General features: G+C 44.5%; 49 protein-coding genes and 2 pseudogenes (2 of these 51 only partly in view). 3 read left to right on the top strand and 48 right to left on the bottom strand.

Annotated features, from left to right (window positions below; translation table 11 throughout):
- The 8 genes from KQI39_RS01840 to KQI39_RS01805 all read right to left on the bottom strand — a co-directional run.
- Positions 1-1,572, bottom strand: the 5' portion of a protein-coding gene (locus KQI39_RS01840; RefSeq protein ID WP_216416017.1) for an alpha-amylase family glycosyl hydrolase. Its footprint begins 180 nt before the window's first position; 1,572 of the gene's 1,752 nt are visible here — the first part of the coding sequence; its start codon is at positions 1,570-1,572; its stop codon lies beyond the left edge, outside the window.
- A 210-nt stretch (positions 1,573-1,782) separates the two neighbouring features.
- Positions 1,783-2,013, bottom strand: coding sequence for a hypothetical protein (locus tag KQI39_RS01835; RefSeq protein WP_021978019.1), 231 nt, complete (start codon positions 2,011-2,013; stop codon positions 1,783-1,785).
- Between the two features lie 114 nt (positions 2,014-2,127).
- Complete coding sequence (locus tag KQI39_RS01830) at positions 2,128-3,360, bottom strand: MYG1 family protein (protein ID WP_148446924.1); 1,233 nt, start codon at positions 3,358-3,360, stop codon at positions 2,128-2,130.
- A gap of 112 nt (positions 3,361-3,472) precedes the next feature.
- Positions 3,473-4,297 carry a MerR family transcriptional regulator gene (locus tag KQI39_RS01825; RefSeq protein WP_216416016.1) on the bottom strand — a complete coding sequence of 275 codons (825 nt, stop codon included), beginning with the start codon at positions 4,295-4,297 and terminating at the stop codon, positions 3,473-3,475.
- Entirely contained in the window at positions 4,287-5,651 is a 1,365-nt protein-coding gene (locus tag KQI39_RS01820; RefSeq protein WP_216416014.1) for an MATE family efflux transporter, read from the bottom strand. Before KQI39_RS01820 ends, KQI39_RS01825 begins: the two co-directional genes overlap by 11 nt.
- 238 nt (positions 5,652-5,889) lie before the next feature.
- Entirely contained in the window at positions 5,890-6,309 is a 420-nt protein-coding gene (locus KQI39_RS01815) for a twitching motility protein PilT (protein ID WP_118070021.1), read from the bottom strand.
- Positions 6,310-6,438: 129 nt separating this feature from the next.
- Positions 6,439-7,680 (bottom strand): Y-family DNA polymerase, encoded by a 1,242-nt coding sequence (locus KQI39_RS01810; protein ID WP_021978014.1) that lies wholly within the window; start codon positions 7,678-7,680, stop codon positions 6,439-6,441.
- Positions 7,681-7,694: 14 nt separating this feature from the next.
- The gene (locus KQI39_RS01805; protein ID WP_216416012.1) at positions 7,695-8,264 is read right to left on the bottom strand and encodes a hypothetical protein; all 570 of its coding nucleotides are present in this window, start codon (positions 8,262-8,264) and stop codon (positions 7,695-7,697) included.
- Positions 8,265-8,454: 190 nt separating this feature from the next.
- Between KQI39_RS01805 and KQI39_RS01800 the strand changes: the two genes are divergently transcribed.
- On the top strand, positions 8,455-8,961 hold the full coding sequence (locus KQI39_RS01800; RefSeq protein WP_118070015.1) for a hypothetical protein: 507 nt from the start codon (positions 8,455-8,457) through the stop codon (positions 8,959-8,961).
- 114 nt (positions 8,962-9,075) lie between these two features.
- Here the strand turns inward: KQI39_RS01800 and KQI39_RS01795 are convergent, their stop codons facing one another.
- The 17 genes from KQI39_RS01795 to KQI39_RS01715 form a co-directional block, all read right to left on the bottom strand.
- Positions 9,076-9,651 (bottom strand): cytidylate kinase-like family protein, encoded by a 576-nt coding sequence (locus KQI39_RS01795; protein WP_216416010.1) that lies wholly within the window; start codon positions 9,649-9,651, stop codon positions 9,076-9,078.
- A 34-nt stretch (positions 9,652-9,685) separates the two neighbouring features.
- Positions 9,686-10,849 (bottom strand): D-alanyl-D-alanine carboxypeptidase family protein, encoded by a 1,164-nt coding sequence (locus KQI39_RS01790; protein WP_216416008.1) that lies wholly within the window; start codon positions 10,847-10,849, stop codon positions 9,686-9,688.
- Positions 10,846-12,021, bottom strand: a complete 1,176-nt coding sequence (locus tag KQI39_RS01785) for an FtsW/RodA/SpoVE family cell cycle protein (RefSeq protein WP_216416006.1) — start codon at positions 12,019-12,021, stop codon at positions 10,846-10,848. Before KQI39_RS01785 ends, KQI39_RS01790 begins: the two co-directional genes overlap by 4 nt.
- Positions 12,022-12,024: 3 nt before the next feature.
- A complete protein-coding gene (minE, locus tag KQI39_RS17820; RefSeq protein ID WP_021978008.1) occupies positions 12,025-12,264 on the bottom strand; it encodes a cell division topological specificity factor MinE in 240 nt (79 codons plus the stop codon).
- 44 nt (positions 12,265-12,308) lie between these two features.
- A complete protein-coding gene (gene minD / locus KQI39_RS01775) occupies positions 12,309-13,097 on the bottom strand; it encodes a septum site-determining protein MinD (RefSeq protein WP_216416004.1) in 789 nt (262 codons plus the stop codon).
- Positions 13,098-13,155: 58 nt separating this feature from the next.
- On the bottom strand, positions 13,156-16,053 hold the full coding sequence (locus tag KQI39_RS01770; RefSeq protein ID WP_216416002.1) for a penicillin-binding transpeptidase domain-containing protein: 2,898 nt from the start codon (positions 16,051-16,053) through the stop codon (positions 13,156-13,158).
- Positions 16,038-16,565: a rod shape-determining protein MreD gene (mreD, locus tag KQI39_RS01765; RefSeq protein WP_216416000.1), complete on the bottom strand. Its 528-nt coding sequence runs from the start codon at positions 16,563-16,565 to the stop codon at positions 16,038-16,040. Before mreD ends, KQI39_RS01770 begins: the two co-directional genes overlap by 16 nt.
- A complete protein-coding gene (mreC, locus tag KQI39_RS01760) occupies positions 16,555-17,451 on the bottom strand; it encodes a rod shape-determining protein MreC (protein ID WP_216415992.1) in 897 nt (298 codons plus the stop codon). The genes mreD and mreC overlap by 11 nt, the downstream gene beginning before the upstream one ends.
- Before the next feature lie 13 nt (positions 17,452-17,464).
- On the bottom strand, positions 17,465-18,478 hold the full coding sequence (locus tag KQI39_RS01755) for a rod shape-determining protein (RefSeq protein ID WP_216415990.1): 1,014 nt from the start codon (positions 18,476-18,478) through the stop codon (positions 17,465-17,467).
- 12 nt (positions 18,479-18,490) lie between these two features.
- Positions 18,491-19,201, bottom strand: coding sequence for a RadC family protein (radC, locus tag KQI39_RS01750; RefSeq protein ID WP_216415988.1), 711 nt, complete (start codon positions 19,199-19,201; stop codon positions 18,491-18,493).
- A 105-nt stretch (positions 19,202-19,306) separates the two neighbouring features.
- Entirely contained in the window at positions 19,307-20,908 is a 1,602-nt protein-coding gene (locus tag KQI39_RS01745) for an NAD(P)/FAD-dependent oxidoreductase (RefSeq protein WP_216415985.1), read from the bottom strand.
- 2 nt (positions 20,909-20,910) lie between these two features.
- A complete protein-coding gene (locus KQI39_RS01740; protein ID WP_216415983.1) occupies positions 20,911-22,110 on the bottom strand; it encodes an NAD(P)/FAD-dependent oxidoreductase in 1,200 nt (399 codons plus the stop codon).
- Entirely contained in the window at positions 22,107-23,381 is a 1,275-nt protein-coding gene (locus KQI39_RS01735) for a methionine gamma-lyase family protein (RefSeq protein WP_216415981.1), read from the bottom strand. Before KQI39_RS01735 ends, KQI39_RS01740 begins: the two co-directional genes overlap by 4 nt.
- 21 nt (positions 23,382-23,402) lie before the next feature.
- Entirely contained in the window at positions 23,403-24,356 is a 954-nt protein-coding gene (miaA, locus tag KQI39_RS01730; RefSeq protein WP_216415979.1) for a tRNA (adenosine(37)-N6)-dimethylallyltransferase MiaA, read from the bottom strand.
- 27 nt (positions 24,357-24,383) lie between these two features.
- The gene (mutL, locus tag KQI39_RS01725; protein WP_216415977.1) at positions 24,384-26,495 is read right to left on the bottom strand and encodes a DNA mismatch repair endonuclease MutL; all 2,112 of its coding nucleotides are present in this window, start codon (positions 26,493-26,495) and stop codon (positions 24,384-24,386) included.
- 4 nt (positions 26,496-26,499) lie between these two features.
- Positions 26,500-29,133, bottom strand: a complete 2,634-nt coding sequence (gene mutS / locus KQI39_RS01720) for a DNA mismatch repair protein MutS (protein WP_253293016.1) — start codon at positions 29,131-29,133, stop codon at positions 26,500-26,502.
- A gap of 233 nt (positions 29,134-29,366) precedes the next feature.
- Positions 29,367-31,475 carry a glycoside hydrolase family 3 C-terminal domain-containing protein gene (locus tag KQI39_RS01715; protein ID WP_216415975.1) on the bottom strand — a complete coding sequence of 703 codons (2,109 nt, stop codon included), beginning with the start codon at positions 31,473-31,475 and terminating at the stop codon, positions 29,367-29,369.
- 320 nt (positions 31,476-31,795) lie between these two features.
- Between KQI39_RS01715 and KQI39_RS17815 the strand changes: the two are divergent.
- Positions 31,796-32,290, top strand: a pseudogene (locus KQI39_RS17815) (mannonate dehydratase); the annotation flags it as partial.
- On the opposite strand, the gene KQI39_RS01705 reads toward KQI39_RS17815, so the two are convergent.
- From KQI39_RS01705 to KQI39_RS01690, 4 genes are all read right to left on the bottom strand, one after another.
- Entirely contained in the window at positions 32,259-33,644 is a 1,386-nt protein-coding gene (locus KQI39_RS01705) for a DEAD/DEAH box helicase (protein WP_216415973.1), read from the bottom strand. The pseudogene KQI39_RS17815 and the gene KQI39_RS01705 sit on opposite strands and share 32 nt — an antisense overlap.
- The gene (locus KQI39_RS01700) at positions 33,641-34,186 is read right to left on the bottom strand and encodes a methylated-DNA--[protein]-cysteine S-methyltransferase (RefSeq protein WP_216415971.1); all 546 of its coding nucleotides are present in this window, start codon (positions 34,184-34,186) and stop codon (positions 33,641-33,643) included. Before KQI39_RS01700 ends, KQI39_RS01705 begins: the two co-directional genes overlap by 4 nt.
- 176 nt (positions 34,187-34,362) lie before the next feature.
- Positions 34,363-35,766 carry an alanine/glycine:cation symporter family protein gene (locus KQI39_RS01695; protein ID WP_216415969.1) on the bottom strand — a complete coding sequence of 468 codons (1,404 nt, stop codon included), beginning with the start codon at positions 35,764-35,766 and terminating at the stop codon, positions 34,363-34,365.
- A gap of 233 nt (positions 35,767-35,999) precedes the next feature.
- The gene (locus KQI39_RS01690) at positions 36,000-36,566 is read right to left on the bottom strand and encodes a hypothetical protein (protein ID WP_216416109.1); all 567 of its coding nucleotides are present in this window, start codon (positions 36,564-36,566) and stop codon (positions 36,000-36,002) included.
- A gap of 7 nt (positions 36,567-36,573) precedes the next feature.
- On the opposite strand from KQI39_RS01690, the pseudogene KQI39_RS01685 reads away from it, so the two are divergent.
- A pseudogene (locus tag KQI39_RS01685) lies at positions 36,574-38,343 on the top strand (phosphoketolase family protein); the annotation flags it as partial.
- A gap of 66 nt (positions 38,344-38,409) precedes the next feature.
- On the opposite strand, the gene KQI39_RS01680 reads toward KQI39_RS01685, so the two are convergent.
- The 19 genes from KQI39_RS01680 to KQI39_RS01590 all read right to left on the bottom strand — a co-directional run.
- Positions 38,410-39,315 (bottom strand): LysR family transcriptional regulator, encoded by a 906-nt coding sequence (locus KQI39_RS01680; protein ID WP_216415967.1) that lies wholly within the window; start codon positions 39,313-39,315, stop codon positions 38,410-38,412.
- A 33-nt stretch (positions 39,316-39,348) separates the two neighbouring features.
- The gene (gene add, locus KQI39_RS01675) at positions 39,349-40,347 is read right to left on the bottom strand and encodes an adenosine deaminase (protein ID WP_253293015.1); all 999 of its coding nucleotides are present in this window, start codon (positions 40,345-40,347) and stop codon (positions 39,349-39,351) included.
- 130 nt (positions 40,348-40,477) lie between these two features.
- The gene (locus KQI39_RS01670; RefSeq protein ID WP_330653913.1) at positions 40,478-41,221 is read right to left on the bottom strand and encodes a DUF362 domain-containing protein; all 744 of its coding nucleotides are present in this window, start codon (positions 41,219-41,221) and stop codon (positions 40,478-40,480) included.
- Between the two features lie 69 nt (positions 41,222-41,290).
- A complete protein-coding gene (locus KQI39_RS01665; protein ID WP_216415963.1) occupies positions 41,291-41,479 on the bottom strand; it encodes a hypothetical protein in 189 nt (62 codons plus the stop codon).
- Positions 41,480-41,590: 111 nt separating this feature from the next.
- Positions 41,591-43,381: an aminopeptidase P family protein gene (locus KQI39_RS01660; protein WP_216415961.1), complete on the bottom strand. Its 1,791-nt coding sequence runs from the start codon at positions 43,379-43,381 to the stop codon at positions 41,591-41,593.
- Between the two features lie 4 nt (positions 43,382-43,385).
- Positions 43,386-44,189, bottom strand: a complete 804-nt coding sequence (gene thiD / locus KQI39_RS01655) for a bifunctional hydroxymethylpyrimidine kinase/phosphomethylpyrimidine kinase (protein ID WP_216415959.1) — start codon at positions 44,187-44,189, stop codon at positions 43,386-43,388.
- A complete protein-coding gene (locus KQI39_RS01650) occupies positions 44,186-44,866 on the bottom strand; it encodes an HAD family hydrolase (RefSeq protein WP_216415957.1) in 681 nt (226 codons plus the stop codon). The genes thiD and KQI39_RS01650 overlap by 4 nt, the downstream gene beginning before the upstream one ends.
- Positions 44,867-44,976: 110 nt before the next feature.
- Positions 44,977-46,275 carry an HAD hydrolase family protein gene (locus KQI39_RS01645; RefSeq protein WP_216415955.1) on the bottom strand — a complete coding sequence of 433 codons (1,299 nt, stop codon included), beginning with the start codon at positions 46,273-46,275 and terminating at the stop codon, positions 44,977-44,979.
- A gap of 11 nt (positions 46,276-46,286) precedes the next feature.
- A complete protein-coding gene (gene citG / locus KQI39_RS01640; RefSeq protein WP_216415953.1) occupies positions 46,287-47,162 on the bottom strand; it encodes a triphosphoribosyl-dephospho-CoA synthase CitG in 876 nt (291 codons plus the stop codon).
- Positions 47,163-47,208: 46 nt separating this feature from the next.
- Complete coding sequence (locus tag KQI39_RS01635; RefSeq protein WP_216415951.1) at positions 47,209-47,373, bottom strand: hypothetical protein; 165 nt, start codon at positions 47,371-47,373, stop codon at positions 47,209-47,211.
- 235 nt (positions 47,374-47,608) lie between these two features.
- The gene (gene citF, locus KQI39_RS01630; RefSeq protein ID WP_216415948.1) at positions 47,609-49,174 is read right to left on the bottom strand and encodes a citrate lyase subunit alpha; all 1,566 of its coding nucleotides are present in this window, start codon (positions 49,172-49,174) and stop codon (positions 47,609-47,611) included.
- A gap of 1 nt (position 49,175) precedes the next feature.
- Entirely contained in the window at positions 49,176-50,075 is a 900-nt protein-coding gene (locus KQI39_RS01625) for an aldolase/citrate lyase family protein (RefSeq protein WP_216415947.1), read from the bottom strand.
- Complete coding sequence (gene citD, locus KQI39_RS01620) at positions 50,072-50,377, bottom strand: citrate lyase acyl carrier protein (protein WP_216415946.1); 306 nt, start codon at positions 50,375-50,377, stop codon at positions 50,072-50,074. Before citD ends, KQI39_RS01625 begins: the two co-directional genes overlap by 4 nt.
- 111 nt (positions 50,378-50,488) lie before the next feature.
- Positions 50,489-51,745, bottom strand: coding sequence for an SLC13 family permease (locus tag KQI39_RS01615; RefSeq protein WP_216415945.1), 1,257 nt, complete (start codon positions 51,743-51,745; stop codon positions 50,489-50,491).
- A 12-nt stretch (positions 51,746-51,757) separates the two neighbouring features.
- The gene (locus tag KQI39_RS01610) at positions 51,758-52,804 is read right to left on the bottom strand and encodes a lactonase family protein (RefSeq protein ID WP_216415944.1); all 1,047 of its coding nucleotides are present in this window, start codon (positions 52,802-52,804) and stop codon (positions 51,758-51,760) included.
- Positions 52,805-53,007: 203 nt separating this feature from the next.
- Positions 53,008-53,883, bottom strand: coding sequence for a LysR family transcriptional regulator (locus KQI39_RS01605; RefSeq protein WP_216415943.1), 876 nt, complete (start codon positions 53,881-53,883; stop codon positions 53,008-53,010).
- Positions 53,884-53,887: 4 nt separating this feature from the next.
- On the bottom strand, positions 53,888-54,763 hold the full coding sequence (locus KQI39_RS01600; protein WP_216415941.1) for a LysR family transcriptional regulator: 876 nt from the start codon (positions 54,761-54,763) through the stop codon (positions 53,888-53,890).
- A 218-nt stretch (positions 54,764-54,981) separates the two neighbouring features.
- Positions 54,982-56,154 (bottom strand): isocitrate/isopropylmalate family dehydrogenase, encoded by a 1,173-nt coding sequence (locus tag KQI39_RS01595; protein ID WP_216415939.1) that lies wholly within the window; start codon positions 56,152-56,154, stop codon positions 54,982-54,984.
- 17 nt (positions 56,155-56,171) lie between these two features.
- On the bottom strand, positions 56,172-57,671 hold the 3' portion of the coding sequence (locus KQI39_RS01590; protein ID WP_216415937.1) for an aconitate hydratase. Its footprint extends 459 nt past the window's final position; only the last 1,500 of its 1,959 coding nucleotides appear in the window; its start codon lies off the right edge, out of view; its stop codon occupies positions 56,172-56,174.

Genomic DNA, 57,671 nt, shown 5'->3' with positions numbered 1-57,671 from the left:
TGTTTCCTGTGAGCTGGAAGGTTCTGTTTCCGGAGTGGACGAAACATCTGATGGGTTTGCTATATCGTCAGAATCTTTATCTGTATTTGCGGCTGTTGAAGCCTCTGCTTCCTGAGCAGTTTCTGCTACAGTGCCGTTTTCGTCCGCCGGCTTCTCTTCTGTCTCAGATGCAGTATTTTCTTCTTTTGCTGCAGCCGTTTCCGGAACTTCAACCTGTACTGGCTTGTATTCCGGCATATCTCCTGCAGGAAGCCAGATCTCACCGCTGTTTGCTGCAACACGAACGCGGATACGTCCACCCTGTGCGGAAACTTTCTGTCCGGTAAGTGCACCTACGTATTCCGGTGCGCTTCCTGTTGGAAGATTCATCTCTGCGTCGCTGTCATCGTTATTTACGGTAACGATCACGCGCATACCCTCCAGATCTCTTGCAAAAGCAAACTGACGGTTTGTAAGAGCCAGTTCTGCGTAGGAACCGTAGCTTAATGCAGGAGTTCCCTGGCGTACTTTTCCGAGAGCTGCGATCAGAGCAGTACAGGGGTTCTTTGTTGTGGCTTCTTTGTAATCTTCAAGATCAAGTGCTGGACGTAAGCTTGCATCGGAAAATTTCTCTTTTTTTCCTTCGATCCCGAATTCAGATCCATAATAGATGCTTGGAACGCCAGGTAAAGTATAAAGAAGTACGTGTACCGGGGCAAAATGTGCCTTGTTCTGTAATTTGGTATGGATCCTCTCCACATCATGGTTGTCCACAAAATTGTAAAGATCCAGATCTCCCATATTTTGGAGATATTTTACTGTGTGGGCAATTTCAAAATAGTTGTGGTCATTATGACCGCTGTAAAGGGCTTTGTGAAGGGCATAGTTGGTTACACTGTGAAGTGTCTGACCGTTTACCCAGCGGCTGTAGTCTCCGTGGATTACCTCTCCCATCAGCCAGAAATCTTTTTTAACTTCATCGGCTGTGTGGCGGAGAATACGCATGAAATCAAAATCCAGAACATCGGCGGCATCCAGGCGGATTCCGTCAATATCAAACTCGGAAACCCAGAAACGGATTACATCGCAGATATAGTTCTGTACTTCCGGGTTGCGCTGGTTCAGTTTTACCAGAAGGTTGTATCCGCCCCAGTTTTCATAAGAAAAACCATCATTATATTCGGTATTTCCGCCGAAATTTACATTACAGTACCAGTTTACATATGGGGAATGCTCGCGGTTTTTCTGGATATCTTTAAAAGCAAAGAAATCGCGGCCTGTATGATTGAATACACCGTCGAAGATAACACGGATGCCCTTTTCGTGGCAGGCCTTTACAAAATTGGTGAGATCTTCGTTTGTTCCAAGACGGGAGTCCAGTTTTTTGTAATCGGTTGTCTCATAGCCATGTCCTACACTTTCAAAAAGCGGACCTATATATAAGGCAGTACATCCGATTTCCTTGATGTGGTCGATCCACGGCAGCAGTGTGTTCAGTCGATGTACAGGAGTTCCGTAATCGTTTTCTTTCGGAGCGCCTGTAAGTCCAAGTGGATAAATATGGTAGAAGATTGCTTCGTTGTACCAGCTCATAATATTACACCTCTGTTCTAAAAATTTGCAATTTCCTGATAATTAGAGAAATTACACAAATATCTTCTTTATAATACCAGATTATCATCATATAATCCAGAATAAATTAGTCAGTTTTTCAGCAGAAAATCCGGCAGATTGTCAACTGCCGGATCTTAAGCGGATCAGATAAGTCTCCCGGAAGGGACAGATATCCGATCAACAGAATGTTTATTCATCAAACTCCGCGGTAACGATAAAGCCACGTGGTGTATGTTCAATGCTTTTGATGATCCCCTCTTTGGATTTGATGCGGTCTGCGTTTCTGTAGCAGCCGGACATGGCTACGGCAGGTTCGATGATGTAGCTGTAGTTTGTGGCAGAGAGAAATTCGGAGATTTTTACCTTATCTCCTACCTGGATCAGCCCCTGTCTTTCCATTTTAAATTTTTCTTCTCGCATAAATATGCCTTCTTTCTGTATGAATATGCAACATGAATATATCTGCAGATAATATTATACATGTAACCGAATCAAAGAGTCCCCTGCGAGTTGCGAATATCCGCCTGGCGGACTTTAAGAACCGGAGGGAATCCGTACCAGAAGTTTCTGTCCATCTTTTTCTACCACGGTAAGGATTGGGATATGTTTTTTTCGCAGTGCATGGACGAGTGGGTACAGAGAAAACATGGCATTGTCCGCAAAAACTGCTTCCGGCTTATATCTGAGGATTTCCTTCATCTGGATTTTTATATGGCTTTTCCATTCTGTTTTTTCCATGGAAAGCTCTCCATAGATCCCGTTTAATGTTAATTCCGGAAGCTGAGGAACCGGCAGATGCACGATCCTGGCAGAAGAAAGATCCGGAAGATTCTGAAGCAGCATGTCTGTCTCTTCATTTCCACCAAGGCTCACGATCACAGCTTCTTCATGAAACGCGGCAAGACTGCTCCGGCAGGCGAGAATGGAATCCTCAAGGGTTCCGCATGTCATGAGAAAACCGCCTTTGTGGCAGAAGATCGCACTTTCAAGACCGGTTACCGAAGCCAATTCCGCTCCCTCCAGACCCAGCCAGGAAGAAGGAAAACTGCATTTATAATTCATGGAATATTCTTTTTTCTGTGGCTGGATACAGTAGCCGCCTCGGTTGGACGGAAAGATCACAAAAGCGATATTGGTTTCAGAAAGACGCTTCTGGCAGGGAATGAATTCCGGAAGTACCAGGATATTGGTGTTCTCAGCAGGAGTGTCTCCGGAAGCGAGGGCAGCGTTATGTTTTGCAAGGACTTCTTCTACTCTTCTGTCTGCACGTTCGTTTCCAAGGTAACGCTCGAACTTGTTTTCCAGGATCATGCCAGCGACATTGACTGCCTGGAAAAAGGCCTCGTCGTTGCTGCTTTTGGAATCCCATCCAGGATTAAAATTGCCGATCAGTGTGGCAAGCTCGTTTTTTTCGCCTGTATTGTCATTGATATCCAGCGGCTGGACAAAAGATTCGTCAAAGTTCTGTGCCAGTTCCTCCCCGAGGATTTCAGATCCCAGTTTTTCCCAGAGAAGGCCGAATGCTGCGTATGGAACGCCATTATCACGGATACGGCTGTCTTTCTGGTGATGGTCATACTGCCCTCTTCCGATATCAAAAACAAGACCTTCATAATCGTCCGGAACCGTATTTCCACGTGTAATGGTGATTTCAGGATTCAGATATAAAAGCAATGCAGCGGAAAAAACATCGTCTGCGTGAAATTTCCCGCTGTGGGTAAATGCGGATGCATTTTTCTGTTTGATTTTTTCCAGTAAATGATTCATATGAAACGCTCCTGTGTGTTTATTCTGCCATTCAGTATACCACAGAAATGAAGAATAAACAAAGCCTCCTCACTGGAAGCTTAAATAAGCACTCCATGAGAAGGCATAAATTTCAGATATTTACCGGAATCTGGATTTCCGTGACAAATTTGTCGGTATTGTTTGTGAGTCCATAATCGATCAACGTGGTTTCTCGGGAAAATCCGGTGATGGAGAGATTTTTCTCTTCAATATATGCAAGGAGTTTCTGGTAATAAGTCGGTGCTTCCCTGTGGCTTCCGCAGAAGCGGATGGTTACGCAGGTCTGTCTGGGAAAAGTTTCCGTTTCTCCGTCATAACGGTCTTCCTGATCCAAAAGAAGAAAGATCCGGTCGTAATCCTGAAAAGATCTTTTTAAAAGCTGTTCTCTGGAGATCCCGATTCCGATCTTTCCCATAAAAACCAGAGATTCCTTCTGATTTTCTACCAGCTTCCGGATGGAATTTTCAAGATCCAGATAAGTTTTCGGATGGAGGGAATCCCGGAGCCAGACAACTCGGCTTTCAGGAATTTCAACAGTCCGGATCACATCTAGTTCGGAATTCATAGCATCCCGGAGCTGTTCCAGGCGATGGTCGATCTTTCGGGAGATCAGCTCCAGTTCTTTTTGCTTTCTTGCGATTACTTCTTTCTGGTGTACCAGTTTTTCTTCGATCACTTCGGTATCCCGGTTATCCAGAAAAGCTTTGATCTGAGCGAGAGGAAAATCCAAAACTCTGAGATAACGTATGGTATTGAGAAGCTCAAACTGTCTGGTGCCATAATAGCGGTATCCGGTGTCAGGGTCCGTATATTCAGGGGTTAACAGACCAGCCTGTTCATAGTGTCGGAGGGTTCCCATACTGATGTGGAACATTTTGGCGACTTCTCCGATAAGAAATAATTTTTTATCTTCCATTGGACTCTCCTTCAGATACAAGGCCGAGGCCGGAATGGTGTTTCAGCCAGAAATAGGCTATCAGGCAGATCAGGACTGAAAGCAGGGAACCTGCCGGTGCCGCCATTCCCATAGGGAACAATGTATTGGGAAAATATCTGGAAGCCAGATAAGATCCCGGGATACGGACCAGGATAATGGCAATAATATTGTGGATAAAACCAATATAGGATTTTCCATATGCACAGAAGTATCCGGTAAAGCTGAAATGGATGCCTGCAAAAATACAGTCCCAGATATAGGAATGGATATACTGGGTACCAAGAAGTACGACCGTGTCATCACTGGTAAATGCCTGAAGGATATGTGGTGCGGTAAACTGAACGATCAGGGAGATGATAATTCCGTAAACGCTTGTGATCAGGATGCTGTACTGGAGCGTTTTTGCTGCACGGTCATGTTTTCCAGCACCGATATTCTGGGCAGCCAGGGCGGAGACTGCGGCCAGCATAGAAGACGGAACCAGGAATACAGCGCTGATCACTTTTTCAACGATTCCTACAGCAGCTGCGTCATTTAAACCTCTGTGATTGGCAATGACTGTGATCACAATAAAAGCAACCTGGATACATCCGTCCTGAACCGCTACCGGGATTCCAATCTTCAGGATCTGCGCCATCACACGGGGGTCCGGGCGGAAATCTTTTCCGGTAAGATGGATTCCGGTCTCTCTGTGGCGGATGGATATCAGGGCAATGATCACACTGAGCGTCTGTGCAAGTGTGGTTCCAAGGGCTGCTCCGGATGGTCCCATATGGAAAAATCCGATGAAAATATAATCCAGTACAATATTGGCAGCACAGGCAATGGCAACAAAATACATGGGCGTTTTGGAATCGCCAATGCCACGGAATATGGAACTGATTATGTTATAGGTAGTAATAAAAGGAATTCCGATAAAACAGATGATAAGATACTGTGTGGTACCTGCTACTGCTTCTGCCGGGATGCCGATCAGTACCACAATGGGTCTTACAAGGAGAAGAAGCAGGATTGTAAAAAGGACGGAAACGGCCATGAATAAGGTGACAGTATTTCCGATGGCTCTGGCTGCGTCCAGTTTCTTGTCCGCGCCGATAGCCCGGCTGATGGTAACGGTTGCACCCATGGCCAGTCCTACAATAATGACGGTTAACATATGCATGACCTGACTTCCGTTTGATACAGCAGTGATGGCATCAACATGGTTAAACTGTCCGATGATAAAAAGATCTGCCATTCCATAAAGAGTCTGAAGAAAATAAGATAACAGGTATGGCAGGGCAAAATACACGATGGTTTTAAAGATATTTCCGGTTGTTAGATTTTTTTCCATGATTCTCTTTTGTCTGATCGGCTTAAGGTATTAGCTGGATGGCAATATTACCGGTCAGATAACCTCCCGGATATAATTTAAACCTTATAACGGTTGTAATGTCAATGCTTTTTTGGACGGAATGTAACATGTTAAGGAATTCATGCAGCAAAAAGGAATCTGCCCTGCGACAGATTCCTTTCAAATTTACGTTCTTTTATGCGTTATGTATAAAATAGGACGTTCATATTCAATTTTATTATAATGCGCAGATAATCTTATCCTGATATGCTGCCGGAACTTCTTCTTTATCCAGAGACATACTGATAATAAAGGAAACTTTGAAGGTTTCACCGATGGCACTTAACTGATCCAGTGTTCCGGTTGCATCCTTTCCTTCAAGTTTGGCTGTTGTAAGGAAGCTGTCCAGATATACCTGCTCCAGATCGTGATCCTGAGAGAGGATACCACAGATAAATCCTACGAATTCGTCCGCATTCTTAACCGGAAATCCGGAAACGTCGATGAGGCGGACCTTGTTGTTCAGCTCATACATGTGTTTGGTGCTCTTGTCTAAGTAAACAATGCTGCCGTTGGCGTCCTTAACAGCTCCGTTTACTTTGTCTAACAGTACTTTTGTTTTTCCTTTGCCTTTCTTTCCTACGATCAGTTCAACCATCCTGTTTTCCTCCTTAGACACATATAATAATTTTGAATAAAATTGCTATTGATATGTTTCAAATTATAGTGCGTTTTGAATAAAAATGCAAGAGGTTTTTTGAAAATTCTGGTAAATTTTCATTAAATATTACTGTTCTCTCTCATTTTCCATCTGTGCTTTTGCTTTTCTGCCGATCCGTGCAGTACTGTTCATGATACTGGCCCGGGTTACCTTGTCGTTTCCGTATTTCAGACGGATGGAATCCAGAGCGGCATCCAGTTTCTGGCGGCGTTCTTTTTCCCTGGTATCTTCAAAGAATGATAATTGTTCAAAGGAGTCGTCGGTAAGTCCGGTAAGTGATACCCCCAGAAGACGCAGCGGCTGTCCTCTCCAGGATTCTTCAAAAAGCTTTCGGGCGTGGAAATAAATTTCGTCGGTGATGTCTGTGGCGTTTTTCAGTTTCATCTGGTGTGATCTGTTCTGGAAATCCAGCGTTCGAAAGGTTACAGAGATGCAGGTACATTTTTTCTTTTTGCGGCGCATACGAGCAGCAAGGACATCGCATTGTTCCAGAAGGATCGGAAGCGCCTGCTCCATGGATACCAGATCATCATTAAAGGTTGTTTCCAGACTGAATCCCTTAGCTTCATCTGGTTTCATTTTTACCGGGGAGTCATCCAGACCGCGGGCGTACCGGTATAACTGCTGTCCTGCTTTTTCACCCAGAAGTGCCTGGATCTTGGGCTTTTTCTCATGGGCAAGATCACCGATGGTTCGTATACCCGCCTCCTTAAGCTTCTTTTCAGAGGATTTTCCAAGGAAAAGAAGATCTCTTACGGGAAGTGGCCACATTTTTACAGGGATCTCTTCCGGGAACAGGGTGTGTACTTTATCCGGCTTTTCAAAATCTGAGGCCATTTTTGCCAGCAGTTTATTGACAGAGATGCCGATATTTACAGTGAATCCCAGTTCGGTCCGTATCTTATCTTTCAGCTCATGGGCAGTTACAATCGGATCCGGGTAAATATAGGAGGTGCCAGTCATATCCAGAAATACCTCATCAATGGAAAAGGATTCCATCACAGGGGCATAGGATGCACAGATACTTTTGAAAGACCTTGAATATTTATCATAAAGCTCAAAATCTGCCGGAACGGATATCAGTTCCGGGCATTTACGAAAGGCCATAGCCATTGGTTCTCCTGTCTGGATCCCGTATTTTTTTGCAGGGATGGATTTGGCAACTACGATGCCGGTCCGTTTTCTGGGATCTCCACCAATGCAGGAAGGGATTTCACGGAGATCCGGAAGCCCCTGCTTTACTCTTCGGGTAGCTTCCCAGGAAAGGAAGGCGCTGTTTACATCAACATGAAAAATCAATCGTTCCATACATACTTCTTCTTTCAATCATGATCAAGTAAATCTGAATTGTGAATATCCGCCCGCAATTGCTTAAATAACATCCGATATTCGTCTTCCACTTCCTGGAAAGGACGGACTGTATAATCTATGGGAACACAGACCGATGGTTTGGGCTGCGGCGGTTCTTCGTTGAGAAGAAATTTCAGATCATACCAGAGAAGATTATTATCAATGTTTTTCAGCTGTTGCTCCTCTTTGGCAGAAAGTCCGGTGCCCAGATATTTTTCATATATGATGCAAAGAAGCTTTTCTTCCTGTCGCTGATATTCGGGAAGGCTTTTTTTAAACGGTCTGGGAACATCAGACATATAGCATTCACTGGCATCATGAAGAAGAGCTGCCAGTGCAAGACGTCTTGGCAAGCCACGGGCCATGGCTTCCTTTGCACAGAGGATACAATGCTGTCCTACGGAAAAAAAGGTCTTTACATGGCCATTTCCGCGGCATAAAAGAGAAAGGGCATGTGCGATATCATCTATGCAGATCCGTTCTTTTTCAGGTTGTGTGGGATCAAAATGTTTTCCCGTATAAGTGGTGATACAGTTACTCATGAAATATCCTGCCTTTCTGTGTAAAATACTCGATGGCTACATGGAAATCAATCTTATTGTTTATTATAAACACGAAGGGAAAATGTGTCTACACTGCCCAAAAATAAATTTCATGAAAAACAACAACAGGTTTACAAATACGACTGGTTCTGTGCTATAATACAAAAAAATGACAGGGAGACTGACGTCTATGAAACATATGGAAGAAATGAAGATCGCCGGACTTGCCATGGCATTATGTATTGTAATGCTTGGGATTTATATTGTGGTCCCCAAAGATGGAAACATTTCTCATCTTACGGCAATTCCGGATAACAACGCAGCGGAGCCCGTTCCTGACTCAACTTCACAGGGATCCGTAGATGCAGATTCTGACAGTGCTGATTTTCCAATCTATACGGAAGACAGTTATTACAGTGGATCGGATGATTCCGATGATAACACAGATACCGGTGATCCAGATACCGGAGACGACGGAAATTACGATCAGGGATATACTCCTGATGACGGGAACGTTAATGACACTTCTGATCCAGATACTTCACAGGGAGATGATACAGGAGATACTGGTGATATATCCGATAATGATACTGGTGATGTTGTTGATGATGGTACGGATACCGGTGACAATTCTGATTCGGAACTGGATGACAGTAGTTCCGGAGATACCGGAGATGATACCGTAGAAGTCTACTGATCTTCAGAAAACACATGCATAAATAAAAAACAGGTACGCTTCATGAGCAGGTTTGACCAACTCACAGCGTACCTGTTTTTTTATCTGCCTGACAGATGAATCTTATTGTCTGGTTCAGATACTTTTTTTCTTCAAATTAATGTAATCAATGATCAGCTGAGCAGATTGTTCGATGCCCACAAGACCGGTATCAATAGACAGCTGATACTGGTTCGAATCACTCCATGAGGTATTGGTGCAGGATTTATGGAACTGCTCTCTTTTTTTGTCTGTTTCCCGGATCTGCTTTCGTGCTTCTTTTTCAGAAACATGGTCACGCTCCATAATACGATGTACCCGATGTTCCATATCTGCATGGAGATAAACAGTGGTGACATCTGGCATATCCTGATATATGATATTGGCACATCGTCCGATCATAACAACAGATTTTCCTTTGGTAAGCTCCCGTACCAGGCTGAAGGAATTCGTCATTGGATTTCTTTCACCATAATTCATTGCGATGGAATATAACAGGCTGTTTACTGATTTTTCATCAAAGAAATCACTGTTTTCCTCGAATTTCCCAATTTTTTTTGATTCTTCCAGAAGCTTCTTTTTGTCATAAAGCTCCAGTCCCAGCTTTTCTGCCAGCAGAACACCTACCCGGTGTCCGCCACATCCACATTGTCTGTCAATTGTAATGATCATTGCCTTGTCCTCCTTATAATGTAATGATTTTCTGTCAGTTGATATTCTGAAGCAATGATGTCATTTCCTGATACAGAACATCTTTGGAAGATGCTCCCATAACAATGGAAATAAAAGGCTTTCCGTAAGCATTCTGGCTTAAAAGAGCCAGACAGTTTCCTGCTTTATCCGTTGTTCCTGTTTTTCCACCGAGGATGGTAACATCCTTCGGTGTTGTGGCCTCACCGGTAAGGTAATGGTCAGTAGCGGTTAAGGTAGTACTTGCATCTGAGCCATCCGAATGTTTGTAGGTAACTGTATAGGATGACATCTGCGTGATGTCTGTAAATTCCGGATAATTCAGCGCCTCTTTTAACATCAGATAGATATCATAAGGCGTTGTATAATGATTTTCGTCCTGAAGGCCATGAGGATTGGTAAAATGAGTTCCTGTGCATCCAAGCTCAGCAGCAAAACTGTTCATCATTTCCACAAATTTATCTGTGGTACCGCCTACATGTTCTGCAATGGCAGAAGCTGCATCATTGGCGGAATAGACCAGAAGGCAGTGAAGCAGCTGGTCCATGGTGACCTGATCGCCTTCCATAAAACCTGCCACCTGTGACCCGGATTCCAGCGTGACATTTTCCTGGGAGATCGTGACGGTATCATCCATATTGCCGTATTTTAGAGCCAGCATTGCGGTCATGATCTTTGTGATACTGGCTGGATATACTTTATTGTAGGCACCTTTTGCATAGAGGACCTTTTTGTCACTGAGGTTCAAAAGAACACCGGACTGGTTATCATCCAGACTGAACGAGTCCAGAGGAACATCCTTGGTAACAACGCAGAGATTCTGAGCAAAGCCCTCTGCTCTCTGTTCCTCTTTTGAGACCAGTGTATTATCAAATTCGGAAAAGGCGTTGAAAGAATTAACCGGGGTGGAAAAATTCCCGCCTTTTAACATGTAGACTCCAAATCCCCCTGCTCCACACAGGACGACCAGCAGAAGAAGCAGAAGAACGGTATTGCGGATCTTTTTGCGGCGCATCCGTTTCATTCTGGCTGCCTGCGTTTTTCGCTTTGTGGATACAGTTTTAGAAGAGGCAACTGTTTTGCCGTTTCCGACAGAATTTGTATGTTTGGTTCCGGAAGTCTGACGTCTGGAAGTATTATCCGGACGTGCACTGCTTTTCACAGGTTCTTTACGTGTCATAAATATTCCTCTTTCCGAAAGTAGGCATCCTTTTTCTGCTCTTTCTTTTGTAATTCTTTATTATATGCACTGCTCTGAAGTCCTACATTAAGAACGAGTCCCATACCAATGAACAGACTGATCAGAGAGGTAAGGCCATAACTTACAAAAGGCAATGGAGTACCGGTATTAGGCGCAAGACCGGTAGCAACACAGATATTGATAAAACTCTGTATGGAAACAATGCTTCCCACTCCACAGCATATAATCTTTCCGGCAAGATCCTTAGCCCGCAGGCTCATCCGGATACATTCAAAAGTGATCAGAAACAGCAGCACTACGATCAGAGTACAGCCAATAAATCCATACTGCTCTCCTGCCACCGCAAAGATAAAGTCTGTCTGATTCTCAGAAACAAAGTTTCCATCATTTACGGAAGTAACACTTGTATCATTGCTGAAAGCACGCCCTACAAGTTCTCCGGAGGCAATTGCTGTTTTAGAGTTATTCTGCTGTTCAATATCATCCGCATATTCTTCGTTCTCCGGATACAGGAACGACATAATACGGTTTCTCTGATAATCCTGAATCAGTTTCTGATCTGGCTGTACAACAATGGACAGAAAAATAATTGCAAGAGGAATTGCAATCAAAGCCGCTCCTCCGATAATTTTGTAACTGAGTCCTGCAATGTAGATCAGAATACAGAACAGAATTACTACCGTAATTGTATTTTTCATATCTGGCTGTACGTAGATCAGCATTAACGGAATTACCAGAAGAACTGCTGACTGCACCAGAGTTTTCAATGTGTTCAGATCATCTTCATGATCCATGAAAAATTTTGCAAAAAACAGGATAATGATGATTTTGGATAACTCTGTTGGCTGAAATCGAATAAAGCCCAAATCCACCCATCTTGCAGCACCGTTGGCACTTGATCCGAAGAAACGGACCGCCAGAAGCATTACAATGTTAAAACCATACATGATCCATTGAAAATTCAGCAGCCAGGAGTAGTCCATCAGCGAAAGCGTCAGCATAAAGACCACTCCAATAATTACACCCAGAAGCTGACGGGTGCGGAGATAATCGGCAGCTGTTCCTACAAGATGGATTCCAATAAAGCTGATCGCCAGGAGAAAAACTACCAGACGAAAGTTGTAAAACCGCAGCTTATACTGTTTAATCATAAATTATGCATCCCTTTTCTTAAGTACAGGTATGACAGCATGCAGAACAGGTGGTTCCTGTGAAATCTGTATGGTCACCCTCGTTTCATCAATTACAACGTATTTTTTTACGGTATGTATGAGGTCATTCCGCAAAAGTTTCATCATCTGTGGAGAGCAGTCTATGCGTTCCGATACAAGAAGAAGTTTCATTCGGTCACGGGCATAACCTGCGGAGCGTTTTTTTTCGGAGAAAAACCGCATATTTATTCCTCCTTCTGTGATGAGAGATATCTGACAGCGTTTATTTATTTTCGAAAAATACTGCCAAGCCGTTGGAATACACTGGTTTTTCGCCGGATGGTGGTATATGGAACATCTTCTCCAATAAGACGCCGACAGATATTCCGGTATTCCTCTTCTGCCTGTGAATTTCTTCCAGAAAGTGGCTCTCCCTGATTTGTGGAAATTACAATCTGTTCATCATCAAGAATAGCACCGATCAGATCTACAGCAAGGATTTCCAGGACATCTTCTACAGACATCATGTCTCCTTTTGCGATCATTTCAGGCCTCAGTCGGTTGATAATCAGTTGGATATCCCGAATTCCTCCTGATTCCAGCAAACCTATGATACGGTCTGCATCGCGGATTGCAGAAACCTCTGGGGTTGTTACTACAAGGGCACGGTCTGCCCCCGCTACCGCATTTTTAAATCCCTGTTCAATCCCTGCCGGACAGTCCAAAAGAACATAATCAAATTCCTCTCTGAGATCGTCCGTAAGTTTGATCATCTGTTCCGGTGATACCGCAGTCTTGTCCTTTGTCTGTGCAGATGGCAGAAGATACAGATCTTGATGCCGTCTGTCACGGATCAGAGCTTGTTTCAGACGGCAGCTTCCATTAATGACATCTACCAGGTTATAAACAATACGGTTTTCAAGTCCCATAACAACGTCCAGATTTCGGAGTCCGATATCTGTATCCACAACAGCAACCCGTTTCCCCATGGCAGCCAACCCGGTTCCGATATTTGCTACAGTGGTGGTTTTCCCAACACCGCCTTTTCCGGATGTAATGACAATGACCTCACTCATATTTTCTGATTCCTCCCACTAAAATGTTCCACACTTCTGGTATCCTCATAAAGTTTGTTTAGTCATTCGATACATTACTGGTGTCGCTTGCTGCATAGCCAGTGAGAATGGTGCTTTCATCTGCAAGTCCGAAAATGTATTTAAAAATATCATTGGCTGCAAGGCAGGCATTACCGGATGCGTATCCGTTTGCGATTCGAACGGAAATAGCATATTTGGGCTCGGAAACCGGAGCATATCCAATGAAAAGTGCATTGTTCGGATGGTAGTAGTCAATCTCGGCAGTACCGGTTTTTCCGGCTACTTCCACGCCAAGTCCGTTAAACTGCTCATGGGTCTGCACTACACGGTACATACCATCATGAATATCATCCCAGATATTGCTGGAAATGTCCAGCTGGCCTTCTGTTTCAGAAGGATATTCTTTTATGAGTGTTCCCTTGGAATCTGTTACACGATTCAGAAGAGAAAGTTTGTAAATGGTTCCGGAAGTAGCAATGGTTGTAGCATATCTTGCCAGCTGACTGGTTGTAAACATATTGGTACCCTGTCCAATGTAGGAAGGAACAGCATTTTTATCGGAGATCTGAGGAGAAGCCTCGGAAATCTCTATGCCTGTTTTCTTATCAAGTCCAATGAGAGAAGCATATTTCTGAAGCATTCCAAGGCTTCTGGCTTCGGAAAAATTACCTTCGGAATCTTTTCCAAGTTCGAAACCAATCGTAGTAAAAAATACGTTACAGGACTGTTCGATAGCTTCCCGGATGTCCAGAGAACCATGGCCCTTCTTATTCCAGCAATTGATCGGAGGTGTCACAAGGTCAAAACTTCCTGTACATTCGATATAAGTACCATCGTCAACCACACCTTCCGACATGCCAGCAATGGTAGACAGAAGTTTGAGTGTGGAACCTGGAGCTGTTTTCTGCTGTGTTGCCTTATTAAAGAACGGACTGGAAAGATCGGTGGAAAGTTTGGCATAATAATCGGTATCCATGTTGTTTGTCAGTCGGTTGTTATCATATCCTGGATAGGATACGCAGGCAAGAACATCTCCGGTAGTGGTATCTGTAATTACCGCGGAGGCAGAACAAGGAGCAAGAGCAAGCTGTGCAGGAGTGATCTCAAGGCTGGCAATTTTGCGATACATAAATGTATACGCATCCAGGCCTCCGGAAACCATTGTCTGATACAGCTCGTCTTCTTTGGAAAGAACGCCCTGTTCATATAATACAAGACAAAGCTCTTCTCCGCTGATGGTATCTTCCTGAAGCATATATTTATACAACAGTTTGGAAAATCCGGTATCTGTTTTCAGGTAGTTGATAATATAATCTGTCAGGGCCTGATAAATTTCTTCGGAATCCAGATATTCTCCTGAAGTTGAAATCTGGGAAATATCAATCCAGTTCTGGCTTGCGGCATAGTTCAGATAGTCTTTCAGACTGATGCTCTGTCCGTTCTTCCATGCTTTGTAAGTTTCATCTGAGGTATCAATGGAATCACTTTTCAGCACTTTAAGAGTGTTTGTAAGAAGATCATCACAAATATAGGTGAGATATTCCTGCATCTGTGTATCTTCATCTTTATAAGCCGGAGGATTTTCGCCTGTCAGCCTGTTACTTATTGTATCAAAAACCTGTTGCTGTTTTTGCTGAAATTTGGCATATAAATTTTTTTCTGTATCAGACGCATCTTCCTTATTGAATTTATTGATATCAATGACACTGTTGGCGATCAGCGCATTGTATACATCATAAATTGGAATTGTAATTTTACTTGCGTCTTTTTCAGCTTCATAATCAAAACTTTTGTCCGGTGTCAGTTTGGAGAGAACAATTCCCGCAACACGCTGTTCCAGAATTTGATAGATGCTTCTCTGCCAGTCAGAATCAATAGTCAGATATACATCATTTCCGGCTACTGGATCAACTGTTTTGGAATTATCAATATCCAGAACCTTACCAAGATTGTCAACTGTGACAGTCTCTTCGCCATCTTTTCCCTGAAGATCCAGTTCCATATACTGCTCAATTCCGGCTTTTCCGACAATGGCATCATTGGAATAATCCGGATTATCTTTTCGAAGATTTTCCAGTTCTTCAGAAGAAGCCTGTCCGGTATAGCCGAGAATCGGAGCCATACTCTCATCTTCCACATATTTCCTTGTGGAATCTTCTACAATATCAATCCCCTGAAGTGCGGACTGGTTTTCTCTTATAGCGGCCACAGATTTTTCACTGACATTGGTAGCAATGGTTACCGGCATATATTTTTTGAAGCTGTTGGTATTTAACTGATATCGCATAATTGCAATTTCAAGAATTTCCTGCTTGGTAAGCTCCTCAGGAAGAGAATGTGCCGCCAGTTCTTCGCTGGTATAGGCATCTTTTCCGTAAAGAACAATGGAAAAGCCATTACTTCCGGTAAGATAATCCATCATCTGTGCCGCAGTTGCATTTTTCTGTTCATCACTTAAATTGTCAATCTGTGCTTCTCCATAGACATCCGCGCGGAAACGGTTTAATGTAAATCCCTCATCCACATCAAAGGCATAATCACCATGGTCATTGACGGTAATGTGGAAGTTATCAGATAAACTGTCGCCGTTTTTGGAAAGAATCTGCAGTACCTGGTATGCAATACCATTCAGTGTCAGATTCTTTTCACGGGTGCTGTTGTAGGTGCCGCTGTCCTCAAAAGTAACCGAATAGGCAAGAACATTGGAAGCGACAACCGTGCCGTTGCGGTCGTAAATATTTCCACGGGTACTTTTGATTACTCGTGTTTTTGTGGTACGTGTCTGAAATTTGCTGATATAATCTTCCCCCTGTATGATCTGCAGACTGAAAAGCTGTCGTACAAGAACAGAAGAAAGGAAAACAAATACAATCACAAGAACTGTGGTACGTTTCAAACGAATTTTTTTGATGATTTTTTTTATTTTAATTCCCAAATAGACTCACTTTCTTTCCTTACAGTATCCATCAAGTGGTAGTTGATCCAGTAAAATATCCGATATACAATGATCGTGAGAAACACGGTGTAAACAATCTCGGGGATGATGATCCGGTAGATATAGGTCCAGAAGCCAAGCCGTCCCCTGAGAAGGAACTGCAGGCCGTACACTGCCAAATTATAAAGAAGATCCGTTCCTGCCACAAGAAAAAGAGGAACTTTCAGATCATCATCATAAAAACTGCGGAATGCATATCCACTGACAAATCCTACGTACATATAGATCAGTGCGTAAAATCCAAACAATGATCCATAGAAAAGATCAATAAAAAGACCGGAAAAAAATCCTGTCCACAGTCCGGCTTTTCTTCCACGCATCAGTCCCATGGATACACAGAGAATCAAAGGCAGGTTTGGAGTAATGGAACCAATGGAAATATAATCCATTACCGTGCATTGAAGAAGAAAACAGACAACAATGGTGATAAATAAAACAATTTTATTTTTCATTGGACGCATCCTCCGATTTGTCTATTGCGTCCTGTTTATTGACGGTAATGACAAATACATCTTTCAGATGGCCGAAATCAACCGGTGTAACAATTGTGCCTGTTTTTGTCAGGTTATTGGGATCCTGCTGGATTTCGCTGACATAACCGATAAACAGTCCTTCTACGTATTTTTCACTGATATTTGAAGTAACGATACGTTCCCCTACGGTTACTTTGTTATCCTGGTCATAGAGCTGTTCAAAACTCAGTTTTCCCTCATCAATCAGTTCCAGATCACCGGTAACAACACAGTTGTCAGAAGTACTGACTGCCATTGCACTGACATTACTGCTGTCATCTATGATGGAACGGACGGTTGCCCAGGAAGGACCAACTTCTGTAACAATTCCGACAAGACCCTTACCGGCGATCACATTATTATCAACACGGATTCCATCGTTACTGCCTCTGTTGATCATAAAAGTGTCATACCAGTTACCTGGATCTTTGGAGATAATCCGGGCTGCTACTTTGGGATAATCGGTATATTCCTGATCCAGATTATAAAGTTCTTTCAGACGGGTAAGTTCTGTCTGGTCCTGAATCAGAATGTTGTTCTGTTCTGTAAGACTGTTAATCTGATTTTTGAGATCTTCATTTTCCTGAAGCACATCCTGTTTGTCACGGAGACTGTTTTTTACATTTCCGAACATATTGCTGACACCGGAAATTCCTTTTTCAAAAGGAACAACCAGAAAACCTGCCACATTCTGCAAAGGTGCAGAAGAAGTTCCGGAAGCTGCGGTGGCCACAATACAGCTGCCACAGAAAAGTGTCATAATTACCAGAAGATGTTTGCTTTTTAAGTTAAAATGAAAACGCACTTTTTTTCGAATGTTTTTCATTACATATGCCCCTTTACAGTTTTTTCTGCTTTACAGGCTGCGCCCATCTACGCAGTTCTCTGTCACGAATAATTTTTTCCAGACCATGTACAGCAGAAGTTTCATATAAGTCAGAAAGATTAAAAGCAAATCCCGTATAGCTAGCCAGATAGTTGTCAATATACGGAAGCCGTGTGCTTCCACCGGTCAGATAAATGCCTTCTTTTGCTATATGATAGGTAATCTGAGGTGGTGTACGTTCCAGAAATGTTTTCATTTCTGCGGCAATCTGATTTACACAATTGGTAATTCCCAGGTTCACCACATAAGCGGAAACGACTTCTTCTCTTGGAAGTCCGGAGACACTGTCAATTCCTACCACCTTCCGGGCTTCTTTTTTCTGGTCATTGAGTCTTCCCATAACGATTTTCAGACGCTTTGCTGTACGCGTTCCGATCTGAAGATTATAATGTTTACGGATCTCACTGCAGATGGATTCATTCATCTGTCTGCCGCCCACAGGAATTTTCCGGCTGATAATAATTTTTCCACCTGTTATAATCGAAAACTCAGTACTCTGTGCACCAATATTAACAACCATGCTGCCTTCTTCTTTTTCAAGATCAATTCCCATGGCTACAGCATCAGCAATGGGAGATTCCACCATAAAAACTCTGTTTTTTCGAAGCCAGTGTCCATTAACCAGGTGATAATAAGCACGTTTTTCAATTGCGGTCATATCAAGGGGTACAGCAAAATACATATCTGCACCAAGACCGGAAGTATGATCAATTTTTTTCATCATACTGTAAAGCACAATTTCCTGCAATTCCAGATTGGCAAGCATTCCAAAAGCCATAGGTGAATCCACAGAAATATCTGCAGGTGCTTTTTCAAACATTTCATAGGCTTCGTTTCCGACTGCCAGAATGCGCCGGCCTCTGTAGGCTACCATATTTTTTTCTATGTAGCTTTTATTTCTGAAAAATGAATAGACTTTTACAGAGCTGCTCCCCAGGTCTACTCCGTAATTATTTCTAAAAAGCATAAATCTGCCCCTTCACTTAGTGTACTCATCAAAAATCCCTTTTTCACGGAAACTGATATACCTGTGATCACCGATAATGATATGATCCAGAAGATGGATCCCGAGAAGTTCTCCAGACTGATAAATTCTGCTGGTAACTTCCAGATCTGCCTGGCTTGGGGACGGGTCTCCGCCTGGATGGTTGTGCACAAGAATGAGATTGACTGCATGATATTTTACTGCTTCTACAAAAACTTCTCTTGGCGTGATCAGCGTGGCGTTAGCAGTGCCACGACTCAAAAGATGTTCTCCTGTGAGATGATTGTGTCCGTCCAACATCATACAGTACAATAATTCCTGTTCTTCGTGACGAAGCTGTTCCATATAATATTTTGCAATCGTGACAGGATGCTGAAAAGACAGTTCCGGTTTCGCAGCGGCGGTGGCCATACGTTTGGAAAGCTCCCCGATGCATTTCAGTTGTATGGCTTTTACCTTGCCGATCCCATGGATCTTCATCAGTTCCGGTACAGAAGCATGAAACAGTCCAAGAAGTCCCGAATGCCCTGTCTGTTCCGATAAATTAAGGATTTTATCTGCCAGTGCCAGAGAACTTAATCCCTGTACGCCACAGCGCAGGATCACGGCAAGAAGCTCTCGATCGCTTAAAGACTGTTCTCCCTCCCGCAGGCATTTTTCATACGGGCGCTGATAATCTGGCATTTCCATTATAGTATCTTTCATATGATTTCCCTTTTCGCTCTCGAAGAAGGGTATGCAAAATTGCAGAAGTTATTTTAGCATAAAAAAGCAGGGATGTACACTCTATCCCGGAAATTTCCACTTTTTTCACATTTTGTTTATAGGCAAGGCATAAACGGAAGCTACTGCTTCTGCCACTTTAATTCCGTCCATTGCTGCGGATGTGATGCCTCCGGCGTAACCGGCACCCTCCCCGCAGGGGTAGATTCCTTCTATATTAGAAGTGAGTTTTTTTGGTTCCCGCACGATCCGGACAGGAGAAGAAGTACGGCTTTCCACTCCTTCCAGCAATGCATCCGGACGGTCAAAACCGGAAAGTTTTTTTCCAAAAGCACGAATTCCGGCTTCAATGGAATCGCCGATCTCTTTCGGGAAAATGCTGCGGACATCGGTGAGTGTATAGGCTCCTTTGATACAGGGGGTTACATCTCCAAGTTCGGTACTTTTCTGATGAGCGCAGTAATCTTTAAAAAGCTGTACCGGAACTTTTCCATTTCCGGCTTCCCAGGCTGCACGCTCCAGTTTTCGCTGCAGAGCGATCCCGCCGAGAACTCCTTCCTCCGGAAAATCGGAAGGATTTACGGTAACGATGATAGCGCTGTTGGCGTTACGGCTGTCACGTGCCTGATAACTCATACCATTTACTGCCAACATGCCTTCCTCAGATGATGCGTTTACCACATAGCCCCCAGGACACATGCAGAAGGAATAAACGCCACGTCCGTTTTCCAGTGTATGGGTAACCTTGTAGCTGGCTGCACCCAAACGGTCATTTTCCGGTTCTCCGTAAAGATCCTGATTGATCATGGTCTGGGGATGTTCCACGCGTACTCCTACTGCAAAAGATTTTGGCTCCATGGAAAGATTGTGTTTATTCAGCATGGCAAAAGTATCTCTGGCACTGTGACCGGGAGCAAGAACGCAGATTTCTGCCGGTATTTCTTCTTTTTCATTGACAACGACTGCCATAAGCTTCTGGTCACGGATCACCAGATCGGTCACTGTAGAACGGAAACGGAATTCTCCGCCCATTTCTTCAATCTGATGGCGCATAAACTGAACGATTCCCACAAGCTGATCCGTACCAAGATGAGGTTTCTGCTGGTAAAGGATTTCAGATGGAGCCCCTGCTTCCACAAATCTGGAAAGGACTTCTTTTCCTCTTCCGTAGGTATCTTTTACCAGAGTATTCAGCTTTCCGTCGGAAAAAGTTCCCGCACCGCCCTCTCCGAACTGTACATTGGAATTCGGGTCCAGGATGCCGTTTTTCCAGAAGTTTTCCACGGTTTCCTGACGTTTGTCTGCTTCTTCTCCCCGTTCCAGTACCAATGGACAGTATCCGGCTTTTGCCAGATACCAGGCGCAGAATAATCCGGCCGGTCCGCTTCCGATGACTACCGGTCGGTGGGACAGAGTTTCAGAACCAGGTGCAGGAAAATGATATTTTTTCTCTGAGGTTAACATAATATTTTTATCGTGAACCTTTTTGAGGATGCGGGATTCGTTATCCAGTTTAATATCTACGGTATAGACAAATTTTTTGTCTTCTTTATGCCGGGCATCCAGAGACTGTTTTCGGATCTCATAGGTGAACGGCTGATTTCCAAGACGAAGTGTTTTCGCTATTTTTCTGTGAAGCTGCTCTTCTGTATGGGTGATGGGAAGCTTCAACTGTGTGATCCGGATCATTTTTATTCCTCCTTTGCTGCCCAGATACCGGCGGTAGCTCCACTTGACCATGCCCACTGCAGGTTGTATCCACCGCAGGTACCGTCAATATCAAGGAGTTCTCCGGCAAAATAAAGGCCTTTGTGAAGTCGGGATTCCATGGTTTTGCTGTGAACTTCAGTAGTATCTACGCCGCCTGAACAAACCTGCGCCTGTTCAAAAGAAAGGCCGTCTTTTACCGGAAGGCGAAAATCGGTGATCCCACGAATCAGATCCTTCTGTGCACATAAAACACGGATCAGTTTTTCCGGAAAAAGCCCGATAAGAAGTTCTTTTTCTGTTTTATAAGGACAGTCTGCTTTTCTCTGTTCCAGGTATTCTTCCAGTTCTTTTGGGTTCAGTTCCGGGAAAAAATTTATGGAAAGCTCTGCGCTTTTGTTTTCGTGAACAGCTCGGATGGCGTAGCGGGAAATCTGGAATACCGGGATCCCGGATACACCGTAATCGGTAAGCTGCAGTTCTCCCTGCTGGGAGACTTCCGGTGTGCCGTCTATATAAAGGGTTATTTTACCTTCTGTCCGCACACCACTCCAGCCGGAAAAAGAATTTCCCTTACATTTCAAAGCTGTCAGCGCCGGAAGTGGTTCGATCAGACGATGACCAAGGCTCTTTGCGATTTCGTATCCACTTTCACTGGAACCTGCAACGGAAGAGGCACGGGAACCATTTGCAAGGATCACGGCATCACCGCTGTAGGTCCATCCGTCAGTGTGAATCTTCCACTGGTCGTCTTTGAAAGACACTCCGGTAACGGTCTGATTGGTTTTCAGTTTTACTTTCAGGCTGCGTGCTTTCATGGTAAGAACATCTACCACGCTCTGCGCCTGGCTGCTACGGGGATAGATCCATCCATCGCGGTCTGTGGTACAGATTCCCAGTTTCTGAAAGAATTCCAGAGTCTTTTTCACAGGAAACTGTGCCAGGGCATCTTTGACAAATTCTGGATGAGATCCCCGGTAAGCGTTTTCATCCTGGTTCAGGTTTGTCATATTACAGCGCCCATTTCCGGTAGCACAGATTTTTCTGCCGGGATGGTCATTCTGTTCCAGAACCGTAACCGCCGCTCCGTTTATGGCAGCCTGAATGGCCGCCATAAGACCGGAAGCACCTGCTCCTATGACAAAGACCTGTTTTTTTAAGTCCGGTCCTTCGGATTTTTTCATAATTTCACAAGTTCCTTATCAACCATATACTGAAGAGATTTCAGGATTCCAAGTTTTGCATGCTCCCAGGTAAGACCACCCTGGAAATAAACAGCATAAGGTGGTTTCATAGGACCATCAGCAGAAAGCTCAATGGAAGAGCCCTGGATAAAAGCACCTGCAGCCATGATAACCTGGCTGTCATAACCTGGCATATCCCACGGTTCCGGTGTTACAAAACTGTCTACCGGAGCGGCCGCCTGAATTCCCTGACAGAATGCCACAAGACCTTCCGGTGTTCCAAGGGTGACTGCCTGGATGATATCCTGACGTGGTTCTGTACTGTTCGGTACTACCGGGAAACCAAGTTTTTCGTAAATGTTTGCCGCAAAAACAGCGCCTTTTAAAGCTCCTTTGGTAACCATCGGTGCAAGGAAAAATCCCTGGTACAGAGAACGGTTTACACCAAGAGTTGCACCGACTTCCATGCCCAGTCCCGGACAGGTCATACGGTAGGAAGCATTTTCCACACAGTCTTTTCTTCCTGCGATATATCCGCCGATGGGGGCAAGGCCGCCGCCTGGATTTTTGATCAGGGAACCCACCATGATATCCGCACCTACATCACTTGGCTCGATGGTATCTACGAACTCTCCGTAGCAGTTATCTACCATACAGATCACATCCGGTTTGATTTTCTTTACAAAAGCGATCAGCTCACCGATCTGTTTTACAGAGAAAGAAGGACGGGTCTGATAGCCTTTGGAACGCTGAATGGTTACCAGTTTTGTTTTTTCATTGACTGCTTTTCTGATGTTTTCGTAATCAAAAGTGCCATCCTCAAGAAGATCTACCTGACGGTATTTTACACCATATTCTGCAAGAGAACCATTGGACGGACGGATTCCGATGACTTCTTCCAGGGTATCATATGGTTTTCCCACAGGGGAAAGAAGCTCATCGCCCGGGCGTAAGTTTCCAAATAATGCAATGGCAAGTGCGTGGGTTCCGCAGGTGATCTGCGGGCGGACCAGGCAGGCTTCTGTGTGGAACGTATCCGCATAGACCTGCTCCAGGGTTTCACGGCCAAGGTCATTGTAGCCATAACCGGAGGAAGCTCCGAAACATGCCTCACTGACACGGTTTTTCTGCATGGCATGGATAACCTTCATCTGGTTGTACTCTGCAGTTTTATCAAATTTTTCAAAACGTTCTTTCAGGGAATCTTCTACAGTTTTACCAAAATCGTAAACCGCGGAAGAAATTCCAAGCTGTGCATATAATTCTTTCATGATCATTTTTCCTTTTTTATTTTATTTGGCAGGCAGGATTCCCTTTTCCCTGCATACAGAAAGCATGTAGGAAAGGATCCTGCTGTCATCGTAATCAAAGTTATCTTTATCTACCCAGGTTACCTCGCCTTCTCTTCGGAACCAGGTAAGCTGGCGTTTGGCAAAATGTCTGGTGTCACGTTTCAGGATGCGGATGGCTTCCTCGTAAGAGTATTCTCCGTCCATCCAGTCCAGGATTTCTTTATAGCCCAGACCCTGCATGGAAACCATTCCTCTGTGACAGCCCATTTCGCGGAGTTTTTTTACTTCTTCCACCAGTCCGTTTTTCAGCATTTCATCCACTCTTGTGTCAATGCGTTCGTAGAGAAGGGGACGGGGGGCGTTCAGGACAAAATAGGCCAGGGCATAGGGGCTGGTATGCTCCTTCTGCTCTTCATTATGTTCGGAGATCCGGGTACCGTTCTGTTTATAAAATTCCAGGGCACGGATCACACGCTTGACATTGTTCTCATGGATATCTTCGGCTGATTTTGGATCAACCTTGGCAAGCATATCATGGAGAAAGGAAGGGCCTTTCTGTTTTGCCAGTTCTTCCAGCTCCCGTCGGTAATGGTCATCCTGGTTGGAACTGGTAAAATCAATGTCTCTGGTTACGGACTGTATATAAAATCCGGTGCCGCCTACCAGGATCGGGATCCGGCCTTTGGTGTAAATTTTATCCATAGCTTCTTTTGCCATCTGCTGAAAAAGAACGATATTAAAATCTTCTGTTGGATCCAGTACATCCACCAGGTGATGGGGAACTCCATCCATTTCTTCCGGTGTGATCTTGGCGGAACCGATATCCATGTGGCGGTAAACCTGCATGGAATCTGCAGAAATGATCTCTCCGTTTACTGCTTTTGCAAGGGCAATGGAAAGTTTTGTTTTCCCCACGGCAGTAGGTCCGGTAAGGACGATAAGAGGTTTTTTCATAGATTTCCTCCGTTTATGATAGGTATCTTATACGATACGTTTGAATTTTTTTTCAATCTCTGTCTTATTCATGGCAATGATGGTTGGCCTTCCATGAGGACAGTTATATGGATTTTCCAGTGTCAGAAGTTCATCGATCAGCTTGTCTGCTTCCTGAGGTGACATGGAATGATTGCCTTTTACAGCAGCTTTGCAGGCCATAGTTGCAAGCCTTGCGGTAAACAGTTCAAATGCATCTTTGGAGCCGTCTGCGTTAAGATGGTCCAGCATTTCCAGGAACAGCTCTTCCTCTGTCATTCCCAGAAGACTGGATGGCACTGCACTGATACTGTACTCTCTTCCGCCAAAAGGCTCGATCTCAAAACCGAAATCCCGGAAATACTTTTCGTTTGCTTTCAGAAGATTTTCTTCCTCAAGGCTAAGTGAAACGATCAGCGGCGGGCTTACATACTGGGACTGGATGTTCTGGGACTGAAACAGCTTTACGAATCGCTCATAATATACTTTTTCATGGGCTGCATGCTGGTCGATGATATAAAAATTATCCTCGAACTGTACCAGCCAGTAGGTGTCAAACAGCTGTCCGATCAGCCTGTGGCGGCTTCTGGATTCAGGAGCAAGAAGCCGTTCTTCGAACAGTTCCAGCTGTTTTGGCTGTTCCTGTTCACGTGGCGTAACCGGCTCACTGCTTACCGAAGGAGGAGTCGATTCCGCAGGCTTTTCAGAGATCACTTCTGGATCAGCTGTTTTTGCAGCGGAATTCTCTTTTTTTCCGTCTTTCAGTGTACCGGAAAACATTTCCTCTTCTTCTTTTGTAAAGGGCTGCGATCCATATACGGGATTTTCCTGCAGAGAATCCACATGCCTGTATTTATCAGTAGAAGAAGCTGAAGAACTGTGAGCTGTTTTTGCTGAGCCATAGGAGACTGTACTATTTGCCGGTTTACTGTAAGGCACAGATATAACCGGGGATGTACGTACTTCAGAAGCTGGTGGTGCAATATGGGAAGATATATTTGCGGTCCGGTTCTGGTGGCCGTACATCTCCTGCCGCCTTTTTACCTCAAAAGGCTCCGGAACATTTCCTGGCTTCATCTGCTCGTTATGTGATGTCGATTCGTCTTTTCCAACAGATACCTGCGGAATCAGTTCTCTGTGGGTTACAGCCTTGCGGACAGTTTCATAAATGGCTGTATAAACTTCCGTCTCTCTGGCAAAACGCACTTCTCTTTTTGCCGGATGCACATTGACATCCAGGTCATTGCCATCCATTTCAATCCGGAGGGAAACAAACGGAAATTTATGCTGCATGACAAAGCCTTTATATCCGTCCTCAATAGCCTTGGTAATAATCTTATTTTTTACATATCGGCCATTAATATAATAATTTTCAAAAGTACGGTTTCCTCTGGAAATCTCCGGCTTTCCTACAAATCCCTCGATCTTCATGAAATCATTTTCGTAGGAAACTTCCAGAAGCGCTTTGGCGATATCCCGTCCGTAAACACTGTAAATCACATCTTTTACACTGTAGTTCCCGGAACTTGACAGTTTCACCTGACGGTTTTGGATATATTTGAAGGAAATTTCCGGATGGGAAAGTGCCAGCTGTTCCATCAGCGTATTGATGTAACCGGCTTCTGTCATGTCGGATTTCAGAAATTTGCTTCTTGCCGGTGTGTTGTAAAAAAGGTTCCGGATCAGGAAGGTGGTTCCTTCCGGAGCACCCATCTCCTCCAGGGACTGTTCTTTTCCACCTTCGATCACATAGCGGGTACCGCTGATGGCAGAAGGGGTTTTTGTGATCAGTTCCACCTGGGAGACGGCGGCAATACTGGAAAGAGCCTCGCCACGAAAGCCCAGAGAGGCAATGTGGGTCAGGTCTTCCACTTTTTCAATCTTACTTGTAGCATGTCGGAGAAAAGCAAGAGGAACCTGCTCTGCTTCCATTCCGGAACCGTTATCCGTGATTCGGATCAGTTTTTTTCCGCCATCTGTGATCTCTACTGTGATGGCGGTAGCTCCTGCGTCAATGGCGTTTTCCACAAGTTCTTTTACAACAGAAGATGGCCGTTCTACAACTTCTCCTGCCGCGATCTTATCAATGGTATTCTGGTCTAAAACTGCAATTTTTCTCAAGGGATCACCACCGGTTCTTTATTTTGTTCTGCAGGTTATAGAGAATATTCAAAGCTTCCATAGGCGTCAGATTGCCGATTTCCAGGCCTTTGATCTCTTCAATGATATCATTATCCTGCACCGTGTCAAAGAGTGACATCTGTGCCATATCCACCTGGTCATAGGTGATCTTCTGCTTTTTCTTCGGGGCAGTCAGATCTTTTACCGCTGCGGTGATATCTGCGTCACTGAGTTCTTCCACCAGTTCCTTGGCACGCTGGATCACGGAATCCGGAACACCGGCAAGCTTGGCTACCTGGATACCATAACTCTTATCAGCGCCGCCTTTTACAATCTTACGCAGGAATACGATATCGTCGCCTTTTTCTTTGACAGCAATACAGTAGTTGTTGACACCGGAAAGTTTTCCCTCCAGCTCGGTAAGCTCATGATAGTGAGTTGCAAATAAGGTCTTGGCACCACAGAGCTTGGTGTTGCTGATATGTTCGATCACTGCCCAGGCAATGGAGAGGCCGTCAAAAGTACTGGTTCCACGTCCGATCTCGTCCAGGATCAGAAGGCTTCGGGAAGTGGCATTGCGAAGAATGTTGGCAACTTCTGTCATCTCCACCATAAAGGTACTCTGTCCGCTTGCAAGGTCATCGGATGCGCCCACACGGGTGAAAATCCGATCCACCACACCGATGTTTGCACTGTCTGCCGGAACAAAGCTTCCTATCTGTGCCATCAGTACGATCAGGGCTGTCTGGCGCATGTATGTGGATTTTCCGGCCATGTTCGGTCCTGTGATAATGGAGATCCGTTTTTTGTGGTTGTCAAGATAGGTATCGTTTGGAATGAACATATCATTTTCGATCATTTGCTCCACAACCGGATGACGGCCGTTTCGGATATCAATGAGGCCTGTTTCATTGATCTTCGGGCGGACAAAATTATTTCTCTGTGCAACCAGTGCAAGGGAGGCAAAAACATCCAGTGCAGCCACCGCTTTTGCAGTACGCTGGATACGGACAACTTCCGCTCCAACCTGATCACGGATATTGGAAAACAGCTCAAATTCCAGCGCATAAAGCTTATCTTCGGCTCCCAGGATCAGATCTTCCAGATCTTTCAGCTCCTGAGTGATGTAACGTTCTGCGTTGGTAAGGGTCTGTTTGCGGATATAATCTTCTGGCACAAGATCTTTGAAAGTATTGGTAACTTCCAGAGAATATCCAAATACACGATTGTACTTGATTTTCAGGCTTTTGATTCCGGTACGTTCCCTCTCCCTTGCTTCCAACTCAGAGAGCCATTTTTTTCCATCGGTCCGGGAGCGGCGGAATTTGTCTACATCTTCGTTATATCCTTCCCGGATAATACCACCGTCTTTCTGGGCAAGGGGCGGATCATCGATGATGGAATTACGGATTAGAGCAGTAATATCTGTCAGTGGATCCATATCTTCATTGATTTTAGTAAGCAGTGGAGACTTAAAATCGGAAAGAATCTGTTTTATATAAGGAAGCATTTCCAGGGAAGAGGCAAAAGAAACCAGATCTCTCGGATTGGCGGATTTGTAACTGATACGGCTGATCAGACGTTCCAGGTCATAGATCGGATTTAAGTATTCCCGGATCTCATCCCGTTCCATAGGTCGGGCATTCAGTTCTTCCAGGGCACCCAGTCTCTTTTCGATTTCCTCTGCATCGATCAGTGGCTGCTCCACATAAGAGCGGAGTGTTCTGGCACCCATGGCCGTTTTTGTCTTATCCAGTACCCAGAGAAGAGAGCCTCTTTTCTGCTTCTCACGCATGGTTTCCACAAGTTCCAGGTTACGACGGCTGGAGCTGTCGATAAGCATGTATTTTTCGGCAGAGTAGGGACGGATGCTTGCCATATGGGAAAGTGCTGTTTTCTGTGTTTCTTTCAGGTACAGAAACAGTGCACCGGAAGCAATGATCCCGCTGTCGTAGTCACCGATTCCCAGTCCCTCAAGATTTCCCACATGAAAATGTTCTTTTAGAGTTTTCTGACACAGCTGATCGTCAAAGTACCAGGGATCCAGGGCGAATACGCAGATTCCAAGGCGTCCTTTCAGATCCTCCACATCCACACCACTTAAAAGAAACGCATCGTTGCAAATGATCTCCGCAGGTGTGAATTTATTGATTTCATCCAGAAGTTTCTGAGGCTTATCCAGCTCTGTGAGAAAGCAGTCACCGGTTGTGATATCTGCAATGGCACAGCCAAAATGATCTCCGATGGAGACAATGGACATCAGATAATTGTTTTTAGACTCGTCCAGTGACATGGCATCCAGTGTGGTTCCCGGTGTGACAATACGGACAACTTCACGTTTTACAAGACCCTTGGCTTTTTTCGGATCTTCTACCTGTTCACAGATGGCAACTTTATAACCTTTTTCAATCAATCGGTTGATATAAGTTTCCGCAGCATGAAAAGGAACGCCACACATGGGCGCTCTCTCTTCCAGTCCGCAGTCTTTTCCTGTAAGTGTAATCTCCAGTTCCTTGGATGCAGTCAGCGCATCATCAAAGAACATTTCATAAAAATCGCCCAGACGGTAAAAAAGGATACAATCGCTGTATTCTTCTTTGGTCTTTACGTATTCTTTCATCATTGGACTCAATGCCATTCTATCTATAATCTCCTATTCTATACGGTGTAACACCGTTTTATCTTAAATCTGACCATGTTTGTGCCACAGTGAAAATTGCTTTTTAGATCTGTGTATAAACATGGCCAGATAGTAGTTAGTTGCATTTTTAAAACTTATTAAGTTTAACATATCCGGGCAGGAGGTTCAAGATACTGTGATGAGAAAATTTTATTAAAATTGTTTTCGGCTTATTTTATCAAAGACTCAGATCATTCTATATTGAATCGAAGTTCTAAAGGCTTTCTTTTTAATAGCCTTTCACTTCGGCGATCCGGCTGGGAAGTTCCAATATAAACAGAAAATTCATCACTGTCTATATACCTTTTTCCTTCTTCATCCACAATCTGCAATGCATCTTTATCAATTTCTATTTCAAAAGTTTCTTTTTCTCCGGCATTCAGATGTACTCGTTTGAATGCACAGAGGTGATAATTTCTTACCGCATATTTTGATTTCCAGTCCTTGATATAAACCTGCACTACATCGTCGGTGTCTGCCAGACCTTCATTTTTTACAGTACATTTTAATTTTAAATTCTTATGTTTCTGTGGCTTTTCCGTAAATTCCGCAGCTTCTGCAAATACATCTCCGTAGGTAAGCCCAAATCCGAAGGGATATAATGCTTCCTTCTTCATATACCGGTAAGTTCTGTTTTCCATGGAATAATCGGTAAACTCCGGAAGATCATCGGTATCATAATAGAATGTAACTGGAAGCTTTCCGCTTGGGGACACCTTGCCAAATAATATGTCTGCCAGTGCTGTTCCGCCTTCAGCACCCGGATACCAGGCTTCAAGAACTGCATTTGTATGTTGATCTGCATAACGAAGATCCATTGCACTTCCTGACATTAATACGGTGACAACTGGTTTTCCAGCTGTTGCAACAGCTTCCAGAAGCTTCTGCTGACAAAGAGGAAGCTCCAGAGATTCCTTGTCTCCTGCCTGACCTGCATTTCCCTCATCCGGTTCTTCTCCCTCAACGGTTTCATCCAGGCCAAGCACAAGAACAACAAGATCACTGTGTTTTGCAGTAATTATCGCTTCCGAGATCCGATTATCCTGCCATGCTAGAGGCTCGGTCTTATCCTTATACAGATGGCAGCCTTCTGAATACAGAACTCTGCAGGTTTCTCCTGCTTCCTTTTGGATTCCATCCAAAACAGTTACATAATGTGAGGAAGTTCCGTGATAATTTCCAGAAAGCACTCTTCTGCTGTTTGCATTTGGTCCTATTACACCAATTGTCTTTATTCTGCTTTTATCTAAAGGAAGGATTCCATCATTCTTTAAAAGAACGATTCCTTTCTCTGCCGCTGTGACCGCAAGTTTTCTATGTCCCTCACACTCCACAACTTCATAAGGAATACTGTCATATTCACTTCCATCAAATAATCCTAATAGAAACCGCGTTGTATACAGTCTGACACAGGATCTGGTAATCTGCTCTTCCGTGATCAGTCCCTTCTTCAGCGCAGCCATTATATAAGCATACGTGCATCCGCAGTTTAGGTCACAGCCCGCATCCAGCGCCATTTTTACAGATTCTTTTGGCCCTTCCGTCACTTTGTGGTTCAAATGGAAATCCCGGACTGCCCAGCAGTCTGATACAACATGTCCTTTGAATCCCCAGTCATCTCTTAATATATCTTTCAGCAATGTTTTACTTCCACAGCATGGTTCGCCATTTGTCCGGTTATAAGCTCCCATTACAGCTTCAACGTCCGCTTCCTTCACAAGGGCTTCAAAAGCTGGAAGATAAGTTTCATACAAATCTTTTGGAGAAGCCTTCGCATCAAATTCGTGTCGGAGTGCTTCTGGTCCGGAATGTACTGCAAAATGCTTTGCACAGGCTGCTGCCTTCATTGTATCCCCATCGCCCTGAAGTCCTTTTACAAATGCGACCCCAAGTCTTGAAGTCAGATAAGGATCCTCTCCATAAGTTTCATGTCCTCTTCCCCATCGAGGATCCCTGAAAATATTGACATTGGGAGACCAGAACGTAAGGCCTTTGTAAATATCCCTGTCCCCTTCCCTGGAAAATGCATGATACTTTGCTCTTCCTTCTTCTGCGATTACATCTGCAATTTCTTTTAGTTTTTTATCATCAAACATTGCAGCCAGTGCGATCGCCTGCGGGAAAACAGTAGCAGTTCCGGCCCGGGCCACTCCGTGAAGAGCCTCATTCCACCAGTTATAAGCGGGAATTCCAAGGCGTTCAATTGACGGTGCATCAAACTTCAGCTGCCCTGCTTTTTCTTCTACCGTCATTTTGGCAACTAGCGCTTCCGCTTTTTTTCTTGCTTCCTCTCTATTCATCCTTATTCCTTTCCTGGTACAAGTACCGTTTCATTTCTCTTTGATGATTCCTGTGATTAGATCGATACTCATCCATGCATTATGTACATGGATATAATGTATGGATATACTGCCTTGTATTAAATTGGGTGTTTAACTTCTTTCTCATCTTCCGCCTCCGAACCACCGAAATATCGTTCCTATCCAATAAAATCAGCATATCATTTTACCGCAACTTTGGCAATGTATACAACAATTCTGCCAATCGTATTTTCCATATATTTTCTTATAATAAAATTAACAAAAAACAACATTCACAAAAAGAAAGGATCTTAAATACTATGGAAATGACATTGAGATGGTATGGCTCAAGTTTTGATACGGTAACCTTAAAACAAATTCGACAGATTCCCGGAGTAACCGGAGTGATCACAACCTTGTACGATACGGCTCCGGGAGAAATCTGGAGCAGGGAACGTATCCACGCAATGAAAGAAGAGGTAGAAGCAAACGGGCTGCATGTATCCGGAATTGAAAGCGTCAATGTTCACGATGCGATCAAAATCGGAAATAAAGACCGTGACCTCTATATTAACAACTATATCGAAACACTTGAAAATCTGGGAAAAGAAGATATTCATCTCGTATGCTATAATTTCATGCCGGTTTTCGACTGGACGCGAACGGAGCTTGCAAGAAAACATCCTGACGGTTCTACCGTCCTTGCCTATACTCAGGCTGCTGTTGATGCATTAAATCCGGAAGACATGTTCCATTCAATTGCTTCCGACACAAACGGATCTATCATGCCAGGATGGGAACCGGAACGTATGGCACCGGGAATAATGCACCATCATCCAGGGTTAACGGAAGTTCCGCTGCCGCAGCCCGGATATGTGCAAGCTGGATCAGAAGATTGTCTGGATCAACGATGGCATTTTCACTGCTGTGTTCAAAAAGCCATTCCGGTTCCAGAGCGATATACTGATCCATGGGAAGGTTGGCAAGAATCAGATAATTGGTGCATTTTCCACTTCCTCGTCCTGCACGGCCTGTCTGCTGCCAGAAAGATGCTCTTGTTCCCGGATAACCGGCCAGTACCGTTGTACTGATCTTTCCGATATCGATTCCCAGTTCTAATGCATTGGTGGATACAAGGCCAAGAAGATCCCCTGAGATCATACGCTGTTCGATGCTTTTTCTCTCCAGAGGAGTGTAACCGCCACGGTACCCGGAGATTTCTTCTTTTCTGGCTGTCCCTAAGAACCCTGCCGCATCCAGATGGTCTCTGGTTTCTTTCACCAGGATCTCCACATTTTTTCTGGATCTGGCAAATGCCAGAAAGCTCTCCCTTCGTTCCATCAGCTGAGGAAGAAGGTCCGCTGCAACATTTATAACAGATTCTTTTCCGTAGTGGATGCCATCTTTATTCAGTTTCTCTTCTGGCTGGACCAGGCAATAGATCCGCTCTGATATTCCTGCACCGCTTCTGGCGATATTGATAAAAGATCTTCCGCAGATCTTTTCCGCAAGTTCCAGGGGATTGGCAATGGTGGCGGAACTGCATAAAAACTGAGGATCTGCGTGATAATATCTGCAGATTCTGGTTAAACGGCGAAATACATTGGCCAGATGGGAGCCAAAAGCTCCTCTGTATACATGCAGTTCATCCAGAATAATGTATTTCAGATTGGAAAAAATAAAGTCGAATCCATATTTGCTGTGATTTGGAAGCATGGAGCCGTTTAACATATCCGGATTGGTAAGGATGATATTGGCACGTTCCCGGATCCTTTTTCGCTCAGCAGGCGGTGTATCTCCGTCATATACGCCGACAGATAAACGATGCTCACCAAGCGCTTCCACCCAGGGGATCAGCGCACGGTACTGATCAGCTGCCAGAGCTTTCGTGGGATAAATAAAGATCGCACGGGTCACAGGATTTTTCAGGATTTCCTCCACCACCGGCAGATAAAAGCACAGGGATTTACCACTGGCAGTAGGTGTAGTGATCACGACATTTTCTCCATCCATAGCATGGAAAAAAGCTTCTGCCTGGTGGGTATAGAGAGCCTTTATATTCTGTCCGGCCAGAAAATCCCGGATATCCGGATGCAGGCTTTCTGGAAACTCTGCATATTCCGGAGATCTGGCCGGGATTATTTTTTTGTAAATGATGTTTCCCTTCATGCTTGCTCCTTTGCTGTCAATTTACTCTTTGGTACAAAGAAACGGCTCATATCTGCATGTTCCAGCTTAAGCAGTGAAATTTTTCTATCAATTCCTCCTGCATATCCTGTAAGACTGCCATTTGTGCCAACTACCCGATGACAGGGAATGATAATGGAAATTTCATTATGTCCAACTGCACCTCCAACAGCCTGAGCGGACATATGGGAAATATTTTCCCTTTCCGCTATTTTACTGGCAATTTCTCCGTACGTGATTGTTTGTCCGTAAGGAATCTTTAACAAAATCTGCCACACTGCCTGTCTGAATGTTGATCCCGCAGGATGAAGAGGAGGTGTAAATGTTGGCTTTTCACCGGAGAAATAGATATCCAGCCATTTTTTTGTTTCTGCAAGGATCTCCGTTTCCTGTAAAATTCTCTCGTCCGGGAGTGTATTCGCAAAGTATTTCTGTCCTTCAAACCATAAGCCTGTAAGCCCAATTTCATCTGCTGCCAGTAAAATTTCTCCTAACGGTGATTTATATTTGTATGTATAGATCATAGTTTTCCACTCCTTATTTCAGTAGTGTTACCTCAAGTATAATTTATGTGAAATAGTTATCTTTAATTATGTGAAAAAACGGAGAACACAGCAAGGTATCCTCCGCATATAATATAGTGGTATGTTATCTGCTATTTTTACTGTTATATTACATTTTACTGCTATTCACAGGTGCTTTAATTCCAGTAATCTGTTTTTTGCTTCAGATCAATATTTTTACTGAAGAATACAGGATTTTTTTTCTGCCGGATCTGTCCTTCGTAATCTTTTAATGCTTTTAATACGGTATTGGACAATAGCAGGATTACCGGAATGTTGATCAGTGCCATTACCCCCATCAGTACATCAGAGATATGCCACAGTAATGTCATCTCCATTCCCGCTCCCAAAAACACCACCAGTGCTGATACAAGGCGAAATCCTGTCATGAATTTCTTACCCGGCTGCTTTTTAAGGATATAAGTCAGCAGATTATCACAGTAGAAACAATTTCCCAGCAATGTGGTGAAAGCAAATAATACCATTGCGATCATGATAAAATATGGTCCAAAAGAGCCAAGGGTCTTATAAAGTGCTGCCTGCACCCACGGTGCTCCCTGAAGCTCTTTTACCGGTGTCACTCCAGATACCAGGCACATCATGGCAGTTGCAGTACACAATAATAATGTGTCAATAAACACCGACAACATCTGTACCAGTCCCTGCTTGACCGGATGACTGACCATTGCAGAAGCTGCCGCATTTGGTGCAGAACCAATACCTGCCTCATTGGAATACAGACCTCTTCGGATTCCCTGCATCATAGCTGATCCGGCAAATCCGGCAAAAATTGCTTTAAAATCAAATGCTTCTTCGAAAATCTGTGCCATTACTGACGGAAGCTGTCCGATATTCAGTATTACTACCAGCAGGGATATCAGAATATATATAATTCCCATAAATGGCACTAAAGTAGAAGTTACTTTCACAATTCTGTTACCGCCACCTAACAGACACCATCCTGTCACCAGCGCCAGAATTCCTCCAATGATCCATGGGGTGATCTCTGCATTATAAAATGGCTGACCGGAAAATGTAGACTGCAGATTGTAGGAGGCCAGCATATTAAATCCAAACGCGTAAGTCAGGATCATGGCTATACAGAAAAGCACTGCCAGTCCTCTGCTGTGCAATGCCGCCTCTATGTAGTACGCCGGGCCGCCGTAGCACTGGCCGTCTTTCCCTTTTTTCTTATATATCTGCGCCAGTGTACTCTCTGCCAGAGCTGATGCACTGCCAAGAATGGCAATGATCCACATCCAGAATACGGAGCCCACGCCACCGATGCAAATAGCGGAAGACACTCCCACAATGTTACCTGTGCCTACACGGGATGCTGTGGAAACCATCAGCGCCTGAAAAGATGATACACTTTCTTCTCCCTCCGGCTTTTCCATTACAGCACTGCAGGCGTTTCTGAATAAACGTACCTGCGGAAATCTGGTCCGGATAGTAAAGTAGATACCAGAACCAATTAATATCACAATCAGCAATTTGCTGTAGAGAAATGTGTTGATTGCGTCAATAATCGTTTCGAACATAAATCCTCCTCACAACAGAATTTTTATCATAAGTTACTCTATTTCTGTACATTACAGATATATCGGACAAAAAGACCGAATTGTTACCATAATACAATACTTCTGCTCTTTTGAAAAGAGGTTAATTTCATATCCAATCCAGATCTATACCAGAAAGATGAAACTGGTATTGTTTCTTTTTTCATAGCCATAGATCCGGTTATCCAGTGTAATATTTATGAGGTTTTCGATAGTCATAAGAGGAAAAAGCTGGCCGCCGTGGGTGTGGCCGGAAAATACAAGGTCAACGCCGGATTCTGGGCTTCGATGGTTTTCATATGTTCCTCAAAGCCTTTTCCATGAAACGTAGTTCCAACATGGGAATCTGAGAACACTGCTACTTTAAGATTCCCAACTTCTTTCTCTGTCTGGATCCGATAGTTTTTTTCCCACACGTGATGAGCCAGATACCAGCCGGTGCCAAGATAACACATCGTAAAAATAATCGCTGTGATACCAGCATAATATCTGGAAAAACTTTTTTCACGGTGTTTCTTTATAAGAGAAAAAATTCCGTCACTGATCATCCAGAATATCAGTAAATGAAGAACACAGACAATTGCATTCATTGATCTCCACAGAAACCAGATGACTGCCGTAAATACAATTGTGATCAAAAATCCGTAAACTAAGGCAAGACGTTTTTTTCCATGGGACAGATTTCTGACGAAAGAAAAATGTCCGATTCTGTTGGACAGATATAAAATTCCCGCAAACGCAAGAACAAATAAAACGACCATAAGAACAGCCCACATAATCATAATTTTATCCCTTCTTTCTTGTCTTCACTTAAACGGATATAAGATCAGCAACCCGACTATTTTCTCCCGTCTTTCTCATGAAGAGCTTGAGTGCTTCTTCAAGGGTTGCGGCTGGAAACCATATTTCGTTGAAGGCGACGACCCGATGACCATGCACAAGAAGATGGCTGAAACCATGGATACTGTTATTGAGGAGATCAAAGCGATCCAGAAAAATGCACGTGAAAACAATGATCCGGAGCGTCCAGTATGGCCTATGATCGTTCTTCGTACTCCGAAGGGATGGACAGGTCCTAAGGTTGTTGACGGACTTCAGATCGAAGGATCTTTCCGTGCTCATCAGGTTCCGATCTCTATGGAGAAACCGGAGCATCTTGATCTTCTGAAAGAATGGTTGACAAGCTACCGTCCGCAGGAGCTGTTCGATGAGAACGGCCGCTTGATTCCGGAGCTTGCAGAACTGGCTCCTAAGGGAAATGCACGTCTTGGTGCCAACCCACATGCAAACGGCGGTCTTCTTCTGAAAGATCTTCGTCTCCCGGATTTCCGTGAATATGGCATTGATGTTCAGCCAGGAAAAACTAAAGCCCAGGATATGATCGAGCTTGGCGGATACATCCGAGATATCTTCAAACTCAATGAGGAGAACAAAAACTTCCGTATTTTCGGACCGGATGAGAGTATGTCCAACCGTCTGTACAAAGTATTTGAGTACCAGAAACGTGACTGGAATGCGGAGCTGCTTGACACTGATGACTGTCTTGCAAGAGACGGACGTATCATGGACAGTATGCTCAGTGAGCATATGTGTGAGGGATGGCTGGAAGGATATCTTCTTACAGGCCGTCACGGATTCTTCGCAAGTTATGAGGCATTTATCCGTATCGTTGACTCCATGGCCGCTCAGCACGCAAAATGGCTGAAAGTCTGCAATCAGCTTTCCTGGAGACAGCCGATCGCTTCCTTGAACTTCATTCTTACATCTAATGTATGGCAGCAGGATCATAATGGATTTACACATCAGGATCCGGGATTCCTGGATCACATTGCCAACAAAAAGGCAGACGTGGTACGTATGTATCTCCCGCCAGACGCGAACTGCTTACTCTCCTGCTTTGATCACTGCATCAAGAGTAAGAACTATGTCAATGCCATCGTAGCTTCCAAACATCCAAGCTGCCAGTGGCTGACTATGGAACAGGCTGTTAAGCACTGCACACAGGGTATCGGCATCTGGGAGTGGGCAAGCAACGACTGTGGCGAGGAACCGGATGTTGTTATGGCCTGCTGCGGTGATACTCCTACCCTTGAGATCATGGCTGCTGTTACCATCCTTCGTGATGAAATGCCGGAGCTTAAGATCCGTGTTGTAAACGTTGTGGACCTGTTCAAACTGGAATCCGACCACAAACATCCGCACAGCTTAAGTGATGCAGAGTATGATGCGATCTTCACAAAAGATAAACCAGTGATCTTTGCATTCCACGGATATCCGACTCTGATCCATGAGCTTACTTATGAGCGTCATAACCACAACATCTCTGTTCATGGCTATCAGGAGGAAGGTACTATCACTACTCCGTTTGATATGCGTGTCCAGAACCAGATCGACCGTTTCAACCTGGTAAAAGATGCTATCATGCATCTCCCGCAGCTTGGCAACAAAGGTTCCTTCTTAATCCAGAAGATGAACGACAAGCTTGTTGAACATAAGCAGTATATTGCAGAATATGGCCAGGATCTTGAAGAGATCAGAAACTGGGAATGGCATAAGTAAAAATCCTCCAACCATATAAATACAGGGCAGGTACCATGTAATCGCACGGTGTACCTGCCCTGTATTTTACTTTGTTTTTTCTGCTTCTCTTTCCGTGAGAAATTTCTGAAATGCTTTTGAAGCAATGCTCTGAGGATATTCGGTATCGTGAATTACCAGAATGTTTCTTTCCGGAAGCGCTTCTTTTACCTGAATCTCAAAAACCTTTCCAGATCCCAGATCATCCTGGGCAAATTCTCTGGGAATGAATCCAATTCCCAGATTATACCGGACAGCGGGAAGAATCATATCGGTTGTGGCAAGCTCCACATCCGGTGAAAACTGCAGCCCATGCTGTTCGAAGTAAGAATCCAGAAATTTCCTGGTAATGGCTTCCGCTGTCAGACTGACCCACGGACAGTTGGAAAGCTCTCCAAGGGAAAGTTCCCTGTCTTTCAGTTTTTCAAATCTGCTTCCGCCGATCAGGATATCTCTGTATTTTTTTACAATCTTCATTTTCAGAGGAGCCGCTACCTGCAAAGTTGCCGATACAACAGCCAGATCTACTTTTCCTTCTTTCAATGCATTTACGGAATCCGTGGTGCTGTTATTCAGGATTTTGAAGTGAACATTCGGGTACAGGATATTGAAATCCCGGACTGCTTCAAACAGATAACAGTGAAGAGCTGTTTCTGTTGCACTGATATAGATGGTTCCATTTTCCAGGCTGATCAGATTGCTGAGATTATTTTCGCCCTTAAAAAACTGGGCACATCCGGCAGCTACGTATTCATAAAAGATATTACCCTCCGGCGTCAGTTTCATTCCGGTTTTGCTCCGGATGAATAATCTGCATCCAAGAATATTTTCCAGGTTGTGGATCGTTCTTGTAACAGCCGGCTGACTGGTTTTTAAAACGGATGCCGCTTTTGTAAGGTTTTCGTACTTTGCTACATAATAAAATACTTTGTAGTGTTCAAAATTGGTGTCCATAGCTGTCCTCTCTCCTAATAGTTTTCATCTGGTTCAGAAAAGGAGCTGTTCTTTCAGTTTCTGTTTTCTGTCCTTGGAGGTGAAAGCTGCTTCCACTGAATGAAGGAGCAGCTGCTTCTTCTGTTCTTCTGTAAGATTTAACAAAGATTCCATGTACTGGAATTCCCGGGAAAGGGTTGTTCTTTCAATGGCCGGATCATCGGTATTTAATGTTACTTTCAGCCCTTTTTCGAGAAATGTTTTCAGCGGATAGGCGGACATCTCTTCCACTGCTTTTGTCTGGCGGTTGCTTGTCGGACACATTTCCAGAAAAACGCCTGTATCTTTTACAAGCTGCATCACTTCTTCGTTTCCTGCGATCCGCACACCGTGACCGATCCTGGTCGCACCCATATGGATGGCTGTTTTTACGTCATCCGCGTCTCCGGCTTCACCTGCATGAATGGTAAATGGAACCTGGTATTCTCCTGCTTTTGCAAAAAGATCCTCGTAATTTTCCGTTGGGAAAAGTGCCTCGGCTCCTGCAAGGTCAATGGCAACTACGCCGCCATCTTTTACAAGATATTTTTTTGCCAGCTCCAGGGTTTCCAGATTTTCTTTCTGGTTGGAATCGCCACGCATACAGCATAAGATCAGATTTCCAGGGATAGGCGATTTTTTCAGGCCACGTAACGCAGACTGGATCGCTGTTTCCTGAGTCATTCCTTTTTGTGTATGGAACTGTGGGGCAAAACGGAGTTCTGCGTAGATCACACCGTCTTTTTTCATTTCAGAAAGGATAAGATAAACGGCTTCTTCCAAAGCTTCTTCTGTCTGTAGAAGGGAAAGGGGCAGGTCAAAACATTTCAGGAAATCATTGAGATTTTCGCAGGTATCCGGCACAGAAAGAAGGGAAAGAAGTTCTTCGTCTGTTGTGGCCGGAAGTGTAATCTGCTGCAATGCGGCAAGTTTTTTTGCAATATCCACGGTAATACAGCCATCGAGATGTGCATGAAGATCGATGTAGTGATTGATTCTGTTTTCTGTTTTCATAGGCATTAAGTACCTCGCTGTTTGGATTTTTCTCTATTATAACACGAAAATGAGCGCATGAAATTCCACATTTTATGGATACATGCGCCCTTTTCTGTTTTAAGGATCTTTCACATTTTGTGAAATATTCTTATCTCTGGAATGGTTTTACATTCTTTACTGCATCTGCAGGAAGGATCTCTTTATCATCTTCGTCAATGTTGATGAGATGATATCTGTCATTTCCCATGTGCATTTCTTTCATATAGCTGAGCTGGCGGAGGCCGTGACGTGTCTCAATTCGCTCTACCAGATCTTTATGATCAGAATCTTTCAGTGCATACACAAGGTCTACAGAGGCCTGGTCTGCCGCAAGAATATCTGTAGATGCGACGATTCCGATATTCGGTGTTACGACCGGTGCTGCTCCAACACCCTCACAATCGCAGGAAACAGACATGTTTCGAAGGACATTGATAAATACGATATTCTTTCCGAAGTGGTCAACTACAGATTTGGTGGACTCTGTGATACGCTCCATCAGTTCTTCCTCTGCAATACTCCACAGATTGTCGGAACCTTCTACCGTATGGATCATTCCCTTACCGATACGTCCGTCTGCACAGCCGATACCGATGTTCTTGTTGGAGCCGCCGAAGCCGCCCATAGTGTGGCCTTTGAAATGTGTCAGGACAAGCAGGGAATCATAGTTTTCCAGATTTTTTCCAACGCTCATCTCTGTAAACCATTTTCCGTCTTTTACCGGGAACATGGTAGTTCCGTCCTCATCCAGGATATCTACCGGGCAGAATGTCCAGCCATTTACCTTCAGAGTTTCACGATGTTTCTCCGTTGTGTAACGGTCTCCCTCGTAGTAGGTGTTTGTCTCTACGATATGGGCTTCCGGGATCTTATCTGCGATCAGTTCCTTTACCCATGGTGCAGGGATGATATTTGGTCCGTGCTACTCTCCTGTGTGAAGTTTGACTGCGATCTTACCATTAAGGCTGCCGCTTACACGCTCGAAAATCTTCTTCAGTCCTTCGGCGGAAAGATCCTCTGTAAAATATACGATGGATTTCTCTCCGGAACGCTCCTTATAAGGAATGTAATGTTCTCCGCCTGTTCCAGGTACGATTTTTTTGTGTGCCATTTGTAATCCCTCCTGTGTTATGTTCATAAAAAATTTCGCTGTTTTTATGATACAATCTAAACCTAGGTTCAGGTCAAGAATTTTTTGTCAAATGTAACCGTTAATTCCGGATCAGATTGCCTGTGTGGCTTCTTTTAACCAGCATTTTTCCTCCTCATCCAGATATGGAGAAATTTTCTCATATACAAGAGCATGATACTGGTTGAGCAAAGTGCGTTCTCCTGCTTCCATCTGGGCTGGATCTATGCCTTCCAGGTCAAAAGGTACCAGAGTCAGAGGTTCAAATTTCATAAACTGGCCGTAGGCTGTTTTTTCAGCTTTTTTGCAGACTACAAGGTTTTCATGACGGATACCAAACTCATTTTCCGCATAGTATCCAGGTTCATCGGAAGTGATCATTCCTTCTTCCAGAACAGGGGCCGGACGATCTAAAAGATTTTTCCAGCGGAAACTCTGGGGGCCTTCGTGTACATTGAGAAGATAACCTACTCCATGACCGGTTCCGTGGTTGTAATCCTCTCCCATAGCCCAGAGTGGTCCTCTTGCCAGAGCATCCAGATTCAGTCCGGTACAGCCATAGCGGAATTTTGCGGCTGCCAGATTCAGATGCCCACGAAGTACTGCTGTGAAATATTTTTTTTCTTTTTCAGTAACCGGGCCAAGTACAACGGTACGAGTGATATCTGTAGTTCCTTCAAGATAATGTCCGCCGGTATCCATCAGAACCAGTTCTTTTGGCTCCAGTGGGATACTGGTTTCTTCTGTTGCACCGTAATGGACAATGGCTCCATGTGCACCGTAGGCAATGATAGGATCAAAGCTGTTTCCCTGGAAGTTCTCCTGACCGGAACGAAATTCATAGAGTTTATCCGCTGCGGAAAGTTCTGTGATCTCCTGATTTTCCACATTCTTTTTCAGCCAGTGGATGAATTTCACCATTGCCACGCCATCTTTGATGTGAGCAGTCTTTTCATTCTGGACTTCGGTTTCATTTTTGATAGCTTTTGGAAGAAGAGTCAGGTTTTCTCCATTCAGGATCGTTACTCCGGACGGAATGTTGCTGACCAGGCGGCTGTTTACATTGCTTTTTGAAAGATATACTTTTTTCTCTTCAGGGATCGTCTGTACATAAGTGTAAATATCCTCATATGGATAGATGGTAACACCATCTGCGGCCAGAGCTTCTTTTACTGAATCCGGAAAAGCTTTTTCATTGGCAAAAAGCCGGATTTCTCTCTCATCCATTGCAAGATAGGAAAGCACTACCGGGCAGCAGTGGATATCATTTCCGCGGATATTCAGAAGCCACGCAATATCATCCAGAGAGGTGAGTACAAAAAGATCTGCGCATTTTTCTTTCAGTTTGCTGCGGATTTCCTGGATCTTGTCTGCTCTGGATCTTCCGGCCCATTTTTCGGATAATTCCATTACCGGTTCGCAGGAAAGTGCCGGGCGGTCATCCCAGATATTTCCGATCAGATCCTCATTTACAGAAAAACGTACCTGTTTTTCCCGAAGGATTTTTTTCAGTTCCTCTGTTTCTTCTGCGCTGACAGTACGGCCGTCGAAGCCGAGACACATTCCTTCTTTCAGATTTTCTTCCAGAAATTTATGGATCGTCGGTACATCCGGTTCTCCCATCTTAAACAGAGTAACCGGTGTTCCCTCTAACTGCTGTGCAGCCTGGATAAAATATCTTCCGTCTGTCCAGAGCCCTGCCATGTCCTCCATGATGACGGCAGTTCCGGCAGAACCGGTAAATCCGGTAATGTATTTCCTGCATTTAAAATAATTTCCTACATACTCGGAACCGTGAAAATCATCGGTCGGAACCAGATAAGCATCGATTCCCTTTTCTTTCATCTGTTTTCGAAGAGCGGTGATCCGTTCTGTAACTGTCATAACCTTATGCCTCCTCTGTATAACTGTTTTTTACTGCAAAACCATGATCCATAGGGCCGCTTCCTTTTCCGAGATCCAGCATGGCAGCAAGAGCTCCGGAAATATAGTCCTTGGCACGGTTTACAGATTCCACCATGGAAAATCCTTTTGCAAGGTTGGATGCGATGGCTGAGGAAAGAGTACATCCTGTTCCGTGGGTGTTGGGATTGTCGATCCTTTTTCCCTCAAACCACTGATACGTTCCGTTCTCATAGAGAAGATCATTGGCATCATTAAGCTTATGGCCGCCCTTGCAGAGAACTGCACAGTGATACTGTTCGGAAACCTGCTTTGCGGCTTCGATCATATCTTCGGTGTTTCTGATCTTTCGTCCGGTAAGCACTTCCGTTTCCGGGATATTGGGAGTGAGAAGATCCGCAAGAGGAAACAGTTCTTCTTTCAGAACATCCACAGCCTCTTCGCTGATCAGCCTTGCACCGCTGGTAGCCACCATAACCGGGTCTACCACGATATTTTTCGCCTGATACTGGCGGAGTTTTTTGGAGATCATACAGATCAGATCACTTTCGGAAACCATTCCGATCTTTACTGCATCCGGAAAAATATCCGTAAAAATACAGTCCAGTTCCTGGCCCAGAAATTCTGCCGTTGCATTCTGGATGGCTGCGACACCGGTGGTGTTCTGGGCAGTCAGTGCGGTGATGGCACTCATGGCGTATACTCCGTTTGCCATCATGGTCTTGATATCGGCCTGGATCCCTGCACCTCCGCTGGAATCGCTGCCTGCGATGGTTAATGCTGTTTTCATCTTTCGTTTCCTCCGTTTTCTGTAAATATATGATTCTGTAATTCTGTCAGATTCTGGCAGTAGATATGTGCGTCATTTTTTAACTGCTCCTGATCCGGTTCTCCCAATGCGTCATAGATGCCTGCAGTCAGAAATCCAGCTTTTCCTGCGGTCTGCAGTGCATAGAGAGAATCTTCCACTACCAGTGTCCTGGATGGCTCCGTTCCCAGCACTTTCGCTGCTGTAAGATAGATCTTCGGAGAATATTTGCTTTCTCCGATCTCACTGGTGGTATAGATTTTTTTAAAAAAAGAAAGAAGGCCGTTTCGCTTTAGTGCCCGGCAGATATGTTCTTTGGGGCTTGAAGTTGCCACCACAGCCGAGATTTTCTTTTTGGCAAGGCATGCAAGAAGTTCTCTGGCGCCTGATTTTGCCGGGACTTCCTCAAAATAGTAGTTTTGGATCCGAACTTTCAGATCTTCCACGATCTTTTCTTCGGAAAGCCCAAGAGCGAACTTGCTTTTCAGCCATGCCGCTCCCTGCTCCATACTCATGGGAAAAAGGATCTCTTCCATTCCCGCAACCGGCTGATATCCCAGATCTGTGATATATCGTTTTCCAAGTTCCCTCCAGATAGAAAGAGAGTCCAGAAGGACACCGTCCGCATCAAATATCACGGCTTTTATAGGAAAAATCATGTTTTTTCTCCTGAAAAATAATTTCTGTTGATATAAAAAACGCGGATATACCACAAAAGATATATCCGCATTTTATTATAAGCCGCAGGTTCCCAAAATGCAACCGGGAGTTATCTGACAGTTTCTTTTTCCAGACCAACTGGTTCGTACAGCTTTTTTAATGTTTTTACCATTTCATCTTTCCCGGTATCTTCGATACAGACATCGTATCTGCCTTCCACACTTCCGAATGTAATCACTTTATCCAGATTCAGCAGTGCTTTTAAATTCCGGAGCATATTTTCCCGGGTAGCATCTTTGATGTAGATCTTGATGTTGGCACATCCGGGATATCGGATGGAATCATGAAAAGCCACACGGTAACTGCCGATCCACTGCTGCTCCATCAGTTCCCGGTAAAGTTTTTCCATGACTTCTTTTTTATCCAGAAGATACAGATATACCACGTTTTCGTATACCGGCTGAGTTTTCTGGACGTAATTGCGATGAGGAGACCGGTGTCTCCGTTCATAAACTTCCTGATGAAGAGGTGAGATCAGCCGGTCATAATAAATTACCAGAAGATCATCCACTACACAGTTTGTAAAATAAGAAATTCCTTTCCGGTCAAGAAAATCACAGATCGTCTGTGCCTGGGACGTTGACATCTGATATTTCATAAGATAGGAATTTTCGTTCAGATCGTACAACACTGCTCCATCCATGGCGATCACCGGAAGTTTCAGATGAATCCCAGGAAGAGATTCCCGGATCGTTGCAGGAGTACGCCCGGTAGATACGGTGAACTTTGCCCCGGAATCGATCAGGCGGTTCAGTTCGATCCTGCTGTATGCGGACATCTGATCTTTTTGATTGAGAAGGGTGTCATCAATTCCGGAAACAAAAAGAACATCTTTCTGCCGTTTTCTTGGAAGATGCACGGTATTTACGATCAGTGCGATCCCAACTCCGATCAGGGTATCCAGTACACGGTTAAATACAAAGAGAAACGGACTTGCGTCTGTCATATGCATGACCGTTATACTTAAAAACACCACGCATGAAAAATAAGCAGTATTTTTACAGTTCAGAACAACGGTAGAGTAAATAACAATTCCCGTAAAAAGTGAAATCAACATGTATCCGGGAAAAGTGTCCATAAGACTTCCGTGAAACAGATACATCTGGCTCAGAATGATCACCAGTCCCCAGAAAGCGCCCACAAAAGTTCCTGTGACTCTTTTTTTTGCCACCTGAGCCATACTGTCCTGATAAGGCTGGATACACTGAAGAACTGCCAGTGCGGAATAAAACGGGATTCCTTCTCTGTTTCGAAGATAAAACACACAGAAGCAGCATGCCACAGCGATCACAGAGCGAAGGATCCGCTGTCCTGGTTTTGGAAAATGGAAAGTATTTTCAGCAGCCATGTCCTTTTCTCCTATATCATTTTTTCCAGCTGGTATAAGAACAGGGTTGCCGCCAGCAGATCCGCCGCACCGCCGGGGCTTAGATTTCTGCGGATGCATTCCTGATTCAGCTTCTCGATCTTTTTCATGCCGGTTTCAAAAAAAGCGCCGCCCGGTTTCCAGATTTTTTCTGCCTGCTCCTGGATCCATATGACATCTGCGTAGGATCCACGGCTCCAGACATTGGTATCCTTTAATTCCATCATGATCCGCAGCAGAACATTGATATTGGAACGGTTCTCATCAAGCCCGATGGCACGGTACTGTCTCACCAGAGGAAGCGCTGTTTTTCCAATGATAGGAAAACCTTTCTGGGCCTCTCCACGGATTCCACGTTCTTTGTATTTCTGAAAAAGGATCTCTCCATGAGTTACCGGTGTTCTCTGACTCATTTCATAGAAATCTGCTTCCAGCGCTTTTTCCGTCATTTCGCTGGCAGAAGCAAGGATTTTTGCAGTATCAAACCGACGAATCCTGGCATAGCAGTGTCCGGCGCAGGCGGACAGGATTCCCATGGTAAAAATCAGTCCTTTATGAGTGTTGACCTGGGCTGTTGCACGAAACATGGCTTTTTCTGCCAGCACTCCTGTTCGGCGGATCCTGGGAAAAAGATTCTGGAGATTTCTTTTCCAGAAATATCCTTCAAAGAACATTTTTGCCAGATAGGGAGTGATGGCATCGGCGCTTCTTTCAAAAGTATACACGTTCATATCATGGTGAGCACCATTGTCATGACGATCTACAAGTCCTGGCTTTGGAGTAGTATAAACTTCTCCAAGGATCGCACTTTTGATACACTGTTCTATTTCTGCAGAGGTAAGCACTGCCGCATTCGCTCTTGCATACATGAGATCACTCCTCCTATCACTCTTATGTTTTATGGAAGAACAGGATTTATGCCTGCTCTACATAATCGTCAATCACCTGAAACAGCTGTCTTTCTCTGTCTTTTTCTTTTGGGGTGTTGGAACATCTGCGTCCCGGAACCTGTCTCATTATTAAGATGTATGGTCCAAAGATATTTGCGGTTGCGTAATTTTTTACTGTTTTTGTCATCATGATCATTTCCTCCTTATCCGGTTTTTCCTCCGGTTGCTTTTCTTTTCTTCTTAAGATAACTATAACAAAGCTCTGCCCCGAAATCTAATTCTCTGTCATTATGCTGTTATGCCAAAAAGGAAAGTCCCGGAAAATTTCGTACAAAAAAAGAAAGCTCCATGGCAGTAGAGCTTTCTTTTCATAGAGAGGTTTATAATTTGTGGGTGGTTACCAATATCATAACGATAGATTCGATTTATGCTTCTTTAAAGGTAAATGGTTTTACCTGGCGGACAACATCCATGATGGTGCCTTCACGACCTTCGATAATACCTACAACTCGGTCACCAAACTGAACCGGTTCAGGCTCACCTGTGATAGAATATGCGATATCGCGAAGTTCTTCAATAGTCTTCAACGGTACACAATTTGCTTTTTTCAGTGCATCCAGAAGATCCTGACGTGCCGGGTTTACCGCAACACCGTAATCTGTGACAACAATATCTACAGACTCACCAGGTGTGGTAACGGTTGTAACATTAGAGCAGATCGCCGGGATACGTCCCTGTACCAGCGGAGAGATCACGATGGTACATTTTGCGCCCATGGCTGCATCCGGATGGCCGCCCTGTGCACCTGTGATCACACCATCGGAGCCCACAACAACGTTACAGTTAAAGTTTACATCGATCTCCAGTGCGGCAAGAACTACGTAGTCCAGTTTGTTTACAAATGCACCTTTGTTAAATGGATTTGCGTAAGCGCCGGCACTGATCCTGTGATGATTCGGACGTTTTACGGATTCTACTGCGGAAGTATCGAAATCCTGTGTATCCAGAAGTTTTCCTACCAGGCCCTCATCCAGAAGGTCACACATGCCTTTGGACATGCCGCCCACTGCGAATCCCATTTTGATCCCGCGCTTTTTCATGATCTTTCCGAGAGATGCTGCAGATGCGATGGAGGCACCGCCGACACCGGTCTGGTATGCAAAACCGTCTTTGAAATACGGAGTATTTACAACAACCTGTGTACAGTAATCCGCCATCATCAGCTTTCTTACATCTGTAGTTGGTTTGGCTGCTCCGGAAGCGATCTTTTCCGGAATACCGATCTGATCTACCACGCAGACATAATCAACTTTTGTCATGTTGATATCTGCAGGATAGTTCGGGAACGGTACCAGACAGTCTGTGACAGCAACTACTTTGTTGGCATGGTTTCCGTCTACGAAGGAATAGGAAAGGACACCGCAGTCGCTTTTTCCGCCAACACCTTTACAGTTTCCGTAATCATCACAGGTCGGTGCTCCGATAAAGGAGATATCGATGACAGTTTCACCGGTCTGGATGGCGCGGATACGTCCGCCATGGGAACGCATGATGGCAAGTCCTTTTAATTTTCCTGCGGAGATGGCTTCGCCGATCTTTCCACGGACACCGGAGGACTGGATGTTTGTGATGGTTCCATCCTCGATCATCGGTACCAGAGCATCGTGTGCTTTTCCAAGAGAGCTTGCACAGATGGTAACATCTTTGATCCCCATATTGTGGACTTCCTGCATAACCATGTTTACAACCAGATCTCCGTCACGGAAATGATGGTGGAAACCAAGTGTCATACCATCGTGAGCGCCACATTTTACAAGGGCTTCGTGGATGGAACTTACCATTTTGCTGGTATCATGGTTCATAACTACTTTTGTAATGGGTCCCTGTTTCTGAAATTCTGTGTTATCTTTGTAATAATTTCCCTGAAAAACTTCTTTTCCTGTCTGTTTCAGGATTTCTTCCGGGATTTCTCTTCCAACTTTATTTAACATCTTATAAATCCCCCTCATACACGCCGGATGCTTTGGCAAGTTCGATGGTTCTCTTTGCACCGTCATAGAATGCGATATCGATCATCTTTCCGTCAACGGTAAATACGCCGATGCCTTTGGCTTTTTTGTCGTCAATTTCTCTTACTACCTTCTCTGCAAAGATGATATCTTTTCTGGAAGGTGTGTAAATGTCATGTACAACCTGAATCTGTCTCGGGTTAATGATGGATTTTCCGTCAAATCCCATAAGATGGATGGTCTCTACGTCCTGGCGGAAGCCTTCCATATTGTCAAGATCTGTGTAAACCGTATCAAAACACTGAACACCTGCGGCTCTTGCTGCGATCACCATGTTCTGACGGGCACCCATAAGCTCTACGCCTGTGCCTGTGATATGTGTCTGAAGATCTTTGGTGTAATCTCCTCCGGAAAGTGCGATTCCGAAAAGCCTGTCTGATGCTTCACAGATATCCAACGCACGCATGATTCCTCTTGCGGATTCCAGGGCTGCCATGATAAGGACGCTTCCCTCCGGACGGTGGAATTCTTTCTCTGCAGCTGCAACTGCTTCTTCTACCATATGTACATCTTTTGCACTTTCGGTTTTCGGGATTCGGATGGAATCACATCCACCGGCAACTGCACAACGGATATCCTCTTTCCAGTATGGTGTATCCAGACCGTTGATACGGACAACTGTTTCCACACCGTGATAATCGATCTCACGAAGTGCATGGAAAAGGGAATATCTTGCAGCGTCTTTTTCCTTCTCAGCAACTGCATCTTCCAGATCCAGCATAATGGAATCCGGTTTGTAGATATACGGATCTTTGATAAGTCCTGGTTTCTGACAGTTAAGGAACATCATGGTTCTTCTTAATCTTTTTTTATTTGGATTCATCGAATGGCACCTCCCCATGGAAGATTTTCGTTCTGGTCTGCTCCTCTGAAAAGAGCTCCCTCCACTCTTGCTTTCAGCGTACAGTCAAGAGCACCTTTATCTACAACGCTGATCTTTACATCACGGACATCCAGTCTTTCAAGAGTGTTCATAACAGTGGCACGGATGCTGTTTCCGAACTGGTTGATTACAACACTGTCCAGATCAAATTCGATCCCTGCTCCTTCTGCGTTTGGTTCTACGGTTACCAGAGCATCGCTGGATTCCAGTGTACCGGCAACTGCGTTTTTAATGATCTTCACGGTTTATTCCTCCTCATGTGATGCTTAAGTTTCTTTCTGTATCCATCATAAATCACTGTGAGCGATTTGTATAATTGTGAAAAAGAATGGAAATATAACTTTTGGGAATTATCAGGAAATAAACAGTCCGTAAATTCCTGCAAAAGCAAAGATGGCAAGTACTGCCAGTGCAATAAACGATACTGCAAAAAGCTCAATAAACATACGATTCTGCGGGAAACGTTCTTCCGCATTCTCCTGCTGTGACACACCGGCCATGATAAGAGCTCCGGTTGTGGAGATCGGGGTGAAACCGGAAACCGTTCCACCGATAACGATCACGGCAACAAGCTCCAGTGCACTGACGCCAAGGCCGCCTGCAAGACCTGTTGCTGTAGGAATCAGAGTTGGAAATACCACACCAAGTCCGGAACTGAAAAATGACATCAGACCAGCTGCGATCGCCATGATCATAGTAGCTGTACGTTTTCCCATGATAGCTTCCAGCGCAGATACCATAATATCAATTCCACCGGAAAGAGAAATTACATTCATCAAGATTCCTACGCCAAGAACCATAAGGATTACATTCCATGGAATGGCTGCGATTGCCTTTTTTTCGTCACCGCATCCCAGAACAAGGAGTGCAGAACCGATGGTAAATCCGGTAAGTCCTACATTCCAGGAGAAGAACAGAGCTCCTACTACAAGAACAACAAGTCCCAGAATGGAAAGCCACTGTTTTCCTGTAAATGCAGGAAGTTTTTCCTGCTGAAGAGCAACAGTCTCATCAACTTTCCATCCTTTGTAATAGATGTATACCAGTATCATAGTAACAAGTGCAGTAACGATCATTGCAGCCATGATCGGCAGTGTATTTCCTTTCATGCCCTGCTCTTCCATCAGTTCACGGACAACGGCACTTTCCGGTGTCAGAGGGCTCATACGGCCGGACATGACACCAAGATCACCGATGATCGCTGTCATGATCGGGTTCACACCTGCGGATACAGCTACCGGGATTGCGATAACCGGAACAATGGCCAGTGACGGGATCGCTCCAGGTCCTACCGCACAGATGGCAAATCCGAGAATATACATGACAAAGGGGATCAGATGGCGTTTTGTTCCAACAAGTCCTACCATTTTTCTGGCAAGAAGTTCCAGAGTGCCATTTCCGCTGATAATAGCAAACAGATAGGTGATTCCTACCATCTGGATAAAAAGAGAGGAACTGAAACCACTGAGAATCTCTTTTACATCCATGCCATAAATGATTCCGAGAATCATGGAAAATGCCATACAGAGGATACCTACGTTACAGTTTCTTACAAAACCGATGATAATTGCTGCAAGAAGCAAAATTAATGAAATTAAACCAAGATTCATAAAGGCAGCCTCCTATCGAAATGTGATACAGACAGGGCTCTCTGTAGGAATGATCCTGCCGGTATAAGTCATAAGTCCGGTTTCGGAATCCAGTTTCATCTCAACGATGGTATCGCTGTCTTCGTTTGCCATGTAAAAGTTTCTGTACTCCGGATCAAAAGTGATAAATCTTGGAGTCAGTCCTAAGGACGGGTAATATCCAAGTTCTGTCATATAACCGGTATTCTGGTCAATGCGGTATACTACGATAGATTCATGGATACGGTTGGAGCCGATGAGGATTTTGCCTTCTTTATCAAGAAGGGATGCGCTGGCCTGTCCTTCTCCTGTGTAAGTGGCAGGAAGGGACGGAAGGTTCTGCATGGCGGTAAGTTTGCCGTTTACATCATCAAACTGCAGGTAGGTCATTTTGTTTCCTTTTTCGTTGATCAGATAAACGTAACGGTTGTTCGGGTGGATGGATACGTGTCTTGGCTCATCGTATTCTCTGGAACGGTAGGTATCTGTCTCTGTGAGTATTCCGTTTTCTGCGTCAAAACGAAATACTTTTACCTGGCCATATCCCTGGAGACGTCCCTGTGTTACCACAAAAAGATACTCTTTTTTCTGATCCCAGATACACTGGTGTGCAAAAGAGATGGTGCCTTCTTTTTTGCCTTCAAGATGTGTGGTATGTACGATCTCTCCTAAAGTTCCGTCCGGGTTTCTTCTGATCACATAGACAGCTCCGCCCTGAAGTGCGGCAACCACAACATAACTGTTTGTCTTGTCAACGGTGATAAATACTGGGTTCTTTCCGCCGATATCAATGGTGTTCATGTGTTCCAGAGTACCGTTTTCCAGAATTTTGTAGCTGCTTACTTTTGTGATGTCACCATGAACGGAATAGAGATATTTTTCTTCCAGATCCAGGGTCTGATAAGATGGGTTCGGCTCTGTGGAAAGGCACTGGATCTCTTTCCAGTTTCCGGTGCCCTCACAGATTTCATAGACTTTCAGGCCTTTTCCTCTCGCATTTCGTTCTTTTGTTGTACGACATCCCACATATGCGTATTTCATACAGGTTCCTCCTTTTATTAGATGTATTTTTTTAACGATCTTGATAATATGATTATATGAAATACGGATGTCAATTTGAAATTCAGATAAAGACTGTGAAGGCCATTCCAAAACGGAATGGCGATTCTCTTTTGCGGACAGAAAGCAGACTAAAAAAAGAGAGATGATCGAAATCATCTCTCTAAAAGCACTCGTTTTATTGGTCAGTCCAGACTGTTTACATGATAATATTCTTCCACCATAGACACAAAATCCATGATCTGCTGGCTTTTGAAGCATTTCTCGGAAAGCATCAGCCAGACTTTTCTTGTGACCGGTTTATTCTGTTCGTCGTATACCGGAATCTTCTGCACCTGTTCGGAACTTAAGCGCCATTTATCTCCAAAGATAAATGTGATCCCCAGGTTGTTTTCCACCATTCCAATGGCAATATCTGCATAGGGTACCCGGTATGCCTCATGGGGGAGGCTGCCAAAATGATATTTCCACCACTGGTTCACCAGCATCTCCACCATAGGATTCAGATAGGATTTGATCAATGGCTGCTGTCCTATCTCGTTTTCTTTCATGTTTGCAGGCGTCACAACATAAAGATTCTCCTGGAACAGGCAGACTTTTTCCCCAAGGTAAGGGTAGTCTCCGCAGATCACGGCCATATCCACCGTTCCGTCGATGAGCTGCTGCATGAGAATATCACTGGAATTGGGAACAGTCACGATCTGAAGCCTGTCATATTTTTCTTTATAGGCTTTGAAAAGCGCAGGCATATGAAGACGTGCAAAAGAGTTGGGCACGCCAATACGGAGAAGCTCCCTGTGTTCACTTTTTATTGCCAGATGATCCCGGATCTCCTGGAGAAAATCCAGGATGATATTGGCTTTTTTTACAAGGTAGCGGCCTTCTTCCGTGAAAGTGACTCCCTGACTGCTGCGTTTTACGATCTCCACATTCCACTCTGCCTCAATAGATTTCAGCCTTTTGGTCAGGGCGGACTGTGTCATATAAAGGGCATCTGCAGCCTTGGTGATGCTGCGCTTTTCTGCCAGGACAGCCAGGATCTTCCAATCAATATCTTTCATATGGTTATCTGCCTTTCAGGGAGAAATTCCCCTCTATGTAGGCGATAAACTCCTCCAGTACCTTGCTGATCCTTTTGTTTTTGGAATAGATGAACCAGGTGTTTCGGATCACGCTGCTACCGTCTTTTCGCTTCAGAGGTGTCAGGCAGAGATCATAGGTATTCTCAAAATTATCCGGAAGAAAACAGATGGTATAGCCAAGGCCTCTGTGTATCAGCTGCCAGGCAACATCAATATATCCCACGACCATACTTCCCGGACATTCGGTTCCAAACCAGTCTTTCCACCATCCGTCAAGGAGTTCTCTGGTACGGTCATTGGTCTTATATCCGATCCGCTGCATGGAAGGAAGCTGGTCGAATTCCACTGGTTCTCTGGTTACCAGATACGCTTCGTTGCGTCCGATCAGGGTCCGGTTTACGGCGCCATCATAATCTCCACGGATAAAGCCCACATCAATGGAATCTTCCAGCATCTTGCGGAAAAGGATATTGCTCTGTTCATTGACAATGTTAAATTCCACGTTTGGATGTTTGGCTTTATACTGTACAAGAACATCGGTCAGGGTATACTTGCTGTAGGTATAGGAGCTTCCTATTGTGATCACGCCCTCGGAATTTTCCTGATATTCTTTCAGTTTTTCTTTGGTCTTCCGGAGAAATTCCAGATATTCTCCGGCCTGTTTGCCGAGAAATTCGCCTTCTTCCGTAAATTCCAGTCCCTTGGGTGTCCGGTTGACAATGGTCACCTGAAACTCGGATTCCATATGCTGCAGCCTTTTGGTAAGGGATGGCTGCGTCATGTAGAGAAGGTTTGCCACCTTGGTCATATTCGGATTTTTATACAGTTCATAAAGGATCTCCCAGTCTGAATCTTTCATAAACATTCTCCTTTGTTGTTTTTTCACAATATAGAGGGTAAATGCCCCAAATATGCTGTTATTTTAACATAATCCGCAATATTTCTCAACGGGCAGAAAGATTTTATCTTTTTTCACCACAAAAAGCGTGATATCCCGACAGATATCCCGCTTTCTGCGGAGGTTGAATATGTGCTATATGCTCAGACTGTGTGGAGGCTGTTATCGTCTGAAATCAATCAGTTATTTTTCAGGCTGCGGATGGTATCCAGAAGATAATCGGTAAATTCTGCTGCGCTTGCATCTTTGGTCTCTGTTGTGACAACCAGTTTTTTCTCTGTAACGGTACAGATCTCCAGAGCTTTTTCCAGAAGTTCGTTTCTGTCTGCATAACCGATATGGATCAGCATCTGGCCTACGGCGCGGATCAGGCTGCACGGATTTGCATACTCGCCTCTTCCGTGACTCATAAGGAACGGAGCAGTTCCGTGGATAGCCTCAAACAGTGCGTACTGGTTTCCGATGTTGGAGGAGCAGGCAGTTCCAAGTCCGCCGGCATGCTCTGCTGCAACGTCTGTTACAATATCACCGTAGAGGTTTGGAAGGACAATTACTTCCATACCCTGGTTAAAGGACGGATCCAGCATTTTCGCACACATGGCATCTACCAGACGCTCCTGGATCTCGATTTCCGGATACTCTTCTCCTACTTTTCGTACCGCTTTGATAAAGTTACCATCTACAAGTTTGACAATATTTGCTTTTGTAACAATAGTTACATTTTTCTTTCCGTTCTTTCTTGCAAATTCAAAAGCTGCTCTTGCAATACGCTCGCTTCCCTGCATGGTTTGTACTTTGAAATCAACTGCAAGGTCTTCATCAACCTGGATACCTTTGTTACCCCAGAGATATTCTCCCTCGATATTCTCACGGAAGAAAGTCCAGTCGATATTCTTTTCCGGGATCTTAATAGGGCGCACTGCTGCAAAAAGTTCCAGATTTCTTCTTAAAAGGCTGTTTACGCTTACAAGATTTGGAAGTCCGTCTCCTGCACGTGGAGTTGTCATCGGTCCTTTGAGAAGTACGTTACATTTTTTTACTTCTTCCAGAACTTCTGCCGGAAGGCTTTCCATTTTTGCCACACGGTTTTCAATGGTCAGCCCCTCAATTTCACGGATTTCAATCTTGCCAGATTCAATCTCATCCGGTACAAGTTCTCTCAACACACGAAGGCCCTGTTTCATCAGGATCGGGCCTACACCGTCTCCTGGAAGAATACCCACAACGATCTTATCCAGTGCTGCAAAATCGGTAGGTACGGAGGATTTTTTCATATTTTCAATTCTTGTTTCTTCTCCGCGGATCAGTTCTCCAAATTTTTCCTGTGCGGTCTTAATATCTTCAGCTTTCATATCGGAAGCTCCTTTCTTTATTTATCCTGGGCTGCCAGCTGTTTTTTGAGATAACGGAGCTGACCGCCGCTTAATACTACTTCTACTTCATTATCGGAAAGATCCAGTTTTACCTGGAAGGAAAATCCTTTTGTTTTATCAGTAACTTCTACTTTTCTGGTTGGGATCTGATCCAGAAGGTTGTTGATCTCCAGCTCATCTTCCTGATCGATCTTATCGTATACGGATGGATCTTCAAACAGCATCGGGATAATGCCATGGTTTACCAGATTTCCTTTGTGGATCCTGGCGATACTCTTTGCAATGACACATTTTACTCCAAGATACATGGGGTTAATGGCTGCGTGTTCTCTGGAAGAACCCTGACCGTAGTTCTCGCCTCCGATGATGATGCTCTTGCCCATTTTTCTTGCACGCTCGGAGAAATCCGGGGCATAGCGGTGATAACAGTATTTGCTCATCAGAGGAATGTTGGAACGCATGCTGGAAAACTCCGCACTTGCCGGTGTGATATCATCAGTGGAGATATTGTCTCCGCCTTTTAAGCTGACCGGCACACAGAGATGCTGCTGCGGTTCATCCGGTACAGGAAGGAATTTGATGTTCGGTCCTTTTACCAGCTCTACTTTTCTGGCTTCTTCCTCAGGGAGCGGTTTAATGATCATGGAATCGTTGACGATATATTCCTCCGGCTCGTGGATCTCTGCCAGTTTCTTTACATCATCTCCAAGGATTTCCTCTGCGGATGCGAAGGTTCCTTTGATGGCTGTTGCTGCAGCGCTTTCCGGGCTGACCAGATAGATCTTTGCGTTAGGATTTCCGGCACGACCTTTAAAGTTACGGTTGGAAGTGCGGACTGCGATTCCTTCTGTTGCCGGTGTCTGACCGATGGCACAGCACGGTCCGCAGGCGATCTCCAGGATACGGACACCTGCATCAATAAGCATGTCCAGATATCCATCGCGGAGAAGTTCCTTGTATGTCTGTCTGGAAGCAATTCCGCAGGTACAGCTTACATTTTCATTTACCTGTCTTCCCTGGAAAACAAGAGCTGCTTTTGCAACATCTGCATAGCTTGTGTTGGTACAGCTTCCAATGAAGACCTGCTGTACCGGTTTACGCTCCACATCCTTTAACGGGATGACATTGTCCGGCTGATGAGGACATGAAACAAGAGGTTCCAGTTCGCTTAAATCGATCTCGATGCGATCATCGTATTCGGCATCTTCATCCGGAAGAAGTTCTGTGTATGCTTCTTCTCTTCCCTGAGCTTTCAGGAATTTATGTACCTGCTCGTCTGCCGGGAAAATGGAGGTTGTGGCACCAAGTTCCGCACCCATATTTGTGATGGTGGCACGCTGTGGCACTTCCAGTTTTGCAGCTCCCGGGCCTGTATATTCATAAACATTTCCAAGGCCACCCTTGATGGATACTCTGCGGAGCATTTCCAGGATCACTTCTTTGGCATTTACACCTGGTTTCAGTTCACCGGTAAGATAAACCTGTACCACACGCGG

The organism is Blautia sp. MSJ-36 (assembly GCF_018917985.1).
In the GTDB taxonomy this organism is placed as follows: Bacteria; Bacillota; Clostridia; order Lachnospirales; family Lachnospiraceae; genus Blautia_A.
This window is presented reverse-complemented; position numbering and strand designations above follow the sequence as displayed.

What these genes read in the sequence shown, in the direction of transcription:
- mutS (WP_253293016.1), bottom strand. Translation starts at nt 29,133, where the DNA reads ATGGCATTGAGTCCAATGATGAAAGAATACGTAAAGACCAAAGAAGAA.
- KQI39_RS01835 (WP_021978019.1), bottom strand. Translation starts at nt 2,013, where the DNA reads ATGCGAGAAGAAAAATTTAAAATGGAAAGACAGGGGCTGATCCAGGTA.
- KQI39_RS01700 (WP_216415971.1), bottom strand. Translation starts at nt 34,186, where the DNA reads ATGATCTATACATACAAATATAAATCACCGTTAGGAGAAATTTTACTG.
- KQI39_RS01635 (WP_216415951.1), bottom strand. Translation starts at nt 47,373, where the DNA reads ATGATGACAAAAACAGTAAAAAATTACGCAACCGCAAATATCTTTGGA.
- KQI39_RS01615 (WP_216415945.1), bottom strand. Translation starts at nt 51,745, where the DNA reads ATGAATCTTGGTTTAATTTCATTAATTTTGCTTCTTGCAGCAATTATC.
- KQI39_RS01595 (WP_216415939.1), bottom strand. Translation starts at nt 56,154, where the DNA reads ATGAAAGCTGAAGATATTAAGACCGCACAGGAAAAATTTGGAGAACTG.
- KQI39_RS01790 (WP_216416008.1), bottom strand. Translation starts at nt 10,849, where the DNA reads ATGACACGTAAAGAACCTGTGAAAAGCAGTGCACGTCCGGATAATACT.
- KQI39_RS01830 (WP_148446924.1), bottom strand. Translation starts at nt 3,360, where the DNA reads ATGAATCATTTACTGGAAAAAATCAAACAGAAAAATGCATCCGCATTT.
- radC (WP_216415988.1), bottom strand. Translation starts at nt 19,201, where the DNA reads ATGAAAGATACTATAATGGAAATGCCAGATTATCAGCGCCCGTATGAA.
- KQI39_RS01715 (WP_216415975.1), bottom strand. Translation starts at nt 31,475, where the DNA reads ATGAATAGAGAGGAAGCAAGAAAAAAAGCGGAAGCGCTAGTTGCCAAA.
- citF (WP_216415948.1), bottom strand. Translation starts at nt 49,174, where the DNA reads ATGTTAAATAAAGTTGGAAGAGAAATCCCGGAAGAAATCCTGAAACAG.
- KQI39_RS01800 (WP_118070015.1), top strand. Translation starts at nt 8,455, where the DNA reads ATGAAACATATGGAAGAAATGAAGATCGCCGGACTTGCCATGGCATTA.
- KQI39_RS01810 (WP_021978014.1), bottom strand. Translation starts at nt 7,680, where the DNA reads ATGGAACGATTGATTTTTCATGTTGATGTAAACAGCGCCTTCCTTTCC.
- KQI39_RS01605 (WP_216415943.1), bottom strand. Translation starts at nt 53,883, where the DNA reads ATGAAAGATATTGATTGGAAGATCCTGGCTGTCCTGGCAGAAAAGCGC.
- KQI39_RS01600 (WP_216415941.1), bottom strand. Translation starts at nt 54,763, where the DNA reads ATGAAAGATTCAGACTGGGAGATCCTTTATGAACTGTATAAAAATCCG.
- KQI39_RS01825 (WP_216416016.1), bottom strand. Translation starts at nt 4,297, where the DNA reads ATGGAAGATAAAAAATTATTTCTTATCGGAGAAGTCGCCAAAATGTTC.
- KQI39_RS01740 (WP_216415983.1), bottom strand. Translation starts at nt 22,110, where the DNA reads ATGAAAAAATCCGAAGGACCGGACTTAAAAAAACAGGTCTTTGTCATA.
- minE (WP_021978008.1), bottom strand. Translation starts at nt 12,264, where the DNA reads ATGCGGTTTTTCTCCGAAAAAAAACGCTCCGCAGGTTATGCCCGTGAC.
- KQI39_RS01665 (WP_216415963.1), bottom strand. Translation starts at nt 41,479, where the DNA reads ATGGCACACAAAAAAATCGTACCTGGAACAGGCGGAGAACATTACATT.
- KQI39_RS01805 (WP_216416012.1), bottom strand. Translation starts at nt 8,264, where the DNA reads ATGAGTAACTGTATCACCACTTATACGGGAAAACATTTTGATCCCACA.
- KQI39_RS01735 (WP_216415981.1), bottom strand. Translation starts at nt 23,381, where the DNA reads ATGAAAGAATTATATGCACAGCTTGGAATTTCTTCCGCGGTTTACGAT.
- KQI39_RS01645 (WP_216415955.1), bottom strand. Translation starts at nt 46,275, where the DNA reads ATGGCTGCTGAAAATACTTTCCATTTTCCAAAACCAGGACAGCGGATC.
- minD (WP_216416004.1), bottom strand. Translation starts at nt 13,097, where the DNA reads ATGAGTGAGGTCATTGTCATTACATCCGGAAAAGGCGGTGTTGGGAAA.
- mreC (WP_216415992.1), bottom strand. Translation starts at nt 17,451, where the DNA reads ATGAAAAACATTCGAAAAAAAGTGCGTTTTCATTTTAACTTAAAAAGC.
- KQI39_RS01815 (WP_118070021.1), bottom strand. Translation starts at nt 6,309, where the DNA reads ATGGTTGAACTGATCGTAGGAAAGAAAGGCAAAGGAAAAACAAAAGTA.
- KQI39_RS01625 (WP_216415947.1), bottom strand. Translation starts at nt 50,075, where the DNA reads ATGAATCCAAATAAAAAAAGATTAAGAAGAACCATGATGTTCCTTAAC.
- KQI39_RS01695 (WP_216415969.1), bottom strand. Translation starts at nt 35,766, where the DNA reads ATGTTCGAAACGATTATTGACGCAATCAACACATTTCTCTACAGCAAA.
- miaA (WP_216415979.1), bottom strand. Translation starts at nt 24,356, where the DNA reads ATGAAAAAACCTCTTATCGTCCTTACCGGACCTACTGCCGTGGGGAAA.
- KQI39_RS01820 (WP_216416014.1), bottom strand. Translation starts at nt 5,651, where the DNA reads ATGGAAAAAAATCTAACAACCGGAAATATCTTTAAAACCATCGTGTAT.
- KQI39_RS01660 (WP_216415961.1), bottom strand. Translation starts at nt 43,381, where the DNA reads ATGACAGTTACAGAACGGATCACCGCTCTTCGAAAACAGATGAAAGAA.
- KQI39_RS01785 (WP_216416006.1), bottom strand. Translation starts at nt 12,021, where the DNA reads ATGATTAAACAGTATAAGCTGCGGTTTTACAACTTTCGTCTGGTAGTT.
- KQI39_RS01755 (WP_216415990.1), bottom strand. Translation starts at nt 18,478, where the DNA reads ATGCTTTTTAGAAATAATTACGGAGTAGACCTGGGGAGCAGCTCTGTA.
- KQI39_RS01650 (WP_216415957.1), bottom strand. Translation starts at nt 44,866, where the DNA reads ATGATTTTTCCTATAAAAGCCGTGATATTTGATGCGGACGGTGTCCTT.
- KQI39_RS01745 (WP_216415985.1), bottom strand. Translation starts at nt 20,908, where the DNA reads ATGATCCGGATCACACAGTTGAAGCTTCCCATCACCCATACAGAAGAG.
- KQI39_RS01795 (WP_216416010.1), bottom strand. Translation starts at nt 9,651, where the DNA reads ATGATCATTACAATTGACAGACAATGTGGATGTGGCGGACACCGGGTA.
- KQI39_RS01705 (WP_216415973.1), bottom strand. Translation starts at nt 33,644, where the DNA reads ATGAAGGGAAACATCATTTACAAAAAAATAATCCCGGCCAGATCTCCG.
- KQI39_RS01690 (WP_216416109.1), bottom strand. Translation starts at nt 36,566, where the DNA reads ATGATTATGTGGGCTGTTCTTATGGTCGTTTTATTTGTTCTTGCGTTT.
- mreD (WP_216416000.1), bottom strand. Translation starts at nt 16,565, where the DNA reads ATGAAAAATAAAATTGTTTTATTTATCACCATTGTTGTCTGTTTTCTT.
- thiD (WP_216415959.1), bottom strand. Translation starts at nt 44,189, where the DNA reads ATGAAAACAGCATTAACCATCGCAGGCAGCGATTCCAGCGGAGGTGCA.
- KQI39_RS01680 (WP_216415967.1), bottom strand. Translation starts at nt 39,315, where the DNA reads ATGGACACCAATTTTGAACACTACAAAGTATTTTATTATGTAGCAAAG.
- KQI39_RS01610 (WP_216415944.1), bottom strand. Translation starts at nt 52,804, where the DNA reads ATGAAATACGCATATGTGGGATGTCGTACAACAAAAGAACGAAATGCG.
- add (WP_253293015.1), bottom strand. Translation starts at nt 40,347, where the DNA reads ATGAAAACAGAAAACAGAATCAATCACTACATCGATCTTCATGCACAT.
- citG (WP_216415953.1), bottom strand. Translation starts at nt 47,162, where the DNA reads ATGTATGCAAGAGCGAATGCGGCAGTGCTTACCTCTGCAGAAATAGAA.